The sequence below is a fragment of the Sediminibacillus halophilus genome (assembly GCF_900103695.1).
GTDB lineage: Bacteria > Bacillota > Bacilli > Bacillales > Amphibacillaceae > Sediminibacillus > Sediminibacillus halophilus.
Window position 1 is genome coordinate 402,698 of sequence record NZ_FNHF01000002.1, and the last position, 57,671, is coordinate 460,368.

The window sequence follows — 57,671 nt, forward strand, 5'->3', positions numbered from 1 at the left end:
CCGATTCAAAAGCCGGAGTGGGTTAAAGTTATAATAAAACGGATGTGGTTATAAGGAGAGTGATCGGGGAAAAGTATGATATAAGTTGTGAACAGATGCATTTCTTGATAAATGAAGACTTTTTCACAGAAAAAAAGCCAATTTACCTGCTACAGGTTAAATGGCCTTTTTTTAGTTAGAAACTATTTCGAATCAATGGCTGAAAACAGGAATCAGCAGTCAGGACTGGCCTTGGCCGTATTCTTTATTAAGCATGCTCGACAGCTTTTTGAACTTCTTTTGATCTCCGGCTTCAAGGGCCTTATCGATCAAACGTTTCAGGTTTTCTTTTTCAAGCTGCTCAATAATCGTTTCGGCTTCATCCATGATTGTCGGCGAATTGGTTAAGTAAGGATGAATAATCGTATTTAGTTGGGTGATAAAGTCCTTCAATCTGATTAAATCGGAAAGTGGCAGGCGGTTATATTCCTTCCCTTTTTGGAAGACGAATACGTCATCTTGATTCTCTACTTGGCGTGTTTCCCGGTTGACGATAATTTCGCGTGATTCAAGTGGGACAAACTGATATACCTTATCATCCAGCAGAAGCGAAAAATATTGATAAGCAAGTACCACCCTGATACAATCACGCTCTTCTTTAATGTAATATGGTTTGAATCGTTTAACAGACAGCATACCTACACCCCCTTGATTTGTGGACCCTTTGGCTGCACCTTGATGTATTTAAGATATTGTATGACAGCAGCGAGAAAAAAGTGAAACGTAATGCTTCGAATCATTTATATATAATGATTATTAACCATCATACCACATTATGATAACGCTTTCATTAGTTTTTTACCAAACGGGGTCAGTCCCCCATCGCTCTAACATTCGATTGCTTTACCACACTACCGTGTTGGGGGACTGACCCCAACACACCAATCCCGGCACCCTTCTGTCTTTATTTGTGGGTGTGCTATAATTTAATTATCATTGGTTTTAAGGGTGTATTGTTGATGAAAAGATTCAGGTTCTTCGGCGGCCGTATTGTAAAAACGGGAATAGCCGTTTTTTTGACTTCATTGATTTGCCAATGGCTGGATTGGCCTGCTGTATTTGCTGTTATCACAGCCATTGTCACCATCGAGCCGACTGCCGCCGACTCGATTAGAAAAGGATTGATCCGTTTTCCGGCATCTGCCATTGGATCGGCGTACGCTGTATTGTTCATCTTTCTGTTTGGAAATTCGCCGATTACGTACACAGCAGCTGCTGTGTGTACCATCGTCACCTGTTTCCGATTAAAGCTGCATTCTGGTTTGCTGGTTGCAACTTTGACATCGGTGGCAATGATTGAAGTGATCCACAGTAATTTTCTCATTTCCTTCTTTATCAGACTGGGGACCACGTCTATCGGTCTGCTGATTTCCACTGCTGTCAATTTGTTCGTGTTTCCGCCTAATTATTCGAAGTTGATTCTTAATAATATCTATTCGATGGCCAGAACAACCGGCATTGAATTGGAAAATATTCTAAAGGCTATTTTGGCGGAAAAAGAACCGGATTACCAACAAATCCGGGATACGTTTTCACAGCTGAAGAGAAAACTTGACAAAACGGAAATGTTGATTCGATTTCAAAAAGAGGAATCAAAATACCACCGTTTCGATGAGCAGTCCAAGAAGGTTTTTCGCAGTGAGCAGGAAAAGCTTGCTGCATTGCGATTGATCCATTATCATATAGGAAATTTGATCAATACCCCGCTCAATACGCTGTTATGGACGGACCAAGAAAAACAAAAAGTATGCCAAACTGTCGAAAGCCTGGCAACTGCGCTGAAAAACCCTGACAAATTCAGTTCCGAGGCACACCGGAATCAAATTCAGTCCTTGATGACACAGTTCTGGAAAAGTAAAAAAGATGCTGCCGATCCAAAGGAAAAGAACAGTCCGACCTTTTTCACAGCTGAAATTATTATTTTATATGAAATATTATCCATTTATAACCTGGTTGAGGACCTTCTTGATGAAGAAGATGCTTCTGCCCCTGAATAACGACGTTAAAAAACGCCTGTTTTCTTAGCATCAGCAGATTAGAACTGAAAAAAATGGAATGTGCAGGAGGAAACCGACTACCCAGCAGCTGGTAAATTATCACTTAATTACTAGGAAGGGACTGTCCCCGTGTTTTACGGAACAGTTCCTTTTCATCTTTATCGGCAAGGCATCTTCCTTAACCTCCCCTCCCTGCTTGCGTTAAACTAGGAAAAAGACATGCAAAGAGAAAGGTGACCTGTATGGATTCTATTCAAAAGAAGTTGTCCTTTTTCCCACTGAGTGAATCAGCAATATTGATTGATTTTGGAGAGACAATCTCTGTGGAAAAAAATATGTACATCCACCAGTTAACCGCAGCCTTAAACGCGGAACCCTTTCCTGGTTTTATCGAAGCGGTCCCTGCTTACACAACATTAACCGTCTACTACGACCCCCTGGCTGCTGACAAACCCAATCCCTATCACCATATGTGTACGAGGATCGAGCATGCCGCCAATAACTTAAAGACAGACAAATTGGAAACGAGAACAGTGGAGCTTCCTGTCTGCTATGACCAGGAGTTCGCTCTCGATCTTACGGAAGTTGCCAACCATAACGACTTATCGGCAGAGGAAGTGATCGAAAGGCATACAAGTCAAGTTTATCACGTTTACTTTATCGGATTTGCACCCGGTTTCCCTTTTCTTGGAGGATTGGATTCAACCATAGCCACTCCAAGAAAACAGTCACCACGCCGTAAAACTCCAGCTGGATCTGTCGGAATCGCAGGCCGGCAGACAGGTGTTTATCCTATCGATATTCCAGGCGGTTGGCAGATCATAGGTCGTACTCCACGGCAGCTTTTACACTTGAATGATCGGAGTCCGACATTGCTTCAACCAGGGGACAAAGTGCGATTTTATCCAATAAGCAAACAGGAGTACATGAGGCAGGAGGAATCAAAATGGCGTTAAGGATCATCGAGGAAGGCTTACAGACATCAATTCAGGATACTGGAAGATACGGCTTCCAGTCAGCGGGATTTTCCGTAAGTGGGGCGATGGATATATGGTCAGCTGCATTGGCCAATATAGCCGTCAATAACGATCCAAGCCAAGCGGTCTTGGAAATGAGCTATGTCGGACCGAGTATTACGTTTGAAGCTGATACAGTAATTGCCCTTGCAGGCGCTGATATGGCAGCAAAAATCAATGGCAAGCCCATACAGCTTGGCAAGCCTGTTTCCGTCAAAAATGCGGATACCCTGCAGCTTCGAACAGCCCGAAGAGGTCTTCACTGTTATCTGGCAGTCAAAGGGGGCTTTAACATACCCGATTTTCTCGGTTCTAAAAGTGCCTCCCTGAAAGATCAATTAGGCGGCAGCTTTTGCGGAAAGCTACAAGCAGGTGATACCATTCCCATTTCGTTTTCCACGAAGGCACCCTCGGTTTCATGGAGGCTGAGTCCGAAATTATTTGACTATATATCTGGCAAGCAAACTACCATTCGTTTTTTAGAGGGAAGACAATATCATTGGTTTACCAGGCACTCATTGTCCGATTTCACTTCAACTGTCTATACATCTACCCCACAATCCAATCGAATGGGGTATCGTCTGCAGGGAACTCCGCTGAAAGTCCAAACGGAAGGAGATTTGGTCACAGAAGCAGCAGGTTTCGGCACCATTCAAGTACCGCCTGACGGTCAGCCAATCATTCTAATGGCAGAAAGCCAGCCGACAGGCGGATACCCCAAAATCGGACAAGTCATCCACAGCGACTTGCCAGCTTTAAGTCAAATAAGACCGGGTCAGCCAATTGTTTTTCAAATGACAACGGTAGATAATGCACTTCAGGAATGGGAGAATACAATTCGCCAGTTAGCTATGGTAAAAAGAATTTCTGATAAAAAATGGGAGGAGTGGGAAACATGAAGTCGGCCGACATTAACTGCGATATGGGAGAAAGCTTTGGAGCATACACGATTGGAAATGACCAGAAAGTAATCCAATCCATTACATCTGCAAATATCGCTTGCGGTTACCATGCCGGGGACCCTGCGACAATGGCCAAAACCGTCCGTCTCTGTATCGATAACGGGGTGAAAATCGGCGCCCACCCGGCTCTTCCCGACCTGATTGGCTTTGGCCGCCGCACGATGCAAATTACACCAAATGAAGCTTATCAACTGATCATCTATCAAACCGGGGCGTTATCTGGTTTTGTAAAAGCTGCCGGTAGTAGTCTTTCCCATGTAAAACCGCACGGTGCTTTATACAACATGGCTGCAACGGATCGTTTGATCGCAGAGGCGATCGCCCAAGCAGTTTGTGACTTCGATTCACGCTTAACACTTTTCGCTTTGTCAGGCAGTGCATTGGCAAAAGCAGGTAAAAAGGCAGGACTGGCTGTTGCCCACGAAGTGTTTGCCGACCGTACCTATCAAGAGGATGGAAGCTTGACACCGAGAAGTGAGGCAAATGCTTTGATCACGGATGATAACAAGGCCATCGATCAGGTGATGCAAATGGTCAAATCCCAAACCGTCACAACTGTGAGCGGCGAAAACATTCCGATTATAGCAGATACTATCTGTGTCCACGGGGACAGTCCGCAGGCTTCAGAGTTTGCACAAAAGATTCACCGTCAATTGCAAAAAGAAGGATTTCTTTTATAATGCTTAAAAAAACGAATCCACTGCCATGAAAAATAAATCTGTTGTTTTTTCTCACTTCTTCAAAGAAGCTTGAAGCAGGCACCAATCAGAAGAAGATGGTGATGAAAGTAGTGAAATCATGTTTCCTCCGGTGAAGTGGGAATTTATCAACGATGCCAACTTCGAACTCCATACAAAAAATGAAAAACCCTCAAACTGTTCTCCAGTTTGAGGGTTTGATTATCCATTATTATATTTTTGTTTCTACTTCGCTGTTTTCTTTTAATTGAGCAAGCAATTCACTGATTTCCTCGTTCTGCTTTTGTTGTACCAACAATTCTTTAATCTTATCTTTTACTTCTTCATAATCTTGAATATCTTCCTGCTGGCTGGCAAGTTGATCATAATATTCTTTCGCTTCATCGTCGGTGACTTCCGGCTCAGAAATTTCATTTTGCAAGTACACCTGCATTTTCACTTCTTGAGCAAGAGACTTACGCAGATCTTCTTCTGTGTTACCACTCTCTTTTAAAGAAGCTTGGTACTGTTCATCATCTTCGAACTGAGATTTATATTGTTCCAGTGACTGATCCACCTGCTCCTCAGGCGCCTCTATTTCTTGTTTATCTATTTCCTGCATGACCAATTCCTGGTTGACCAACATATCAATCGTTTGCTGTTTTACCAGTTCCTCATCACTTGTATCTTGACCGCTTCGCATCAAAGTGGAAAATGTTTGGGGCAGTGCTTCATTGAAGGCGTCGCCTTTGATTTCTTCCCCATTTACCACGGCGACAAGTTCATCCTCTTCTACTTTCTGAGCCTCCATTTGCTCCTGCTGTTCCTGCTGCTGCTTTGCCATTTCCTCTTGCGCTTGTTGCTGTTCGGCATTTTGATCATTCTCCTGGGCACTATCCTCGTCATCACTGCACGCCGCCAACAAACTTACAAAGAGCGCCATCATTAAAAGTGTGAGTTTCTTCATTTGTTCATGCCTCATTTCCTAAATATTCTTCCCCCTTTATACATGGTTTTCTTTGCCATTGCAAGCGGCAAGGATAAGAAGGCATACCAGAACCCTGTCCATAATAGGGTTGAACCAGATTATTACAGTTTTTTTACAGGGCTGACAGTGAGGACAGATGCTATGAAAAAGGCTGCCATCCTGACAGAACAGCAGCCGGTAAAGTTATACCTCCAACCAATGATTGTTCACCAGTTTTTGATACCAATAAAAGCTCTCTTTTTTTGTACGCTCGAGCGTGCGGTAATTCACATGGACGAGACCGAAGCGTTTGCTATAGCCTTCTGCCCATTCAAAATTGTCGAGAAGCGACCAGGTAATATATCCTTTTAGATTTACGCCTGATTTTATACTCCGTGCCACAGCTGTGACGTGGGCTTTTAAGTAGTCAACCCTGCGCTGATCATCAACTGTCCCTTTTTCCACGTCGTCATTGATACAAATCCCATTTTCCGTAATATAGATAGGGATGTTTCCGTATTTATCAGCTATGAAAGTCAGTACTTTATAAAAACCTTCTGCATTAATATACCAACCAATGTCTGTTTTTTTGTAGCCCATATCGATTCCTTCTACCTGAAGCATACCGCTATTTTTGTTATGTCTGGCGACGTTGGATTCATAATAGTTGATACCGATAAAGTCCACCGGTTGTTGGATCCACTCCATGTCTCCTTCTTCAATGGCAAGGGTGGCTTCGCGATCCGCAAACCATTCGACCATGAACTCAGGATATTTTCCCTTAAAAACCGGATCAAGGAACCAATCGATCATCCACCCCATTCCTCTACGGCAGGCATCCATGTCTTCCCCACTGTTACTATAGGCTTCAAGCCAGGTAACATTGGGGGCAAAACCAATCTTCCCACCCGTTTTCATTTCGCGAAATTTAGCTACCGCTTTGCCGTGGGCTAGCAACAAGTGGTGGGAAATAGTAACCGCCAGTCCAAGATCCTGGTTCCCTGGAGCATGGGCGCCGATATAATTGGATAAAAAAGAGACACACCACGGTTCATTGATTGTTAACCATGAATGGATTTTCCCGGAAAATTCCTGGAACATCAACTCAGCATATGCAACAAATGCTTCTACCGTCTCCCGGTTATCCCAGCCGCCTATATCCTGCAGGGCCTGTGGCAAATCCCAATGATAAAGCGTACACATCGGCTCAATTCCATTGGCCAGCAGTTCATCGACGAGGCGGTGATAATAATCAAGCCCTTCCCGGTTTACTTCTCCTTTACCGTTCGGAAAAATCCTCGGCCAGGATACCGAAAAGCGATACACATCTACCCCCAGTTCCTTCATTAGTTGGATATCCTCTTCAAATCGATGATAGCTGTCACAGGCTACATCGCCATTATCTCCGTTAAGTACCTTTCCTGGCGTGTGGGAAAACGTATCCCAAATGGACGGGCCTCTGCCGCCTTCTGTAACGCCTCCTTCAATTTGATAAGCAGCCGTTGCCACACCCCAACGAAAATCCTCCCCAAACTCAATTATCGCCATAAAACCTCTCCCTTCCCTGATAGGAGGGTCAGTCCCCCAACACGCTACCACTCCACCACGACGCAGTGTTACTTCGTTGGGGGACTGTCCCCAATAATAGTGTCATTTGGTCTCTCTTCGTTTGTTGTTTGGTTTTTAATCTGGATGATTAGCTTGTCAAAGATATAATACATGATGAACGCTAGCAGACTGCCGATGATGAGCAAAAAAAACGGGAAGTAGTAGACAATCGCTACTCCAGCTACAAAAATGGTTGCATAAGAAAGCGCATGCAATATTTTGCTGATTGAAAGCAGTAAAGCATTTTTCATCACGTTCAAGATGGTTAATTCATAATTTACCAGCATAAAAAACAGGTTGGGCATAGTAATGCCATACAAAATCGCAGCAAACATCGTTATGGTAAAAAGGATGCTGCTTCCTGGAAAAGAATAGATTAGGAGAATCGAAGCATCGAAATAGAGAACCGCTCCTCCGACTAGCCAGAGAAGTCCAATAACAAAGCTCTTTCTGAAATTGTCCCTGAATTTACTTATGTAAATTTGGAAGACACCGGAATCTATCCCTTTTAAATGCCATTGCCGGACAACGGCAAACAGGGCTGTTGTTGCCGGAAAAATCGTGATTACCGGCAGACAACAAACAAGCCACATCATATTCAATAATAAAAAATGGGTAAAAATATCCATAATTCGGTTAAACGTACTTTGCGTTCGCTGCATGGCCATCACTGCCACCCTTTAAATAGAAAGTTTTTTTGTATCAATCGTTGAAGATTCCCGGATTACCAGCTCGGGGTCTACCAATATCGAACTCGGTTCGGTATTGCCATTAATCAAATCATTCAGCATATATGCAGCCAGCCTGCCCATTTTATCCTTATCCTGTTTCACCGTACTCAAAGCCGGATCACTGTACCGGCATGCTTCAATATCATCACATCCTATCAGCTTTATATCGACAGGAATGTTCAAACCGACTTCCTTTATTGCCTTCATCGCCCCTAACGCCATCATATCCGAAGCAGCAAAGACCGCCTGCGGATATGGCCGGTTCTGAAGAATTTCTTTCATCGCATGATAACCGCTTTCTTCAAAATAATTCCCATACTGAATCCACTCTGGTTTGACGGTCATCCCCAGTTGATTCATACTGTGCAAAAAGCCCTGTTTACGAATATCAGAAATCACCGAATCCTCTGGCCCGCCGATAAACGCGACTTCTTTTAGAGAGTGCAAATAAAAGTATTCCACCACTTTTGCCGAAACTTTGCTATTGTCCGTTGTCACATAGCTGGAGGACGGTCCTGTCATCTCGATATCCACTCCCAAACAAGGGACAGAACTCTGATCCAGTTCGTAAATAGAATCTTCAATATAGTCCCCGGCCACGATCAAACAGCCATCCAGCTGGAAATGCTTACATCTTGCCAGATAATCCTGACTGCTTTTACTGAACTGATTGTTGGAAAAAACCAAAATATCGTAACCCATCTGGCCGATGGTTTTGCGAAATGCATTGATCACTTGATTGAAAAAAGGGTGGTTGAAATCGACATCGATTTCCCCGGCATAAATCAAACCGATCAGATTTGATTTTTTCGTAGCAAGCGATTTGGCCGAAAAACTTGGCTGATAGCCGGTTTCTTCAATTATTTTCATAACCTTTTCTTTTGTTTTCCAGCCAATGCTGCCGGTATCATTAATGATTTTAGACACGGTTCCAGGCGATACGCCTGCCATTTTGGCAATATCTTTGATTGTCAGCTTCATAGTGATCCCTCAGTCTTATTGATATACTATTGTTTTAGCTTTTTACTGCTCCTTGTGTCAAGCTTTGTATAAACATCCGGTTGAATAGCAAGAAGATAATAATCAACGGAACCGTTGCCCAAAATGTTCCTGATAAAATCATGCCGTTGTCCCGCACATAATTATCAATCAAATTTCGCAATGCAATCTGGATGGTATAAGAGGACTCTTCACGCAGGACGACCAGCGGCCATAGAAAGTCATTCCACATATACATAAATTTGATGATCGCCAAAGTAGCAAAAGCCGGAATTATTACCGGAACTGCAATGTTCCAGTAGATGCGAAAATTGGAGCAGCCATCGATTTTTGCCGCATCGATCAACTCATCCGGCACATTACTGCTAATGTACTGTCTCATCCAAAAAATGCCGAATGCATCGATCATTCCCGGTACAATAATTGCTTTCAAGTCGTTTACCCAATCAAGCTTGGTGATAATGTAATATTGCGGAATTAAACCTAGCTGAGGCGGGACCATCATTGTCACTAGCAAAAAAATAAACAGCAGGTTTTTTCCTTTGAATTGAAATTTCGCAAAAGCAAACCCTGCCAGAGAGCAAAGAATCAACACTCCTGCTGTCGTCACAGACGCTACAATCAATGAATTCCACATCGCTCCAAAAAAGTCGATATTACTTAATACATTTTGAAAGTTTTCCACCAGCTGTTTACCAGGAATGAACGCTGGCGGTACAGCGTTAATAGCACTATTATGGTTCGCTGCCATCACGAACATCCAATAAAACGGGAAGACAGATAGAATGGCAGCAACTAGCAGCAAAAAATAGACGAACAACTTGGAAATGGACAATTTTCTCGTTTTTCCTATGGTTTTACTCATCTGCCACACTCCTATCTTCCAATCCGATTGGTAAAGAATACATTGATGCTGGATAATACTATGATAATGAAGAACAAAATAATCGCTGTTGCAGAGGCGGTTCCGAAGGCCATATTGGAAAATGCCTCGCGATACAGATACAACACAACAGTAATCCCTTCTTCTCTAAAACTTCTTCCAAGGAAAACCAATGGTTCCGTAAACAATTGCATGGCACCGATCGTGGATAAAAAGACAGTTAAAATGATAATCGGCTTCAGCATCGGAATGGTAATATACTGAATTTGCTGCCGGATACTGGCGCCGTCAATCTTGGCAGCTTCATAAAGATCGTTCGGTATTCCTTGCAAACCAGCCAGATAGATTATTGTATTGTATCCAACCCAACGCCAGAAGACCATGGTCGAGATCGCTATTTTCACTCCCCACTCCGAAGTGGACCAGCTGACTGAATCAAATCCCAGCCAGTTGAGCACGACGTTCATCAATCCAAAATCCTGGCTGTTGAACATAACGCCGAAAACAATTGCTACGGCCACTGTTGATGTGACATACGGCATAAAAATCGAAACGCGGAAAAAGCTTTTGAACTTAAGCAGCGCGGAGTTCAACGCGTAAGCAAGGATGATGCCGATAATCAATTGCGGCAGGGTACCGATGATTCCGATTGCCGCTGTGTTGAACAACGACTTCCAAAAAATCGGGTCGCTTAGTACAAAGCGAAAATTTTGCAAACCGACAAATTCCATTTCTCCGAGTCCGTTCCATTTTTGAAAACCGAGATAAAAGCTGAATAACATCGGAAACAAACCAAAGATAGCAAACAGTAGATAAAACGGAGAAATATACAAGTAACCGGACAGCGCATCCTTTTTCTTTTCACTAAGATGAAAGAAAGGGCGCTTTTTTCCGGGTGAAGGCTTTGCCGGAACTGGCTTCGTCTCTGTTTGAGGCTGTAATTGCGGTTGGGCCATAACACTATCCCCCTTTCATTGGTTAACGGTCCAGGCCGTATTGGCCCCGGACCGTTTGAAGCTCCTTACTGTCTGGCTAATTGATCTTCTATCCGTTTAACTGCTGCATCCCATTCTTTTTGCGGATCTGCACCTTCAACCGCCACGTTGGTCAGTGCCAAAATCAATTCATCCTGAACGATCGAGTAATTGACACCCATATAAATCGGTTTAACAGACTTTGCGGCTTCGGCAAACGTTTTGGCTGTCTCTGCACCGCTGAAATATTCATCTGTAGTAGCTAAAAACTCTTCATCCTCATATACTTCCGGAGCCGAAGGGAACAACCCGTTATTGTGGAAGGATTTCAATTGATTTTCCGGTGACAGAAGCCATTCAATAAATGCGTAGGCTTCTTCCGGATGGTCGGACTCTTTCGGAATCGCCATGAAAGACCCTCCCCAGTTTCCTGCACCTTCCGGAATCGTTGTTAACGACCATTTACCTTCCGCGTCTGGAGCATTTCCTTTTACATTGGCAATCATCCAGGCAGGAGCGCCGATCAACGTAGCATAGCTGCCATCCGCCATGGCACTTCCCCATTCAGGAGTCCATAGAGCGTTTTGTCCGACCAATCCTTCCTCGATTAACTTTGTCGTATAATCATACGCTTCTTTCACATATGGAGAAGATTCAATAATCAGTTCATCGTCCTCATTGAAATATTGCTCTGGAGCCTGGTCGCGTAAAGCGGAGAACATTAGTTCAGGACTATCCGTTATCGGCTTTCCGGTTTTTTCCTTGATTTGTTTCGCTGCTTCGTAATAGGAGTCCCAGTCATTTATTTCTGCTGACAATTCTTGAGGGTCTGTCGGTAAACCAGCTTCCTCCATTACATCCGTACGGTAAAACATGGTTGTCGGCCCGATATCAGTAGGAAGGCCTAGTTGAAATTCTCCATCTACACTTTGAGCCTGTTGCCATTTCCAATCCAAGTATTTATCCTGCACATCTTTTGCGCCATAATCGTTCAAATTGTAAAATTGATCTTTCGCCTGCATAAACTTGGCGATTTGACTTACTTCAATCATGCTGATGTCCGGCGCTCCACTGCCGGCAGAAAGAGAAGTAAACAGGTTATTATGAACGTCAGACATTTCTCCCTCGTTAAGATTGATTTTCACATCAGGATTTTCTTTCATGTATTCATCTACCAATACATCATATCCCGCACTCCCGAATACCCAAAAATCCAGTTCCACTTTGCCATCGCTATTCCCTGAGCCGCCATCCTCTGAAGCTTTACTATCATCACTACATCCTGCCAGTGCTAAAACCAGCGAAAGAAATGCCACCATGTAAAACAGTTTTTTCATTACTTTTACCCCCATTTTTTTTAATATGGCCTCTACATGTAACCAAGAAACGAACTTAATCCACCCCCATTTACTAAGAAACCGAAAAAAGAAGGGAAAGAAGGAAACCGGTTTCTTAAAATGTCGTAAAAAATACATATAGGTTTCCTGAAAAACTATATGTAAACGCTTTCTACACTGAGTATATTATGTTATTTGGGCAAAAGCAAGATTTTTTTCAGAATTTTTACCATTTTTTAAAAAGAAATAGGAAATCGGTTTCTCGAACAAAAGCTTACTAGAGGGATCTTTAACAAGAGATGGCCTTATTCTGCTTGGCATTTTGACGAGCGCCAATTTTGACAATAGTAACGAAATAGTCCAGTTTTTCATGTCACATAGAATGCTTAAGGCAAGACCATCCTTCACAAGGCGGAATTTCCCTAACATCAAAGGTGGAGTCAAAACATCATTATTTTAAAAAGAAGAACCGAACGAGTCGAATGCTAAGATCGTTCGGTTCTTGCTTTCGCCGCTATGCTTTTGTACCCGCCTCTGGTCAACCTTCTTCTGCGAGTTGCTTTCGTTCTTTCTCTGTAAATACTCGTGAACGGGTTAAAAACCGTTTTCCTTCCGGTCCTTCCAAGGAAAACATGCCTCCTCTCCCATCTACAACATCAATAATCAATTGAGTATGTTTCCAATACTCATATTGATCCTTTGAAATATAAAAGGGTGTATCCTCAATTACCCCGAGTCGTACATCCGAGCTGCCGACACGGAACTCATCCCGGGGAAAGCACATAGGAGAACTGCCATCACAGCAGCCACCCGATTGATGAAACATCAGTGGACCATGACGTTTTTTCAAGCGTTCAATCAAATCAGCTGCTTCCTCAGTTGCGGTCACCTTCTCGATCATGCTTCCACTCCTTTCCTAAGCAGTCAGTTGAGGATTAAAACAGTCCAGCTGGATCGGTACTATAACTTACGAGCAGGTTTTTCGTCTGCTGGTAATGATCTAACATCATCCGATGGTTTTCTCGACCGATACCAGATTTTTTATACCCTCCGAAGGCTGCATGGGCAGGATACTGGTGGTAGCAATTCGTCCATACCCGACCCGCTTCGATTTCACGACCAAATCGGTATGCCGTATTAATATTTCGGGACCAGACACCTGCACCTAGTCCATATAAGGTATCATTAGCGATTTTAAGGGCTTCCTCGTCATCTTTGAAAGTAGTAACTGACAGAACCGGCCCAAAAATTTCTTCCTGGAAAATCCTCATTTCGTTACTGCCCTTAAAAATCGTCGGCTCTACATAGTAGCCCTTAGCAAGCTCCCCAGACATATTGTTTTTACTGCCGCCGACAAGCACCTCTGCCCCTTCCTGCTTTCCAATATCAAGGTAAGAGGTAATCTTCTCCATTTGCTCTAAGGACGCTTGTGCCCCCATCATCGTATCCGTATCCAGCGGATGACCGATTTTAATCTCTTTAACCCGTTTGATTGCCCGCTCCATAAACTGATCGTAAATTGATTCATGTACTAGGGCGCGGGATGGACACGTACAGACTTCTCCCTGATTAAGAGCGAACATCGTAAATCCTTCAATTGACTTATCCAGGAAAGAATCGTCGGCATCCATTACATCCTTAAAAAAGATGTTCGGACTCTTACCGCCTAACTCTAATGTCACTGGAATAATGTTCTCTGAAGCATATTGCATGATCAAACGACCTGTTGTCGTTTCACCTGTAAAAGCGATTTTAGCTATTCTACTGCTGGAGGCCAATGGTTTTCCTGTTTCCACACCGAAACCGTTAACGATATTGACCACTCCAGGTGGAAGCAAATCGTGGATTAATTCCATCAAGACATGGATCGACGCAGGGGTTTGTTCCGCTGGTTTTAGAACGACTGCATTTCCCGCCGCAAGTGCTGGTGCAAGTTTCCACGTTGCCATCAAAATCGGAAAGTTCCATGGAATAATCTGTCCAACCACTCCTAGCGGCTCGTGGAAATGGTAAGCAACCGTATCATCATCAAGTTGACTGAGACTGCCTTCCTGGGCACGGATAACACCGGCGAAGTACCGGAAGTGGTCAATCGCCAGGGGAATATCGGCTGCGAGGGTTTCTCTGACCGCTTTTCCGTTATCCCACGTTTCGGCGACAGCCAGTTTCTCTAAATTATCTTCCATCCGATCCGCTATTTTATTAAGTATTACTGCCCTCTCTGCAGGGGAGGTTTTTCCCCAGCTGCTCTTGGCAGCATGAGCAGCATCCAATGCCAGCTCCACATCATCTTTTGACGAGCGGGCGATCTGACAAAAAACTTCTCCCGTTACCGGGCTTACGTTATCGAAATACTCCCCACCGACAGGTTCCTTCCATTCTCCGCCGATGAAATTCCCATACCTTTCTTTAAAATTCACGACTGCTCCCTGAGTATTCGGTGTTTCATACCGCATCGCAAAACCTCCTCAATTAATTGTAATCGCTTTCATTTATGAGGTTAACATCATGGGGCATTGGCTCTATATAAAGTATAGCAAATGATATCTTTTTATTACAAATATTCCAACTTTTTATCTTAATAAATTATTCATAAAAAACAGACTACCGATGATACCAGTAGTCTGTTTCCATACAGCAACAGGCCTTCAATAAATCGCACTTCCCGCCTCCTGCCAATTAAATAAACCAGGCTTTCCCTTGATGATTGGTATCAGCCCGGTATTACTTAATTTGTGGTAATGTTTTTGTTTCTTTTTCCATCGTTGACTGGCACAGCGGACAAGTCGGCGTTTCTTCAAATGAAAAGTCTTCTCTCATCCAGCCTGCACAGTCCTCGCTGGTGCAAGACCAAATAGTTGTTTCTACTTCCGGGGCTGGTTCTTTCTTGTTGTTGTAATAAGCCATAATCTAATCCCCTTTCTGATTCTATCCTTATTATACCCTATTTAATGGAAAATTAATATAGGACAGAGGTTGCAGCCTCGCACTTTCTATTTTCAAAGCCTTTACTACCCCGGATATACAGAAGCTGGAACCCTTGCGAATAAATGCAGAAAGTTGGGAAGGCAAATTAAACTACGTCGCAGTTTATTTCCATTCAACAAGCCACGTTAAAATGATGGGTAACAGGGCATTGCTTTTCTACCTCTGGTTTTATTTTTTTAGAGTTTGAGATTTACAGATTAACCTTTACCCGTTATTCCGTGTGGTTTATCATGTCCCTATATCTGAAGTGGGTTTGGAAATACGAATAAAAAGACTGCCGAGGAAACCTCGACAGCATAAAAGCCGGTCTTGACCTTTTCTATTTGCGATAGCGCATTAATTCATGATTAATGTCCGCCGTTTGTCCGTAAACAGCTTTATATAACTGAAACAATTCCCGATAGCGTTCTACATTTTCGGGTTTCGGCTGATAGGTTGCCGCTTCCTGTAAAAACTGATCGGCACAAGCGGAAAGTGAATCAAACCATCCGCAGCCATATGCAGCAAGCATCGCAGCACCCATGCCAGGGCCTTGTTCGCTGGCAAGCTTGACGATCGTCGCGTCGAATATATCTGCCTGCATTTGCAGCCACACTTCACTCTTCGCTCCACCGCCTATCGAAACGATTGTATCGATTTGCTTACCGTTCCGGCGGAAAATATCAATGGACTCATTCAGAGAAAAAGTGATTCCTTCCATAACAGCACGCACAAAGTCATCACGCCGATGAGAACTGTCCATTCCGATGAAACTGCCCCGGATAGCCGAATCTGCATGCGGAGTTCGTTCACCGACCAAATAAGGAGTGAACAACAAGCCGTTTGCCCCGACGGGGACTGACCCCACTTCCGCCAGTAAATCGTCAAAGTCAACATCAGGGGCAAAGACATCTTTAAACCAGCTTAGACTGTGACCGGCGGACAAGGTAACTCCCATGGTATAATAGGCGTTTTCGACTCCATGATTGAAGTAATGTACTTTTCCCTGGAAGTCTTTATCCGGGCCTTGTTCATAAGACAAAACGACGCCGGACGTACCGATGCTGCAAAGCGTCTTGCCGTCTTCCAGGATGCCCGACCCAATAGCCCCGCAGGCATTGTCTGCTCCTCCGGCAAAGACTCTCGTGGATGGATTCAAACCGGTTCTTTCGGCAAAACTTGCCGTAAGGGTACCAACTTCTTCATCTGATGCAACCAGCGGAGGGCAAAGCTCTGCGCTGATCCCGACCATTTCACAAATTTCCTTGCTCCATTGCTTTTCTCCAATGTTCAAAAGCAGTGTCCCGGCTGCATCTGAATATTCCATATGCAATTTCTCGGTCATTTTATAACGCAAGTAATCTTTTGGCAGTACAAACGTACTGGCTCGTTCATAAATTTCCGGCTCATTTTCTTTTACCCATAACAATTTTGGAAGCGTGAATCCCTCCAACGCCGGATTTTTTGTTAATTCAAGCAGCTTCTTCTCCCCAACTTGCTGATAAATGTGTTGGCACTGCTCTGTTGTCCGGGTGTCATTCCACAAGATAGCAGGACGCAGCACATCGTGATTTTTATCGAGAAGGACTAGTCCGTGCATTTGTCCGGAAAAACTGATGCCTTCCACTTCACTCGTGTTCACATCTGCTTCCCTTAGCAGATCAGACAGCCCTGCAGCTGTCTGATCTACCCATACTTGTGGATCCTGCTCATTATAGCCGGTTTTTTCCTGAATCAATGGATACGATTTAGATACTTCATGCACTACATTTCCCTGCTGATCTACCAGCAAAATTTTCACCGCGCTGGTGCCTAAATCAACTCCGATGACATACTTCATTGATTTCCACCTCGCTTCTTCCATTCAATCGGCTTACTGATCAGCAAAAGTTTGCAGTAAGTATTGGTTAATCGTCGCTTTAATTTGTTCCAAACGACCAGATTGATGCTTGAATTCAGTTTTATCCAGCACATGTTCCTCAAGCTTACGGAAATCAGTCGTACCATTGACAATCTCCTGTCCGATTCCTTCGGTGTAGCTCTTATAGCGATTTTCCACAACATCTTCAAGCACTTTGTCATCAAGAAGCTTTTGTGCGACCTTCAAACCAGCGGCAAAGCTGTCCATACCTGCGATATGAGCGTGGAACAAATCTTCAGGCTCGAACGAACCTCTTCTCACTTTGGCATCAAAGTTGAGTCCGCCTTTACCTAAACCGCCATTTTTGAGGATTTCATACATTGCCAGTGTAGTAGAATACAAGTCTGTCGGAAATTCATCCGTATCCCAGCCAAGCAATGGGTCACCCTGGTTGGCATCAACAGAACCAAGCATACCGTTGACACGGGCGTAATGCAGTTCATGCTCGAACGTATGGCCGGCCAATGTTGCGTGATTAGCCTCAATATTGAATTTGAAGTGGTCCTGCAAATCATACCGCTGCAAGAATGCATAACCTGTCGCTACATCAAAATCATATTGATGGGTAGTAGGCTCTTTCGGTTTCGGCTCGATCAGGAACTGGGCGTCAAATCCAATTTCTTTGGCATAATCAACTGCCATATGGAAGAAGCGGCCCAGATTATCCAATTCTAGCTTCATGTCCGTGTTCAATAACGTTTCATAGCCTTCTCTTCCTCCCCAGAACACATAATTCTCGCCTCCGAGTTCTTTTCCGATTTCAAGGCCTTTTTTCACCTTTGCAGCTGAAAAAGCGAAGATATCAGCACTACTGGAGGAAGCTGCTCCATGAATAAAACGTGGATGTGTAAAGTTATTGGCTGTGTTCCATAACAACTTTGTTTTGCTGTCTTTCATGTAATCCTTGATCATCGCGACGATGGTATCTAGATTTTTGTTTGTTTCTCTCAGTGTATTTCCTTCTGGAGCAATATCGACATCGTGGAAGCAGAAATATGGGACCCCAAGCTTTTCAAATAACTCAAAAGCCGCTTCCACCCGGGCTTTTGCCAGATCCATTCCGCTATATTTGTCCCAAGGGCGTACCATTGTACCCGCACCGAATGGGTCAGAACCATCCATCGTGAAGGTATGCCAGTATGCCACGGCAAAACGTAAGTATTCTTCCATTGTTTTACCGCCGACAACTTCTTCTGGGTTGTAATACTTGAAGGCATATGGATTGATTGACTTTGCCCCTTCAAAATTGATTTTGTTAATGTCTGTAAAATAAGCCATTTCGAAAACCTCCTATTATCATGAATGATAAGGCAACTGACGACACTACGCTCTTTAATTTAAAGCAGCATAGTTATGTAGCTGTCTCGAAATTGTAACTGCTTTCATTCATTATTATAGCAATCTCCTTTTAGTTTGTCTATTAAATAAACAAAGTTTATAATGAATCTATACATGCTAAATTTTTAGGAATTTGAGATAATAAAACAGGACATGCTTCCCTTTTGGTAGAAATGCAAGTATTTAAGATGGAGGAACGATAAATGAATCCAGGCGGTGCGCTTTACAGTACGTTAGAATGGATTACGCGGTTTGCTTATATCAACTTGTTATGGATACTCTTTACGCTTACAGGTGGGATCCTGTTTGGTTTTTTCCCGGCAACCATCGCCATGTTTGCCCTAGTACGCCAATGGTTGCTGGGTAAAAGTTCTTTGCCAGTGATGTCTACATTCTGGTCCTATTACAAAAAGGATTTTTGGAAATCCAATTTACTTGGCTTATTCGTCAGTTTGATTGTTGCGTTGATTTACATAGATATTCAGTATATTCAATTGACAGAACTAGAATGGACTTACGTTCCACTATTTGCGTTTATGTTATTGTTTATATTCTATGTGTTTTACTTATTTCCTGTTTTCGTCCATTTCGATTTAAAAGTTTCGGGAATGCTGCGAAATGCTTTTCTGATTATGTTGGTCAATCCTGTCAGTACCTTTTTCATGGTTGTATGCCTTATTTGTACCTTTACCGTGATGCGGTACCTCCCCGCCCTGTTCTTCATCTTTGGCGGAAGTGTTTATGCCTTTATCACCATGTGGATGAGCATGCATGCATTCCGCAAAATAGCCGCAAAGTCACGATAACATTCAAACCTGGACACGCAGTTTTTAAAACACGCCATAAATTATGGAAAAAGGTCGGACGCATATATTTTAGAGCGAGTGGCGCCTTGTCGCAGCTCTGTGAAACACATACTAAACAACAGTATATATGGGATTCTATTAAAGGAATTATCTACTGTTTTAAAACAAAAACCGAACGAGTTCGAATGTCAGCATTTCGAATCATCGTCCGGTTTTTTGCTTTCTATGCTTTTGCTTCAGTCTTTTTCCTTACCCTTTTACTGCACTGGAAGATATCCCTTCGACAACCTTGTTGCTGAAAAAGATGAATGCCAACAGAATCGGCAGAACGCTGATGATCAACGTAGCACCGATTGCACCCCAATCGGTCATATACTGACCAATGAAGTTCTGAATGCCGACCGTCAGCGTTTTATACTTATCTGAACTTATAAACGTATTGACAAAAACAAACTCATTCCAATTGTAAATCATGTTAATAATGACCGTCGTCGACATAATTGGCGTTGTCATCGGCAAAATGATTTGAAAAAACAGCCGGTGAATCGAACTTCCATCAATAATGGCTGCTTCTTCGATTTCACGTGGCAACGTGTAGTAAAAGCCCAGTAAAATCATCATCGTGATTGGTAGATTGTACGCCGTATAGGTAATCACGATCGATAGCGGGTGATCTATCAAGTTGACATTAAGAAACATACTGAAAAGCGGAATCAGTGCAGAATGAATCGGAATCATCAAGCCGACCATAAACAGACCTAATACGAAACCGCTCAACTTCCAGTTCATTCTCGTAATCGCAAACGTAGCCATGCTTGCTAGCAGTACTGTCAAAACGATAGCCAGGCCGGTAATCCATACACTATTGAAAAAGTAAACGCCGATTCCGCCTTCCCATACCTTTGCATAGTTTTCCCACTTTAATTCAGTCGGGAGAGCAAAAGGAGAACCGGAAAATATTTCTCTATTATCCTTCAATGAAAACAAGAAAAGCCAGATGATCGGGAAGATTTGAAACAATGCAACCAATCCAAGGCAAATGTAAAGAATGGTGTATCCAATACGATTCATGGGTTGTTCCTCCTTTGATTCCTAATATTGTAATTCGTCGTCGGAAGCAGTCAGCTTACGAATTATGACCGTGACAATAAGCGTGATGACCAGCAGCAGGAATCCAATAGCACTTCCATAGCCAAAATCGTTGGTCGAGAAGGCCAGTTTGTACATGTAGGAGGCCATGACTTCACTTGCTCCATTCGGTCCCCCTCCAGTCATGACGTAAATAAGATCAAAATACTTCAACGACCCTACAATTGCTAGAACGATGGTCACTTTAATGACCCCCATAATAAGCGGCAACTTGATTTTATACGCAATTTGCAGAGGAGTGGCTCCATCGATTTTAGCTGCTTCAATTAATGACTCGGGGATATTTTTTAAAGCAGCATAATAAATCAAAATATAGAAGCCTGCGTACTGCCAAAGAATCGGGATGAAAATGGCATAGAGAACGATCGATGGTTCAGCAAGCCATGCAGGAGGATTTTCCACTCCAAGTTTCATCAGGATGCTGTTCAAAATTCCATTGTTCGGATTGTAGACCTTGATCCAAAGTTGGGCAATCGCCACAGAAGATAGCAGCATCGGTATCAGATAAATTTTCCTTAGAAAATCGGCTCCTTTAATTTTCGAGGCAAGAATTAACGAAATGGCCAAGTAAACAACGAGACTAAGGGTAGAAAATAATGCTAACAGGAAAGAATGATAAGCACTCTCCCAAAACTTTGGATCTTGCAGACCATTTATGTAGTTTTCCAGTCCAATAAATTCCATGTTTCCGATACCGTTCCAATCCATCAGCCCGTAGTAACCTGTAAGGATTAACGGAATAAATATCAATATTGCGATTAACAAAAGCGCCGGCAATACATAAAGCGCAATCATCAACTTGTTAGACATCACTTTGTTCATAACATTCAACCCCTACTTTTTATTAGATAGAAAGGAAACATGCCACAGCAGTAAAAAAACGATCCTCTCATTTTTATAGCCTTGCAACCCATAAAGGAGGAGCAGCACAATTCTCCCCACCCATTTTTGTAACTGCTTTCATAAAAACTCTTCAAGAAAAGATCCTTTCACAGAAAAGAGTCAACAGCACCATCTTGTAATCGCTTACTTTTTCATTCTTTAACTTGAGGGCTTATCCACTGTGAAACTTACTACTAGTTTCCATTTTAGAATAGCAAACTATCATCTGTTTGTCTAGTGGATGAACAAAGTTTAACCAACTAATTCATTATGATCATTTATAGAAAAAGCCCCTCCATAATGGAGAGGCCATATCGCTTACTTATTCCTCATTGGCGAGTGCTTCTTCATGCTTCTTGGCAAATTCCTCTGGTGTCACCTCGCCTCCAAATAGGGACTGGATCATATCAAGATGAACTTCAGCAACATCCGGACTCATTTGCACATCTGCAAACAAGGTGATATTCGACGCGTTATTCAACTCATCCAATACATCCAAGTACATATCCGGCAGGTCCACTTCGTCTGGGTTCACTTTCGTGGCAGGAATAACGCCAGCTTGTGTAACAGATTTCTCACCCCAGTTTTCTGCAAAGTATTTCACAAATTCCATGGATTCTTCTTTTACATCAGAGTCTTCTGCAACGAACAAACCAACACCAGGGCCGCCAACAAAACTGTTCATGTCTCCATTTCCTTCAACCGTAGGGAAATTAAAGAATCCGACTGAATCACGGAATTCTTGTGGTACATCCTCATTGGTGGTGTAATTCGGCAAATCCCAAGTTGCAATTAGATACATAGCTGCCTGTTCGTTCATAAACATACTCTTTGCTTCTTCGTCTGCAAGGCCGTTAAATCCATTAATGAAAGTATCGTTGTCAACAAGTTCTTGTACTTTAGCGGCTGCATCAACCAATGCAGGGTCTTCAAAACTGCCCGAACGGTCGATCGCTTTGTTTAACACATCTGCACCGCCGATTCTGTCAGCAAGATACATGTACCATAGCGAACCTGTCCATCTATCTTTGTTGCCCAATGCAACTGGAGCAACACCATTATCTACCAACGTATCGACGACATTTTGGAACTCTTCATATGTTTTAGGTGCCTCTAGACCATATTCCTCGAAAATCGCTTTGTTATAGAAAACGGTTGCAATATTAAGCTCAAGCGGAAGACCGTAAGTATTACCGTCTACTTGGTAAGCTTCCGTCGTGCCTGAAACAAATTCATCCTTCAATCCATCATTCAGGACATCATCAAGCGGAGCGAACATCTCCCCTTCTACATATGGTTCTAAGTATCCTGCAGGCCATGTCATCCCGACATCCGGAAGTTCCCCGGAGGAAGACAACACTTTGATTTTATCTTTATACTGTTCATTACTTAATACTTCCATGTCCACAGTGACATCTGGATGCTCTTCCTCAAAGTCGGCAATGATTTCATTTACAATTTCGTAGTGATCCTTCGAACTGCCTTCCGGCCATAAATGCATGAATTCAATCGTCTTTTCCCCAGAATCACCACTTGCTGAGTCTCCAGAACCTGAACAGCCAGCCATCAACAACACCGAAGCAAAAGCAGCAGACAACAATGAAATCGCTTTCTTTTTTACCATTGGTAAACCCCCTCTTTTCTGGATAATACAACTTCTGTAATCAATATACCAAAACAAACCTTGTTTGTCTACTGAATAAACAAAGTTTATTTTTATTCCTTGAATGTGGTAAACTTAGAAGAAAAGGAAGAATGAGATGATGAAATGAAATTGACGATGAATCAAACGTGGAATCAACATGTAGTAAAAAAAGGGAATAAGTCTCTTGTGCTTGAAACAATCAAAGATCATTCACCTATTTCCCGGGCTGAAACAGCCAACCGTACCGGTCTTAATAAAGGAACTGTTTCATCGCTGGTGAGCGAATTGTTAGAAGAGCAATTGATATCAGAATCGGGACCGGGCGTTTCAAGCGGCGGAAGAAGACCTGTTATGCTGCTCTTTAACCAGCTTGCAGGGTATTCAATCGGCATTGATATCGGTGTCAATTACCTGCTCGGTGTACTAACCGATTTACAAGGAAATATTTGTGATGAAAAACGTGAGTCTTACACCGACTTAACCTATGAAGAAATTAAGGTGAAGCTGTTTGATATCATTGATTACTTGACCAATGCAGCACCGCCAAGTCCATATGGGATCGTCGGAATTGGAGTAGGGGTCCCAGGTACAGTAAGCAATACCGGAGAAATCCTGCTAGCTCCTAACCTGGAGTGGAAAAATATCCACCTGCAGGCCGTCCTGGAAAGGAAGTACCAGGTACCAGTCGTTATCGAGAATGAAGCGAATGCCGGTGCTTACGGGGAGAAGAGATTTGGAGCAGGAAAAGATCTAGAAGATATTATTTACGTCAGCGCAGGAATCGGTATCGGTGTCGGGTTAATCCTGAATGGGTCGCTCTATAAAGGCAATAATGGTTTTTCTGGAGAACTTGGGCATATGACGATCGAGGTCGACGGAAAGAAGTGCCGTTGCGGGAACAAAGGCTGCTGGGAACTTTATGCTGCCGAACAGGCATTATTAAGTAATGCTGCTAAACTACCTGATGCTCCAGACCAGCCAACTCTCGAGAACCTTTCCAAACTGGCCGATGACGGCGATGAACAGGTCATCCGGCTGTTTGAACAGGTCGGTGATTACTTGGGCGTCGGATTAAACAATATCATTAATATTTTCAATCCACAGCAGGTGATAATCGGAAATCGAATGGCTTCTGCGAAAAAATGGCTACGTGATCCGCTGATCAGCAGGATGGTAAATCAAACTTTATGGTTTCAGCAAAAAGACTTACAAATTCAATTCTCGGAGTTATCGACTCATTCTACAGCACTTGGAGTGGCCGCTTTTTCGGTCGAAAACTTTTTCAAGGTGGATTTACAAAATCAGGTTGTATAAGTCAAAATAAAAAAAGCAGTTCAGCGAAGGTCTGTCGTTGAACTGCTTTTTTTGTTGTCTGTTTCCCCAAAAAAAACTCGCGGATGTTTCCTCTGTGGGATATACAATTACAACTGGTTCATAAGCGTTATCATTTTTAGTTACTTTGAATATTCATGCGCTTTATAAAAGGATCTAGACTTCAAGCATCGTGTTTTTCCGTCGTGATTCCAGATCTCACGAAAGGTTTGGACTGGTTTATACTATCTGCAGCGATCGAACAAATGACACGAACAGATCCTTAGTCAAACTGTTCGACCTTCACCCATCTCCTGCTTTCCGCAGACTGTTCTACCGCTTGCAGTACTGCCTGATTCCTTACCCCGTCGAGAAAGCTGGGAGATGGCTGCGATTCCTTCGCTATTCCTTGCAGAAATTCATATAAAAGATGGATAAACGTATGCTCATACCCGATAATATGTCCAGGCGGCCAATATACCCCGACGTACGGATGCTCCTCCTCTGTACAGTTGATGGTCCGGAACCCTTGCAAGCCTGGTTCATCGTCCGTCAAATAAACGTCCAATAGGTTCATGTTTTCCATATCCCAGCGAACCGACCCTTTTTCCCCGTTTATTTCCAACTTATTTTTGTTGCGATTTCCACCGGCGAACCGCGTTGCTTCAAAAGTGCCGAGAGCACCGTTGGAAAACTTCGCCAGGAAAGCAACGGCGTCATCCACCGTCACTTCTCCGTATTGATCCTTTGCAGCTTCCGCATTCAGTCCCCCAGCCATTTCTCCAAGAGGCCTTTTTTTCACAAAAGTCTCCATGGTACCGACCAATTCCGATATTTCCCCAACCAAAAAACGGGCAAGGTCAATACTATGGGCGCCGATGTCCCCAAGTGCGCCTGACCCGGATACCTCTTTCTTCAGCCTCCAGACAAGTGGAAAAGAAGGATCCATAATAAAATCTTGTAGATAATCTGCCCGAAAATGATAAATCCGTCCTAACCTGTCGTCTTCTATTAACCGCTTCGCATACTGGACAGCCGGTGCGAAACGATAATTATGGCAGACCATATGAACGACCTTGTTTTTTTGGATCGCCCGGTACATTGCTTTTGCTTCCTCCAATGTAAGAGCCAGCGGTTTTTCCGTGATGATATGTTTACCTGCTTCGGCTGCTGCTATTGCCATTTCGGCATGGGTATGATTAGGCGTGACGATATCAATAACATCGATATCCTCCCTTTCAATCAGTCTTCTCCAGTCCGTTTCAGTCGATTCCCAGCCCATTTTCTCTGCAGCTTTGTTAACTTTCGATTCATTTCTGCCAGCCAGCGCCTTTAGTACCGGTTTCGCTTCGGAATCAAAAAAGAAGGGAATATCCCGGTAAGCATGACTGTGTGCTTTGCCCATGAACTGGTAACCAATCATCCCGATGTTGATCTCCTGCTTTGCTAGGCCCACCACATATCACCTGCTTTCTCCTTGATCAACGCCCGCTGCAGGAAGTCCACTGCTTTGTGGAAGCCTTCCTCAACGGGCATCAGGCTGTCTTCATGTACAATACTGACAGCTCCTGAATACCCGGCCAGTTGCAATTCACTGATGATTTCCTTCCAGCACTGTTCTCCATGGCCATAACCAATAGTCCGGAAAATCCATGATCTGTTTATTTCATCGCTATACGGCTTGGTATCAAGCACCCCGTTTGTCGCTGTGTTTGTTTTATCGACTGCCGTATCTTTAGCGTGGAAATGGTATATGGCGTCATGGCGTCCCAGTTCTCGAATGCTTGCAGCAGGATCCACCCCCTGCCAAAACAAATGACTAGGGTCGACATTCACTCCAATGTTATCACCGCATGCATTCCGCAAACGTAATGCCGTTTCGTTGTTGTAAACGACAAAACCTGGGTGTGGTTCGATTGCGACTCTTACACCGTGTTCCTGAAGGAATATACTTTGCTCTTTCCAGTAAGGAATGACCTTTTCTTCCCATTGCCACGTCAAAACACGTGCATGATCTTCCGGCCACGGACAGGTAACCCAGACAGGTGAACGGGAATGTGCTGATTCACCTGGACATCCTGAAAAAGTGACTACTGTTTCCACCCCCAATTTAGCTGCTAATAGAACTGTGTCCCTGAACTGCTGATGATGGGTTTCCGCTATTTCTTTATCAGGATGCAGCGGATTGCCGTGACAGCTCAACGCACTGATGGTAAGCCCTCTGTTCTCAATTGTCCGTTTAAACCGGTCTAACTTATCTGCATCCCCCAACAATTCATCTGGTTGACAATGCGTATTGCCCGGATAACCTCCAGTACCTATTTCTACCGCTTGCAACCCCGCTTCCACTATTTTATCAAGCGCAGCTTCCAATGGTCGGTCGCCAAATAATACAGCAAAAACACCCAGTTTCATTCTCCACTCTCCTTCGCTATCATGGTAGACATCACTGCGTCAAAATTTTGTCGCGATACACCTGTAGGTAATAAATCCGGCTGCTTACAGCTGCTGGACATGGATACATGCTCCCCGCGTTCCGATGACTCGAGGAAACCATGCATGACCTCTAAAACGTGATAAGCCAATTCGCCGTTCGCTCGCGATTCCCTTCCAGTCAGTATAGAATGAGCCATTTCCGCCACGCCAATCCCCCTGCTGTTTTCCGTAAAGCCGTGGCTCAACGGTACTTCTGTCCACTGCTTATGATCGTGTCTTCTGAGAAACACGGGGCCTCCAAATGTATTTGGATCCGGAACGACCATGCTGCCTTCTGTACCATAAATTTCGATGTGCGGCAGCTGATGGTGCCAAGTATCGAAACTAGTAATGATCGATGCAACAGCTCCGTTGGAAAAGTCCATGACACCATTTATCTGTGTAGGAGTCTTCACCTGGATTCTTTCTCCGTATTTTGGTTCACTAGTTATGGTACGCTCCGGAAAAGTGATGCTGGCAGATCCGGTCACCCGTTTCACCGGACCCAATAAAAATGTCAGAGCGGTCAGGTAGTAAGGACCCATATCAAACATCGGCCCGCCACCTTCCTGGTAGTAAAAGGCGGGATCCGGATGCCAACGCTCATGTCCAGGCACCATCATGAAGGCAACGGCCGAAACAGGCTTCCCAATCCAACCATCATCCAGTAATTTTCGGGAAGTCTGTAGACCGCCACCTAAAAAGGTATCGGGAGCATTACCCACGTAAAGTCCTTTTTTACTGGCTGTTTCAAGTACCATCCGCCCGTCTTCCTTGCTGACAGCAAGCGGTTTTTCTCCATACACATGCTTGCCTGCCTGCAACGCCTTTTGTGCCACCTCAGCATGGACAGCGGGAATCGTCAGATTGATCACCAAGTCTATAGCAGGATCTGCCAGGAGTTCTTCCAGCGTATAGGCATGAGGGATATGATATTCTTCCGCTTTTGCCTGCGCCCGCTCGATATCCAGGTCTGCGCAGGCAACGACTTCCAACCCCTCGAATATTTTCAAATTTTTAAAATAAATACTGCTGATGTTGCCACAGCCGATTATACCTGCCAGCAATTTTCCCATCCCGATCACCTTTCCTTTCTGCTATCATCTTGCTGCCCAATTAAACCCATTCCGCATCAACTCCGTCACTTCCGGCACCCTGACAATTTCCGCTATATGACCAAGAGAACAGTAGTACACCTTCCCGCTCCCCCATTTTTTCGTCCAGACGACGGGCATGTCTACTTTTCCATTACCTGCATGCGGTCCGTTTGCCACCGGAAAGGTAGTGACCGCATGTACATTCACTGCTGGATCCACGTGCATATAATATTGCTCTGAAACTACTGTGAAATCCTTCATGCCATGGGTTAGTGGATGACCCGGGTCCTTGATCTGAACGGTGTATTCCACGCCATCGTTGCCGGGGTGGGCCACCCATTGTCCACCGACCATGAATTGATAGTCGGTTGCCTTACGGAAGGAGTCTCCCATCCCACCATGCAAACCTGCTAGGCCCGTTCCGGATTCCACTGCTTCCAACAGAGGCCTGAGTTGCTCGTTCGTAATTTCTCCCTGCGTCCAGTTGGGAACGATCAAATCATAACCATTTAAATTTTCTTGTTCCAACGTCTTTAACGAACCGGTGGTTTGCACTTCGAATTTTTCTTCCTGTAAAATACCTGCTAAAATTTCTGCGACTTCAGCCGGTTCATGACCTTCCCAGCCGCCTTGGAATATCAATGCTTTTTTCATGTTATTTACCTGCCTTCCTATAGAAAAACACACCAGGAATATACACAAGCGGTATGCCAATGATTCTCATGGTGTGTTGGGAACCTGTTTAGTTGTCCAGTTCGGTATAAATGAAGTGGTCGAAGTCGGCAACGTGTTTTCCTCCACTTAAATCCTGGCAGCACATACCGACAAACGTTCCTGTGAAGCGAAGTGAATTCAATTCAGTTGCATCATCTGCCAGATGACTGAAATCTACTTCATGTCCGATTACATTCCATGTTTTTTTATCCAGAGAATAAGAGAATTGTAGATTTTCCCTGTGTATCTCGACTCGAAGATAATAAAGCGATTTTTCTGGGAGTGCAATATCTTCTGGCAGCAGTTCATCATAAATGCCGTGTTTAGTATAAAGAACTCCGAGACATTTCCCCAGTTGTTCATCATGGCTAATCCTTAGATAAACATAGTCATCTGTATCATAGTACACAATCAATCCGGCCATTTGTTGAAAAGTTTCCGGTTGGAAATCGACAGCGGTTTCGGCGGTAATATGAAAACTTTCCAGCCTGCGGGCTAACAAACTTTGGCGATGCAGGGAGCTTAATGATTCTCCCCCTTTCAACCGCAGATAACCATCTCTTTCCTTTAACGAAAGCCACTCCTCGGAAAAAGGCTGTCTTAAAGCGTTCCAATAACGCTTCAACTCTTTTTCTTGAAAGTCATCATGGTTGCTTTCTAACTCGACCGGTGCCAATTCTATGTCCGGTCCAGAGACCAGCCATTGCGGATTAGGTCCACCTTTTACTCGAAGCCAGCCGTCATCTGTCCAGTAACATTTTTGCAAGCCCGTCTCTCTTCCAAGAATACACTTGTTGTTGGTAACTGGACGTGCACAAAGATGGGCAAGATACCATTCACCGGCTTGTGTTTCAACTAAGCTTCCGTGACCCGCTTTTTGAAGCTCATCAACCTTGCTTTTATCCGAAGTCAAAATTGGATTTCCCGGATCTAGCTGATATGGACCAGTTATGGATTCCGATCTAGCCATTGTGACAGCATGATCATAACTGGTTCCGCCCTCAGCAGTCATTAAATGATAATAGCCATCCTTTTTGTATAGGTGGGGTGCTTCTGTAGCTCCCAGTTCCGTTCCGGAGAAAATATTCCAAACGGGCCCAACCAGTTTGTTTTCTTCTAAGGAAAATTGCTGCAGGGCGATGCCGGCAAAGGAATTCTTCCCTTTTCGATGATCCCAAATCATATTGAGCAGCCACTTTTTCCCATCCTCATCATGAAACAGAGAAGGATCGAAGCCGCTGCTGTTCAGGTATATCGGTTCTGACCACGGACCGGTAATTTTTTCGGCTGTCACCAAATAATTATGTGTGTCTTTAAAGGCTCCTTTTCGGCTTTTCACATCAGTAAATAGTAAATAAAAGACACCATCTGAATAACTTAAGCAAGGCGCCCATACTCCACCGGAATTAACATTGCCAATCATCTGAAGCTGAGAATCCCTTGTGAGCGCATGAGTTAACAGCTCCCAATGAAGTAAATCCCTCGAATGATAAATTTGCACTCCAGGAAACCATTCAAATGTTGATACTGCTATGTAGAAATCATCCCCCACACGCAGGATCGACGGATCTGGATGAAAACCGGGAAGGATTGGGTTGTCTATCTGCATGCCATTCCCCTCCTCTCATTTTGTTACCGTTTTCAAAAATTCCTACCCCTTTGTTCAACGGATAAACTAACCACCTTTATCTTAGCATAGTTGCAACTATCATGTCCTATCTTTTCTATTCTTGATTAACAGGGGGAGGGGGATCTCTAGAAATAAAGTACGCCATTTAAAGGGGATACAAAACGCCTGCGCTTGATAAAAGATGAAACTGCCGGGGCAAATTCACCGGCAGAACTTCTCCTTATATCAAACACCTGAATATGCCATAAAGCCTCCATCAACCGGTATAGTGGTACCTGTTACAAACCCGGACAGATTTTCATCCACCAGCCATAATAAGGTGCCGAGCAGGTCTTCCGGTTCTCCAAACCGCTTCATCGGAGTTTGAGACAATATTTTGTTCGACCTTTCCGTCAATGATCCATCGCTGTTCGTTAATAAATTTTTGTTTTGCTCCGTCAAGAAAAAGCCGGGAGCGATAGCATTCACTCTGATTCCGACATCGGCCATATGTACAGACAGCCACTGGGTGAAATTGTTAATACCAGCTTTGGCTGCACTGTACGCCGGCACCTTCGTCATAGGAGAAGGCGCACTCATAGAAGACATATTGACGATAGTGGCACCTTTTCTGTTGGCCATTTGTTTCGAAAAGATTTGGGTGGGGATCACCGTTCCGACCAGGTTCAAATTGAATACATACTGAAAGCCTTCGATCGTTAAATCAAAAAAAGTCAGCAAATCGTTGCTTTCTAAATCTTCCACTTGAAAGTTTTCCTTTGTGGTTGTTCCTTCCGGATGATTTCCGCCTGCTCCGTTGATCAAAATGTCGCATACGCCGAATTTTTCACGGATGAATTCCTCTGCACGTTCCACGCTTTGTCGGTCTAGAACATCACAGGCGACAGCCATCGCCTGTCCTCCTGCCGACACAATCTCCCGTTCTACTTTCTTCCCGTTTTCAATCTGCCGGTTGAGAATGGCAACTTTCACTCCCTGCCTGCCAAGTTCCCGAGCCATTGCGCTGCATAACACGCCACTGCCTCCGGTGATCACGGCAACCTTCCCTGTTAAATTGTCATTTACTGGAAGCATAAAGATTATCCTCCTTTCTTGTCCGTACGAATGAATCCCATATGCCCCATAAGTACATCACGCCGAGTGCACGATCATACAGTCCATAGCCCGGCCTGCATGCTTCATCCCAAATATGCCTTCCGTGATCAGGTCTGACGTACCCCGTATATTCTGTTTCATGATACGCTTTGACAATGTCATAAATATCGACGGATCCATCGGAAGTACGATGGGAGGTTTCGATAAAGCTGCCATTGTCCATTGCCTTGACGTTACGAATATGGGCGAAATGGATGCGGCCGGCAAATTCCCGGACCATGTCAGCGACATTGTTAGCTGGATTGGCACCGAGAGAACCGCTGCATAACGTAACTCCGTTTGCTGGACTATCCACCAGACCGAGAAGCCGCCTGATATTTTCCTGACTGGTGATGATTCTCGGAAGCCCGAATACCGACCAGGGTGGATCATCCGGATGAATAGCCAGCTTGATATCGTGCTGTTCCGCTACTGGTATTACTTTTTCTAAAAAGTATTGCAGGTTATCCCACAAGTCTGATTCTGTCATTCCACGATACTGGTCGAAAAGCTTGGTTAAATATTGAAGCCTTTCCGGTTCCCACCCCGGCATCGTATAGGCAGCATTATTGGAAATCGTCTCTACAAGCTCCAATGGATCCAAATTCCGGATTTTCTCGTTTTCAAAATACAATGCCGTCGAGCCGTCTTCATGCTGGCGAAACAATTCGGTCCGTGTCCAATCAAAAACTGGCATAAAGTTATAGCATATAACCTTTACTCCTGCTGCGGCCAAATTCTCGATTGTTTGGATATAATGATCAATATACGTATCTCTTGATGGCAATCCCAGTTTTATATCTTCATGGACATTCACGCTTTCCACTACATCTATATGAAAACCATGCTGTTCAGCCTGGTTTTTCACTTCCTGAATTCGATCCAGGGGCCATACCTCTCCTGCCGGCAGATCATGCAACGCCCATACAATGCCCTCAACCCCCGGTATCTGTTTGATATGTTTTAACGATACACTGTCGTTTCCTTCGCCAAACCAGCGAAATACCATTTTCATCTTCACACGTCCTTATCTATCAATCTATGTCTAAATAATCACAAACATTGTTGTAGGAAATATCCTGAACCACCTTGCCCATCCATTCGATGTCTTCCGGTAACTCGCCGTTCTCCACCCATTTTCCGATCAAATTTGTCAGTATCCTTCTGAAATATTCATGTCTCGTATAGGAAAGCAGGCTGCGGGAATCTGTCAGCATTCCGATAAATCGGGAGAAAACCCCGACATTAGCAAGTGTTTTCATTTGATTTTCCATTCCTTCTATATGGTCATTGAACCACCAGGCAGTGCCGAATTGTACTTTGCCGGGTACATCTCCATGGAAATTCCCTGCCATCGAGGCAATCATATAATTATCGCGCGGATTCAAATTATATAAGATGGTTTTCGGCAAACTTTCGGTTTTATCCAGTTCATTCAAAAAGTTCGATAGGTCGGAAGCATACGTGAAATCAGCAATCGAATCAAATCCCGTATTCGGTCCGATCTCGCCTTCCATCCTTTGGTTGTTGTTACGCAGTCCGCCGATGTGAAGCTGCATCGCCCAGCCCTTTTCAGCATACATTCTTCCCAACTGGATGAGTACCGCTGTCCGAAACTGGACGGTTTCCTTTTCATCGATTTGCTCGTTATTAAGCGCTCTTTTGAAAATTTGACCGCTTTTTTCCTCTGTTACCTCGAGAAAGAAAGGAGAATCCAATCCATGATCAGACAGCCTGCAGCCTGCCTCATGAAAGTAATCGACCCTTTTTCGCAACGCTTTCAGGAAGTCCTGGTAACGGGCGATCGAGACACCGGAGGATGCCTCCAATTGATTCACCCACTTCTTGAACCCGGAGTTTTCAATTTTCAGGGCCCCATCCGGCCGGAATGTCGGCAGTACCTTACAATCAATCGTTGTGTCCTCTCTTATTTGCTTATGGTAAGCCAACGAATCAACAGGATCATCGGTCGTACACAGTCCTTTTACATTAAAAGAAGAGATGATTCCTCTCGCACTGAACGAATCCGATTGTATTTTCCGATTGCATGCCTCCCAAATACGGTCAGCTGTTTGTGGAGATAAAGGCTCTGTTACGCCGAAACACCGTTTTAATTCAAGATGGGTCCAGTGATACAACGGGTTTCCGATCAAATGGGGGACGGTTTCCGCCCATTTATCGAATTTTTCACGGTCCGATGCCGCACCTGTTACATGTGTCTCTGGTACACCATTGGCTCGCAAGACACGCCATTTATAATGATCGCCTCCGAGCCACAGCTCTGTAATAGAGGAAAAACGTTTGTCCTCAGCAATTTCCTGTGCTGTAAGATGGCAATGATAATCAAAAATGGGCATCGATTTTGCATAGTCATGGTATAGCTGTTTTGCCGTTTCGGTTTCCAACAGGAAATCTTCATCCATAAATGGTTTCACTTTATCCCCCTTTTCTTGTTCAATGGTTTATTTACCAGCTGCTTGCTTTGCAGCATCTGTATGGATATGCATAGCCTTTTTCTGAGCCTCAATACATAACTCAGCAGCTTTGAAAGCATGCTCCTGGGTCATCGCCTTTTCCGTCCCATTGAGACAATCGAGGATGAATGCTCCGAAAAAAGGAAATCCCACTTTGCCGTTCAATTCGAAATGTTTTTCTTCTCCCTGGTTGACTAAGTACAAATGATCCGAGGTAGCGTCTCTAGCGATGTCGATATATTTCCGAATTTCGATGTACCCCTCTGTCCCGAGAATAAATACCCGGCCATCTCCCCATGTGCCTAGGCCATCCGGGGTCAGCCAATCCACTCGAAAGTAAAAGGTGGCACCATTGTCAGCCACGAGAGTCGCATCGCCAAAATCCTGGAATTTTGGATGTTCTGGGAAAGAATAGTTAGCAACTTTGCTATGCAGCACTTTTGCATCTTCCGCTCCCGCAAAATGAAGAAATTGTTCAATCTGATGGCTCCCGATATCACATAAAATACCGCCGAACCGCTCCGGATCGAAGAACCAATCAGGCCTGCTGTCTGGATTGGCACGGTGCGGACCCGTACCGATCACCTGAACAACTTTCCCAATAGCTCCTTGTTCAATTAAATGTCCGGCATAAACGGCACTTTCGACATGGAGACGCTCGCTATAATAAATGCCCCATCTTAATCCTGTTTCAGCCGTTTTCCTGCGAGCGGCCTTTACCTGTTCCAGAGTCGTGAAGGCAGGCTTATCGGTGAAATAATGCTTGCCGTGATCCAGCACTTCCAGCCCCAAAGGACCGCGATCTGCTGGAATATTGGCACTTGCCACTAACTGGATTTCCGGATTATCGAGTACAGCTTGTTTGGATGAAGCAGCTTTTACACCTGGGAACTTTTGTTGAAAAGCGGTCACTTTTTCCGGGTCTGGATCATAAACAGCAACCAACTCGGCCCCCGCTTCAATCAATCCGTTACACATGCCGTAAATATGACCATGATCCAAACCAACTGCGGCAAACGTAAAATCTCCCCGATTGACCACATGGTCGGACTTCCCTATAGGGGCATAATTCATTCCGTCCTGCTTATTCATATCTCCCTCTCCTCCTTTTCCGTTTAGCCAGTGATTTTGAATTCATGTTGTAATGGTATTATCATCAAACCCCTGAACAGATGTCGTTTTCTCGTAAAAACGTGGAGCATGCTGTATGATCCCCTCTCTAGTGTAAAAGGGGTCTTCTTTTGTCAAAGGAAGCGGAACCGTTTTCTGTAAAGCAGCAGATTGATAGATTGCCATAATCAATTCGAGGGTCTGCCGCCCCTGTTTGCCATCAACCAATACTTGTCTTCCCTCTTCGATACTGGTCAGCACGTCATGAATTTGACCAGAATGCCCTTCGAATTCTAAGTCGGGAAGCAGGTTATATGCCGATTGAATTTTCTCTTCCAGTTCTAAATCCTGAAGGGGAAAGCCATTTTCTTTTGATTGAGAGGCAGCTACTTTCCAGGGAAAAGAAATCCGGGCGTTTTTACCCTGGAAAGTCAATTGCTGCTCCTCCCCGTGATGAACAACGGAACTTGTGATTTGGGCCAGGGTACCGTTTTGGTAACGACCGATTGCTATCGATAAGTCTTCCACTTCAGCATTGTCATGAGCCGTATTGCTGGAAACAGCTGTAATCTCGGCAGGGAGCCCATTCATCCATTGGAATATATCAATATGGTGTACCGCATGATTCAGTGTACAGCCGCCACCTTCTTTTTCCCATGTCCCTCTCCACCATAAGTCATAATAGCTGTGACCCCGCCACCAAAAGGAATCGACCTGGGTATGTAACACCTGACCGATTAAGTTTTTATCAAGGATCGCTTTCATTTTCATCATGGCGGTACGAAAACGGTTTTGGGCAACAACTGACAGAATTTTCCCGCTGGTTTCTGCCGCTTTATTCATCTCGTCACATTCTTCCAGGGAGGAAGCCATCGGTTTCTCCACTAACACATGCTTTCCTTGCTTTAAAAAATCGATCGATATGGAAGCGTGTGTATAAGGGGGTGTACAGACAGAAACAAGGTCAAGTTCCGACAGCTTGGATAATTCCTGATAGTCGGAATAAACCTCGGCGGATAAACCAAATGCTTTCACTGTTTTTTGTGCCTTTTCAATATCCGGATCACAAACGGCTATGATTTTACATCTTTCCGGAAACTGCAAGTACCCTTTGATATGAGAAGGCGCAATCGCGCCTGTCCCGATAATCGCAACGTGAATCATGACAAACCCCTTCCTTTTCCATTTTATTCACCAACAGGCATACTATTAATATGCAGTTCAGAAAAGCTCTACTAGTTTAGTTGGGTGAGAGGGTGAATCGGCCTCGTTCACTTTCTAAAAATCCTTGTTAACAGCGAGACGATGAGACCGCTTTCAATTACTAAAAAAAGAAACAGCCACCCTCTATTCCGCTTTTTCAGATTGAAAACTTTATTTAAAATAGCTTGGATAGCGTTCTTTTAACTCTTCTTTCTCAAAGTTGACTAAATGCAAATGCTTTCTCATTGCTTCCTCCGCTAAATCCGCCTGTTGCTTGGAAATGTAACCAAAGATATCTTTATGTTGGGAAACAAGTACATTCCAATCCGGATTGGAAGCTAGTCTCAACATACGCAGCCGGTCAAAATGAGTGTTCATTTTTCTTATCATTTCCCATGACCTTAGTTTGCCGTTCCCTTCAAACAACAAGCGATGGAATGCTTCATCTAGCTCGAATAGTCTGTGATGTGTTCCTTTTTCCAGGCAAAGGTCCTGCATCGTTAAATTGGTTTCTAACTGAAATAATTGATCTTCACCAAATTTGCTGCAGGCCTCTTTCACGATAGCTCTTTCGATATTTTCCCTAACAAAACGTCCTTCTTCCACCAGGCTTAAATCGATTTGCGAGACACGTGTCCCACTTTGCGGATAAACACCGAGCAGTTCTTCCTGTGCAAGCTTCATGAATGCCTCACGGACAGGAGTCCGGCTTACCTCCAGTTTTTCAGCTACTTCCTTTTCCGAAATCTTTGTACCCGGCTCTAATTCCCAGTTGATTATTTGCTGCTTTACTGTTTCATAGACAAAGTCTCTCGTTGAACCGTTGACACGTTTGGTTGTAGAAATTGTGTCCACCTCCATTAGTTAGAAAAACGAATCCATAATACTAGTATGGTAGTTAGATTAATTATATAGAGAATCAACGATTTTTTCAACTTTTTAATGCAATATTTTTCTCTCTTAGCTCGTTTTGATTGTATGAAGCCATTAATCAGCTTTTTATCCGTTAATGCCCCTCATTTCCAGCTTCCTAACCCGATGTGTTACTCAAGCTCCTTCCTGCCTTCATTGTTTTTTCAGTCCAATTGCAGATTATTGTAAATAAAAAACCGGGCGAGTTCGAATGTATGAGATTTCGAATCATCGCTCGGTTTTTGCATTAGTCAATATATTTTTGTATCGGCTTGGAGACACTTGACAAGCTTATCATTATAAAGCTGTCCTACCATTCGGCGAGGCTTCCGTCCTGATGTCGCCAGACTGGGTTACGCCAATTGTGGCTGTCTTTGGCACGTTCTCGCACATAATCTTCATCGACTTCTATGCCGAGACCGGGACCGTCCGGAATGGCAACATAGCCATCCTTATAGGCAAACACACTGCGGTCCTTGATATAATCCAGAATATCATTTTCTTTATTGTAATGAATACCAAGACTTTGTTCCTGGATGAAAGCATTATGCGAACTGGCGTCGACCTGCAGACACGCTGCCAGAGCGATCGGTCCCAGCGGGCAGTGTGGGGCAAGGGCCACATCGTACGCTTCTGCCATCGATGCTATCTTTTTGCATTCCGTTATGCCGCCTGCATGGGATAAATCCGGCTGAATTATATCGACATAACCCTCGGCCAGCAGATTTTTAAAATCCCAGCGAGAAAACATCCGCTCACCTGTAGCAATCGGAATATGGGTATGACGGGCAATTTCCTTGAAAGCTTCCTCATTTTCCGAAAGCACGGGCTCTTCAATAAACATCGGTCGATAGGCTTCCAATTCCTTTGCCAGAATTTTCGCCATTGGTTTATGGACCCTGCCGTGAAAGTCGATGCCGATGCCGACTCCATTTCCGACTGCATCTCTTACAGCGGCCACCCGCTCTACCGCCTGGTCGATTTTTTCATAAGAATCAATATACTGCAACTCTTCGGTACCATTCATTTTCACTGCAGTGAATCCTGTATCGACTGCCTGCTTGGCAGCTGTTCCGACATCGGATGGCCGGTCGCCGCCGATCCATGAATATACTTTGATGGTATCCCGGCAGCGGCCGCCCATCAGCTGATGAATCGGGGCGTTATAAAATTTCCCTTTTATATCCCATAATGCCTGGTCGATACCTGCAATGGCGCTCATTAAAATGGGGCCGCCTCGATAAAAACCTGCCCGGTACATCACGTTCCAATGATCCTCGATTTGCAGTGGGTCTTTACCGATTAAGTATTCCATCAATTCCTCTACAGCCGCTTTCACGGAATGCGCTCTACCTTCGATGACAGGCTCTCCCCATCCGACAATCCCTTCGTCGGTGCTGATCTTCAAAAACAGCCAGCGTGGCGGTACTTGAAACAGCTCATATTCGGTTATCTTCATAATGATTCCTCCTCTATTCATTTCACTCTGGAAATTTTACAGAAGCGATTTCCCAGGCACCCAGGACAGGAGAACAGTCTACCTGCTCGTCGGTTGCTTCGATCACTTGCCATTCGGAAAAATGCGTGATTAACAGCTGATAGAATGCCTTGCGAAGCGGATCAGATCCACCGACAATGACCCAGGTATATCCTTCAAGGACTGGTTGGTCCCTGCCACTGCAGCGTTTTTTCCCCCTGCAGCAAGTTTGCGCATGTCTTTCATTTTTCCATTTCTATTGTCCAGGAGCCTGATACGGGAGTTGCTTGTGCCTGTATCAATAAAAATACTATGCAAAGTTCCCCTCCCCGCTTTCTATTTCGAAGACTGAAACGCTTTATCTCTAGCCTCTACCAATTTTTTAGCTGCTGTTTCGATCTCATCATAGCGTTTTTCCCTAACGAGCTGCGAGTTGACCAGCGAACCGCCAATACCAACGGCATCCCAGCCAGCCTGGAAAAACTCCCCGGCATTTTCTGCTGAGACGCCTCCTACTGCCATCAACTCTGTCTGTGGAAGCGGTCCTTTCATGTCTTTAGCAAAAGCCGGTCCTAGTGAACGAACAGGAAAAACCTTGACCATCCTGGCACCAGCTTCATGAGCAGTAAGAGCCTCCGTCGGTGTCATCACCCCGGGAATGACCGGTACCCCGTAACGGTTTCCCATTTTAATCGTCTCCGTATTCAAGGTGGGAGCCAGCAAGAACTGGGCGCCGGCACGGATTGCAGCATTCGCTGCTGCAGCGTCCAGTACAGTGCCTGCTCCTGCAAGTATCGCTTCCGGCATTTGGTTTATGGTGCGAATTGCTTCCAGAGCGCCCGGGGTGTTCATGGTGACTTCGATGATATTAATCCCACCGCTATAGAGGCTTCTTGCTACTTCCTCTACTTGATCTGCTTGGTCCAACCGGATAATCGAGACGATTTTTTCCTGTTTTACCATATCCAAAGCGTTACGCATGTACCTTCCTCCTCGTCGACAATCTTATTTCTTTTTTTCGACCGAATGGCCGCCGAATTCATGTCGCAATGCCGAAACAACTTTTCCAGTGAATGTATCTGTTTCCTGTGAGCGGTAACGCATCATAAGGGAAAGGGCGATAACCGGTGCAGCCGTTTCGAAATCCAGGGCCGATTCCACTGTCCATTTACCCTCTCCGGAGGAATTCATGACACCACGGATATCATCAAGTCTTGCATCCTTGGCAAACGCACCTTCCATCAGTTCCATCAGCCAGCTTCTGATGACAGAACCATTGTTCCACACCTTTGCAACTGCCTGGTAGTCATATTCAAAAGGACTTTTTTCCAGAATCTCGAACCCTTCTCCAATTGCAGCCATCATACCATACTCAATTCCATTGTGGACCATCTTCAAAAAGTGGCCGCTGCCGCCTTTTCCTGCGTACAGATACCCATTCTCTACTGCAAGTTCTCTGAATAAAGGTTCTATCCGCTCAAATTTTTGCTGATCACCGCCGACCATGAAACAGGCTCCATTGCGCGCACCGGATACACCCCCGCTCGTACCGCAATCGAAAAAGTGAATCCCTTGTTCCTTAAAGCTTTCATATTGAGCAAGTGTATCTTTGTAATGGGAGTTCCCTGCATCAATCACGATATCGTCACTAGATAACAAAGGTTTCAAGTCATTGAGTACGCCTTCCGTGATTTCGCCGGCAGGGACCATGACCCAAATAGTTCTCGGCGTTTCCAAATTGTCGATCAACCCAGCTAACGAATCCGCGCCTTTCCCACCTTCCTGGCGGAACTTATCTACTTGCTCCTCAGCAACATCATAAGCTGTTACTTCATGCCCTTTTTCGAGCATATGTGAACCAATCTCATATCCCATTTTTCCTAATCCGATCAATCCGATTTTCATGATGTTTCCTCCTTCATTCGATTCACCTTAAACAAACAAACTTAGCAAGAGAGCGACTCCAAAGCCGACCAGACCGATGATCGTTTCCATGACTGTCCAGGATTTCAGTGTCTGTTTCTCCGTCAAGCCAAAATAACGGTTGACGAGCCAGAATCCGGAGTCATTAACATGGGATACGACCGTGGCACCAGAGGCAATGGCAATAACGAGCAAACCTAACATCGGCTCACTGACATTGAAAGAATCAAGCAATGGTGAGACCAATCCGGCCGCCGTGATCATCGAAACGGTTGCAGAACCTTGTGCGATTCGCACGACAGTAGCAGTGATAAATGCAAACACAATCAACGGCATATTGGCGTCTTTCATGGCATCAGCTAAAATATCACCGATTCCGGATTGAATAAGCATTTCACCAAATACTCCACCGGCCCCAGTTACAAGGATGATAATGCCAGCAGGTTCCAATGCTTTTGTCGTAATTTGCTGGATCTCTTCTTTTTTGTATCCCCTTTTATAACCGAAAATATAAAACGTCAGTAAAGAAGCGACCGTCAATGCCACAAATGGGTGACCGATAAATGTCAAAACTTCTCTTACGGTACTTTCTTCTGCAAGAACCAGATCAGCTGTCGTATTGACCAAAATAAGAATCAACGGAAGCAAGATGATCGATACAACGCTTCCAAAGCTTGGCAGTTCACGGTCATAGTCCACTTCTTTCATTTGTTCCATCATATATTCTGGTACACCGACATGAATTTTGTTTGCGATATATTTACCAAACACAGGGCCTGCCAAAATCATAGCAGGAAGACCGGCAAGAGCGCCGAACAAGATAACCCAGCCCAAATCAGCTCCAAGCAAGGAGGCAACGGAAATTGGTCCCGGTGTAGGTGGTATGAATGAATGTGTTACGGCCAGACCAGCCATCAATGGAATTCCGAAATAAAGCAATGATTTTTTCGTTTTTTGTGTCAAGCTGTATATAATCGGAACAAGAATAACAAGTGCGACGTCGAGAAACACAGGAATCGAAACGATAAAACCAGTTAAGCCTAAAGCCCAAGAAATATTTTTTTCTCCGAATTTGTCCATCAGTGTCAAAGCAAGACGTTCCGCACCGCCGGAAACACGGAGCATTTCACCGAACATGGCTCCAAGACCGATGATGACAGCAATGAAACCGAGCGTTCCACCCATTCCGTCTTCGATAGTAGTAATTATGTCGGCCGGCGACATTCCCACAGCCAAGCCTACAAGCAAACTGACAACCAATAGTGCGATAAATGCCTGCAATTTGGTTCGCATTACTAAAAATAACAATAATACGACTGCTAATACTGCTACAATAATTAATCCTGGTGTAGATGTCATATACATTCCCCTTTTTTCATGTAATGTTGCTTCCTTTCGTTATGAGGAAGCGTTTACTATTCTTTTCAAAAGAAACCGTCGGAACAATTCTCTGTCCCGGCAGGCTCTTTCGGCAGTTTCTTCTCCCTTAAACTATCTTTACGTTTGTTCTTCAGCAAATTGGCGCTGAATATCTGCCATAACACCGAAATCACTCTGTAAATCGCGAGCCAGGCGAATAAACAACGGCTTCAATTTGTTGTATGCATCACTGTTCGCTTTTACTGGTGCATGTTTTACCTTTGTTTTGACCAATTCTTTGATATCGGATAACCGCTCAACCATTCCAAGCTTGTACATCGTCAGCCATGCTGCCCCCATACAAGAGGATTGATGACTTTCAGGAACTATAATCTCGGTTTCGAATATGTCAGCCATAATCTGCCTCCATAACTCCGAACGGGCGAAACCACCATTGGCACGGAATTCCACCGGTTCAACTCCAGCCTCAATCAAGGCGATGACCACCGTGTACATTTGGAATATAACTCCCTCCAGCACACTGCGAATCATTTGATCTCGGCTATGATCCAAGGTCAGTCCAAAAAATACCCCCTTCGTGTCAGCGTTCCAGTATGGAGCCCGTTCCCCGGTCAAGTAAGGGAAAAACAGCAGGCCATCTGATCCTGGTTTGACCTTGGAAGCAATTGCTGCCAGGTCATCATACGGGTCTCTACCGGCTTGCTTTGCCTGTTTTTTTATATCTGGGAACAGATTATCCCTGGCCCAGCGAAACGTAATCCCGCCATTATTGATCGGGCCGCCGATCACCCACTGGTCGTCCGTCAACGCATAACAGAATATTCTTCCTTTCGGATCGACAGATGGTTTGGAAACCACTGTACGTATGGCACCGCTCGTGCCGATCGAACATGCTACAGAACCTGGTTCAATCGCTCCTACTCCTAAATTGGCGAGGACACCGTCACTGGCACCGATGACAAACGGAATGTCTGCTGGCAGCCCAAGCTCTTTTGCACTTTCAACGCTTAATCCACTGACCAGATGAGTGGTCGGAACAGGATTGGATAGCTGCTTTTTACTTATACCAGTTAATGCAAGTGCTTTTTCATCCCAATCAAGCTGTTCCAAGTTGAAAAGGCCGGTTGCAGAGGCAATGGAGTAATCGACAATGTACCTGTCAAACAAGCGATAAAACACATATTCTTTAATTGAAATCCATTTTGAAGCCCTTTCAAAAGTATCCGAATCATGTTTACGGAACCAAAGCAATTTAGTCAGCGGAGACATTGGATGGATCGGGGTTCCGGTCCGCAGGTAAATTGCATGTCCTTCTCCATTTTTCAGTTCTTCGGTTTCTTCTACCGACCGCTGGTCCGCCCAGGTGAGCGACCCTGTCAGCGGGTTACCGCTTTCATCCATGGCGATTAAGCTATGCATTGCTGCGCTAAAGCCGACACCACCAGGAATTCCGTCCTTTTCTTCAACCGCTTTCAAAACGAGTCGAAGCGCGGTTTTCATTGATTGAAAAATTTCTTCCGGATCTTGTTCTTTCCAGCCAGGATGTGGGGTGTAAAGCGGGTATTCCTGTTCTTCTTCCGCCCAAGTATTTCCGGCCTTATCGTATGCGAGAATTTTTGTACTCGTTGTCCCGATATCGATGGCTATGACTACTTGCTCACTCATCGGATTTCCTCCATTCTTAAAACATTCATAAAGTAGAGCGCTTTCAATTGGTCGCTATGTTATCTTTTCCCTAAATAAGCATGTATTTGTTCAAGAAAATATTTTTCTCGGTTACCAATTATACATGAAATTTTTTTCGCATCAAGCCCCGAAAGAAATATTTTTTCATGTTTTTCTCTTTATTATTAAAAAAAATTCCTTTAGTATAATAGAAAAGAGATTCACAGGGAGGAACAGTCGTGGTTGAAACTCAAAATGTAAGCGTAACCAGAAGGGTCCGTTCGATCTATCAACAGCTTAGTGATAAAGAAAAGCAAATAGCCGATTATATACTGGACCAGCCTGCCAGCATCATCCATTCCACCATCAATCAGGTTTCCGATGATTTGAATGTTGCAGATGCCACCGTGTTCCGATTTTGCAAACGTCTCGGATTTAAAGGCTATCAAGCGTTAAAAATTGCACTGGCATCGGAAATTGTCAATCCAATTAAGGATATTCATGAAACCATCAGCGTGGAAGACTCGGAATTGGAGATCGTACAAAAGGTCTTTCAATCAAACATAAATGCTTTAGAGTACACACGGGAAGTACAGGACTCGGGCAATTTTCAAGAAGCGGTACAGCTGCTTGTCCAATCAAATCAAGTCCATTTTTACGGAAATGGCGGTTCTGGAATCGTAGCGCTGGACGGACAGCATAAGTTCATGCGGACAGGACTCCCGAGTTATGCCCAAACCGATACCCACATGCAATTAATGGCAGTATCCCAGTTAACCAAAAATGACACCGCCGTCTTTATCTCCCATACAGGAGCGAATAAGGATTTGCTCGAAGTTGTTGAACTAGCAATCGAAAACAATGTGCAGACAATCGGAATCACCAATTATGCCAAGTCTCCGTTGAACAAGCTGGTTGATGTCTGCCTCTATACAGCATCCCAAGAAACCGAATTCCGGTCGGAAGCATTATCCTCCCGAATCGCGGAATTATCCTTGATTGACGCGCTGTATGTAAATTACAGTATCAAAAAAGCGGATCAATCAAAACAAGCGCTAACTCAAATGCGCAATGCAATATCGAGAAAGCGAATGTGATAAGAAAAAGAGCGTAATTAAGCAGAGTGAAGTATTTCGATTTTCATCGGCAATTAAAGTAAGGTTTCATACTTCTTCTATTATAGGAAAAGATCAGCTAAAATTGGCTGATCTTTTTTTACTATCTTCTGTTACATCAGATTAACAGCTCGACCTAAATGAAGGGTTTTTCTTCCATATATGCCTGAATTTGATTTTCATCGACTCAATGAAGGACTTATATGAAAACAACTATTCAAAATGAAAAGGAATACCGCCCATACCTACCAGGCGACATTCCTTCTTTTGAAACCTCTCACTTTAAGGATTGAAAAAATAAATCTAATTCCCGATTAAACGTATCTGGCTCCTCCAAAAATAAACAATGACTGCTATTTTCAAAGGCTACCAGCTTAGAACCGGGAATACGCTGCTGGATATATTCCCCCGCAGCCACAGGAAAGAATGTATCATCGCGACCGAAACAAATCAGTGTCGGTACAGTGACATTTGAGAGCGTTTCCCGGTAATCGACTGCCGTTTGGTTGAATACAATGGTGCTCGCTATCGCTGCTGGCAGCTTCATCATCTCTTCGAGAATCCACCGGTGTTGATCCGGATCGGGTTTTTCCTTGAACATTCCATAAATGAATTCACTGTTAAAGGATCGCTGATCTTCCTGGATAGCCTGCATGACCCCTTTGATTGCTTCAAAATTGAATGCTCCGTATTCCCAGCCATCCCACATGTAATCAGATGGGGACTGATCAACAATAGTCACCGCTTTAATATGTTCACTGCCAAATTGATTGAAATAGTCCCATACGACAAAAGCTCCCATTGACCAGCCGACAAGAATGACCTCTTTCACCCCGAGTTTTTCAACGAACTGTTTCAAGTCCTTTGCATAGTTCGCGACCGTATGGCCATAAGGAACTTTGCTCGATTCACCGTGCCCTCGCAAATCGAAAGTAATTGTCCGATAACGTTGCTTGAAATAGTCAAACTGCTTTTCAAAAAACTTACTGCTCATCATCACACCGTGAACAAAAACGACAGTTTGCCCATCGCCCTGATCCCGATAGTACAATTCCGCCCCGTCATCAAGCTTCATATAAGGCATAGCAGCTCTCCTTTTAATATGGTTGTATTTATTAAACTAAATGAAACCTACCAAAACACCTGGTATTACCTTATCTCTATATAGCATTTATGTTCTTTTCTATGTAAAATAGTTGATGTAATGTTGATTTCTACCTATCAGGCCATGCTTCCAACTACAAAAATAGGAGGAACAAAATGGGAAAACAAAAATATTTAAATGAAGCAGTTCAATTGGCAGTCGAAAGTGTTGAAAACAAGGGCGGACCTTTCGGAGCGATTATCACCGATAAAAATGGGAGCATTATCGGTCAAGGAACCAATACTGTCACAAAGTTCAACGATCCTACCGCCCACGCAGAGATACAAGCAATCCGCCAAGCCTGCCAGGCGAAACAAACTTTTCAATTGTCTGATTGTATTTTATACACCAGCTGTGAACCATGTCCGATGTGTTTAGGGGCTATTTACTGGGCCCGGATCGAAAAAGTCTACTATGCGGCCGATCAGAAACTGGCAGCAGCAGCCGGCTTTGACGACGCTCTTATATATGAAGAAATCGAGAAAGCACCTAATGAACGAAAAATTTTATTTCAAGAAATCTCATTGGAAGAAAGAAATCGGCCATTCGAGGAATGGAACGACAAACCAGACAAAATAAAATATTGATGCCTACGATTCTTCTTGCCAAACAAGACACTTTCTTGTTTGGCGGTTCCAACAGAATGCTATTTTTGATAGTTCCACAACACTCTCCATTCTCCATCATCCTTGGCAGCAAACACATCTTGCACAATATTGAAATTTCCATATTTGCCTTGAAACTTCTGAGTGACGGTTACTTTATATACCACAGACAGCGGCTCCGAATCCTTTTCCATTTGCCAATCCTTTATTTTGTCCGTATCACCTAATGAGTAAGTGAAGGTTTCCACACCAAAATGATTCATGAATACATGGGCCCGGTCCTGTAAATAAGTACCCTTTTCAAATTTTTCTTTCATTAGTGGATGAAACAGGGCATAAGATTCTGCAAACATTCCCTGTTGTTCATAGGTATAGAAGCTATCCACTACTGCTTTTGCCTGCCGATTCGGTAAGAAATACACTATTCCAGTTATACCAAGGATCAACATCAGGATCAGCACCAATACGATTAGTGGGTTTATTCCTCTGCGCACTGAACACCCTTCTTCCTTGAACAACCATATACTGCTATATTATTCTGCCTGCAAGGCAATTATTACCTCAGAAAGGATAGGCACAACCACTGCTTTTAAGGAAGGAGTCGAGTCCCCCTTCACTTTTCATAAAGCTCAATGGGAAGTTGGTCGGGGTCAGTAAAAAAAGTGAATTTCTTTCCAGTTGTAGGATCGATCCGAACTCTTTCCGTCTCTATACCCCTTGCCTGTAGTTCTTCGATTGTCGTTTACAGACGGTCTACTTCCAATGCAAGATGCCGCAAACCGCAAGCTTCCGGGTAACTTGGCCTTTCAGGCGCATCCGGAAAACCGAACAGTTCAATGACGTAGTCCCCATTCAATGCCAAATCCAACTTATATGTGCCTCTGTGAGATTGATAGGTTTCCTTGATGATTTCCATACCTAATTTATCTGTATAAAAGTACTTGGAGCGCTGGTAATCAGAGCAGATGATGGCGGTATGATGAACTCTATTAAACATGTTCTCCCCCCTGATATAAATGACTTTACTACTACCCTTTCTTGTCCAATTCTATCAAAAATGGGAAAAATAAGGTTACAGAAAGATTAAAGAAACTTGCCATATTGCTTGTGAAACACCCAATATACCCCGACACATCAGGCAATTGGCAATCTTTTCTACCATTTCCTTATTTAACAGCTAGATTAAAATCCTTTACAGTTCTATTACATCCCTTCTCAGTTGGCAAATCCATGCTATACTGTATCCAGTTCTCCAAAAGAGAGAAAAAATAGTAACCACGTAACTTTGCTTTGTGACTCTTCATTATCTTTTCTTTTGCGAATGGCAGAGGAAAATTAATCTTAAACATTATCAGGGAGTGGAAGAATTGAGAAAGTCTAACAAAACATTATTTTCTGTAGCGGCAACTGTGGTTTTGGCATCAGCTTTTACAACAAGTGTGGAAGCTTCTTCCTATAAAGTGCAAAGCGGGGATACTTTGTGGAGCATTTCACAAAAATATAATACTACTGTACAAAATCTACAATCTACTAATAATATATCCGGCACGATCATCTATCCGAACCAGGTAATCGAAACTGGTGACGGCGAAAGCAGCAGTAAGTCCAGTGCTTCTTCGTCAAGTGCCACAACGTACAAAGTTAAATCTGGTGATACTTTATGGGCAATCGGAAAGGATCATGGCGTATCGGTAAGCAATCTGAAAAGCTGGAATAACCTTTCTTCTGATTTGATTGTTACTGGTCAGACGCTTAAAGTCAGCGGATCTTCCAGTTCTAGCCAAGCGTCCTCCAATTCAAGTGAAAAAGTTAGCGAGAAAGAAACTAAAGTAAAATCTGCCAGCGTTTCAACTAGCGGCAACAATGGTTCAGCCCTTGTCAACGAAGCGAAAAAGCATGTCGGTACTCCATATGTATGGGGCGGCGCGTCTCCAAGCGGATTTGACTGCAGCGGATTCATCTACTATGTAAGCAAGCAAGCTGGTAATAGTTTCGGTCGTACGTCTGCAGCGAACCTTTACAACCAATCTACAAAGGTAAGCAATCCGCAGCCTGGCGATTTGATTTTCTTTAAAGGCACGTATAAATCCGGTATTTCCCACGTTGGTTTCTATGCCGGCAACAATCAGTTCGTTCATGCAAGCTCTAGCGGTGTACAAATGACTAGCGTCAGCAATCCATATTGGAACAGCCACTTCGCTGGATACGGACGTATGTAATTATTCTGTAAAAACAGATCGGAACTTTCCGGTCTGTTTTTTTATTTTGCAGAATCCTGATTCCTGACCAACATAAGGTTTGTTATAGTACTTATACCCCCATCTCCTCAACCTAAACACTTTTTTCAAATTTTTTTAGTAGGATAGAGAAAGAAAGTTCATCTAATCGAAACCGTCTAGTCTCTTCTTTTAATCATAGAAAAGCTGCCCCTATAAGAATTTCTTCTTGAGGGCAGCTTCATATCCTTAAAAGTTCTTCCTTAATGTTTCCATTATCTCTGCAACGGATTTGCCCATCCCAGACTCTACAGCAGCTACATAAGCACCTTCAACTATTGGGACATCGGCGATTTCTACTTGGTCATATTCCGACATTTCTACAGCCATTTCAGCGTTCATCTTGGCACTGCCAATATCAAAAATTAGCAGGACACCTTTTGGACTATGCGCGTTCTCGATAGCAGCCTGGATTTTTTCGATACTGGTTCCGATATCTCCGTCGTCGGTACCTCCTGCTAATTCAATTGGCACATCCGAATTCACCTGACGGATTAGATCCTTGACTCCTTCTACGATTTTGGCACTGTGGGAAATCAAAACGATACCTGTCTGATCCATTGATTACACTCCCTTTTTGATTATCTCAGCGAGCGTCGAAAATAAATAATAGGAGGAAACCGAACCAGGATCCAGATGGCCGACAGAACGGTCTCCCAAGTAGGCAGCTCTTCCTTTTTTGGCAGACATATCTTTCGTGGCTTCCATAGCCGATTTTGCCTTCGATTCGATTTCTTCACCGGAAAATTCGCTCTGTGACTGTAAAAATTCAGCCATTGGCAGCCAGACATCAATCATGGTTTTTTCGCCTTGCTCTGCCTTCCCTCTTTGCTTCAACCCTTCTGCGGCTGCCGAAATACCATCGGCAAAATGCTGAAAATCTGCATTGTCTACCCCTTTCAAGCTGGTGGACAATTTTAGGAAGGCGGTACCGAACAATGGACCAGAAGCTCCTCCGACTTTTGACATCAAGGTCATCGCCGTATCTTTCAATACGTCACTGACGTTGGTATATTCGGCAGGTTCTATTTTATTTTTGACCTCCTGAAACCCGCGTGCCATATTGATACCGTGGTCTCCATCACCGATAGCCTGATCAAGCGAAGTCAAATAGTCCTTGTTTTCCTGAAAAAGTTGATTGGCCTGTAACAGCCACTGTTTTATTTCCTGCGGTTGTAACTCCATCCTGCATGCTCCTTTCTATTACATCTTAAACGCTGGGGCCTGGGACGGTGCGTCCAGCAATTCTTTCAATTCCCCATCCAGTTTTAACAGGGTCACCGAGCATCCCGCCATCTCCAAAGATGTCATATATTCACCTACAAAGGTTTTGTAGACACGTATATTTTTTTCCGCCAGCAATTCTTGTACTTTTCCATTGAGAATGTACAATTCCATTTCTGGGGTTGCTCCAAGTCCATTGATCATGACAGCTACTTCTTCTCCAGCGGCAAAATCGATATCAGCCAAAACCTGGTTGGTCAATTCCTCGGCAATTTCATCGGCAGATGCAATTGCTTTTCTCTCTATTCCAGGTTCCCCATGTATTCCGATTCCAATCTCCATTTCATCATCCGCCAATTGAAAACCTGGTTTGCCTGCAGCAGGAACCGTGCCGGAACTGAGCGCCATTCCCATCGAGCGCACATTGGCTACCGTTTTCTCCGCCACCGATTTCACTTCTTCCAGCGAACCACCTGCTTCTGCTTTGGCACCGGCTATTTTATGGACAAAGACCGTACCAGCAATGCCTCGTCTTCCGGAAGTAAACGAGCTGTCCTCAACTGCTACATCATCATTTACCACTACATGGTCGACCTTTATCCCTTCTGCTTCGGCGAGCTCCGCGGCCATTTCGAAATTCAGGACATCTCCCGTATAGTTTTTGACAACCAAGAAAACACCAGCACCATTGTCGACTGCTTTTATTGCTTCAAAAACCTGGTCGGGAGTGGGAGAGGTAAAAACTTCTCCAGATACAGCTGCATCCAACATACCTTCGCCAATATATCCGGCATGGGCTGGTTCATGACCACTGCCGCCTCCGCTTACCAATCCTACTTTTTCAGTTCCAGCTGGCTGCTTCCGTGCAAGTACCATCGTATCCGGAAGATGCTTGAGACTGTCAGGATAAGCAGCCGCGATCCCCTTCACCATATCAAGTACTACCTGGTTAGGATCATTGATAATCTTCTTCATTGTGCGTCACTCCTTTATTATTTTCACTTCACTATCGCCCTATTTTTAATTCTTCGTTATATCCGTACAGAAATCCTTTACTAAGAGAGGGTTTTTTCCGACAGAAACCGATAAATTCCGACATTTTTTTAAAAAGATGGGACCAATTAATCGAAATTGTACATATCGATAAACCGGTCCCATAACCATGGTGCTATCCGAGGCTTTCGGCATCTCGAAAACCCGGCCCCAGCCTTACCATTTCTTATTTGAATGTACGAGTTGCTTCCACTGCTTTTTTCCAGCCATCGTAAAGCTTTTTACTCTTCTCTTCCGGCAAAGCAGGATCAAAAGTGCGCTCATTCTGCCATTGTTTAGCGATTTCCTGTTTATCCTTCCAGTAACCTACTGCCAGTCCTGCCAAATAAGCCGCACCCAATGCAGTGGTTTCTTGAACGACTGGACGTTCTACCGGTACATCGAGAATATCGCTTTGGAACTGCATCAAGAAATCATTTTTAACTGCTCCGCCATCCACGCGAAGTTTGGTCAAATCAATACCAGAGTCCTTGCTCATCACATCGGCAACATCTTTTGTCTGATAAGCAAGTGATTCCAAGGTGGCCCGAATAAAGTGGTCTTTTGTCGTACCGCGTGTCAATCCAAAGACAGCACCGCGTGCATCACTATCCCAATATGGAGTGCCGAGTCCGACAAATGCCGGTACGAAGTAGACCCCGTCTGTCGAATCTACATTTTTGGCATAAGCTTCACTCTCTGGAGAGTCGTTGATTACTTTCAATCCATCCCGCAGCCACTGAATGGCAGATCCGGCTACAAAAATACTTCCTTCAAGGGCATATTCCACTTTTCCATCAACGCCCCAGGCAAGTGTCGTTAACAGACCATGTTCGGATACTACCCCCTTTTCTCCAGTATTCATCAACATAAAACAACCAGTTCCGTAAGTATTTTTCGCCATTCCCTCTTCAAAACAAGCCTGACCGAACAAAGCCGCTTGCTGGTCACCAGCGATACCGGCGATCGGCACTTCTTCTCCAAAGAAGTGGTAATCTACTGTTTTTGCATATACTTCCGAGGATTGCTTCACTTCCGGCAGCATGCTTTTCGGCACGGTCAAAATTTCCAGCAATTCTTCATCCCACTTAAGATCGTAAATATTGAACATCAAGGTTCTTGAAGCGTTGGAGTAATCAGTAATATGGGCTTTGCCACCAGATAACTTGTAAACAAGCCAGGAGTCGATCGTACCGAACAGCAAGTCTCCATTATCGGCTTTTTCCCGTGCGCCTTCCACATTATCAAGAATCCATTTCACTTTGGTCCCGGAAAAATATGGGTCAATCAATAGACCGGTTTTTTCGCGGAACAAGTCGTTATAGCCCTGCTCTTTCAGCTCATTGCAAATTTCCTGGGTTTGACGTGATTGCCAGACAACCGCTTTATAAATCGGCTTTCCAGTATTCTTATCCCATACTACAGCTGTTTCACGTTGGTTGGTAATTCCAATACCGGCTACCTGGGAAGGTTCCGCATCTGCCTTCCGCAATACTTCCGACATACAGGCAAGAACAGAGGTCCATATTTCATTGGCATCGTGTTCCACCCAGCCTGGTTGAGGGAAAAATTGTTCAAATTCTTTTTGTGCCGTTTCCACAATTTCCCCTTTATGATTGAACAGTATTGCTCTTGAGCTTGTTGTCCCTTGATCTAATGACAAAATATATGTTTCACTCATGATAAAATCCCCCTTAAGATATTTTTTCCTCCACTTTATCAGCAGTGGTTTCCCCTTTTTTCAATTCTGCATTGGCCGCTCCGATCAAGATTACAGCCATCACAGCGCTCAACACCCAAAACAGGACCGAAAAATCGCTTACAAAAATGGCACGATAGAAGACTGCTCCATAAATACCTCCCAAAATCGGGCCAAGAACCGGAATCCAGGAATAACTCCAGTCAGATCCACCTTTTCCCGGTATCGGAAGCAGTGCGTGAGCAATCCGTGGGCCAAGGTCTCGGGCTGGGTTGATGGCATAACCGGTTGTACCTCCAAGCGACATTCCGATTGCTACAATCAACGCACCGACTATTAATGGATTCAATCCTTCGGTAAACTCGTTAGCACCGATAAACAAAAGACCCATGACAAGTACAAAAGTACCGATGATTTCACTTACCAGGTTGGAAAACGGACTGCGTATTGCCGGATCGGTAGAAAACACACCGAGTTTGGCACCAGTATCTTTTGTCGCTTTCCAATGCGGCAGGTAATTCAAGAAAACAATCACACCGCCAATAAACGCTCCCAACATTTGCGCCGTAATATACATCGGCACTTTAGACCATGGAAACTCACCTACTGCAGCAAAGCCTAATGTTACCGCCGGGTTGATATGCGCTCCTGATACGTTGCCGACCGCATAAACGCCCATTGCCACAGCAAGACCCCATCCAACTGTAATGACAATCCAGCCAGCGCCTTCCGCCTTTGTGTTTTTTAGTACGACTCCCCCGACAACGCCACCGCCAAAAATAATCAAAATCATAGTACCTATCAGTTCCGCTAAAAATTCGGACATCTCCAGCACCCCTTTATCCTCTATTAACCTAGTAAACGATGTTTAATTGAGCACAAAAAGACCCACACTCCAATTGACGCACTTCTCCTGAGAAGTACCATTGTCGTGTGGGTCTCCGAATCTCCATCACATCGTTAACTTGTTGTCTTAACCTTACACCAATCTGTAAACGCTGTCAATCCATTTATGAAATTTTGTTGAAGGCGCTTGCGGACATCCTATCTTCTGATTGTTGCCTGTTCTTGTCATAGTGCTGTATTTCATGAATCATCGCCGACCATTTTTTCTTCCACTTCTTCCGTTGAGGAGTGTCCGCGTTTTAGCTCTTTACTGGCTGCAGCGATTAACAAGAGAATCATCACAGCACTAAGAAGCCAGAAGAAAACCGAATAATCACCGGTAAACAAAGCGCGATAGAACAAAGCGCCATAAATTCCACCTAACACCGGTCCTGCTAAAGGTACCCAGGAATAACCCCAGTCGGATGATCCTTTTCCTGGAATTGGCAGCAAGGCATGGGCAATCCGAGGTCCAAGATCACGCGCAGGATTGATGGCATAACCCGTAGCACCGCCCAGTGACATTCCAATCGCCACAATTAATAATCCAACGATCATCGGATTCAATCCTTCGGTGAATTCGTTTGCGCCAATAAATAAGAGTCCCATTACCAAGACGAATGTACCGATAATTTCACTGATCAGGTTGGAAAAAGGGCTGCGAATCGCTGGATCCGTCGAAAACACACCGAGTTTGGCTCCCGGGTCATCTGTCGCTCTCCAGTGTGGCAAATAGTTACAAAATACGATACCTGCGCCGATAATGGCTCCAAGCACTTGAGCCGAAATATACATTGGCACTTTCGCCCATGGAAACTCGCCAATTGCCGCGAAGCCAAGTGTAACAGCAGGGTTGATATGGGCACCTGATACATTGCCGACGGCATAAACGCCCATCGCAACTCCGAGTCCCCATCCAATCGTAATGACGACCCAGCCTGCCCCTTCTGATTTCGTTCCCTTTAGGACAACCCCTCCGACGACACCATTCCCAAGTATAATCAAAATCATGGTTCCGATTAACTCAGCTAAAAATTCCGACATAAAAAGGCACTCCTTCCGATTTTCTAATCTAATTAACATAAATCGGAAACTTCAAACCTTTTGCGTCCCAGTCAGCTGTCAGGATGTATTGCCCATTTTATTGAAGATTCCACAATTCGGAACGTGAAGTGGTGACCGCTTTTGCTCCTCCTTGGTATGCATTTTCCACATCTTCCTGGCTGCGGATCAACCCGCCGGCAATGACTGGAATGTCTGTCCGTTCAAAAATTTCTCCGATCAATTTAGGAATGAGGCCAGGCAGTACCTCGATATAGTCTGGTTTCACTTTATTGATGATTTTTATGTTGCTCTCCAAAGCATGCGAATCAAGAGCAAATAACCGCTGCACTGCCAGAACACCCTGCTTTTTGGCATAAGAAATAACATTTCCTCTTGTCGTAATAATGCCGTCCGGCTTTAAATTCCGGATTAAAAACTCAATGCCGGCTTCATCGGTTTTCAACCCTTGAATTAAATCAGCATGGACAAATACTTTTTTCCCTTCTCTTTTTGCGTACTTTATCAACGAAACAAGCTGGGAAAGCCTTGTCTCCAAAAAAATGACATACTGATATTCACTGGAGAGTAGTTTTTCAAAATCTTTCATATCACGAATCGCCGGTAAAATCCCTTGAAGTATTGTCATATTATCACCCAATTCCCGTTAATTTACTAATAGTTATTCATTTTACCATAACGCCTGTACAAGCGGTAATAGGTTGACAGCAGGCGAAAACGCTTTTTCTATGATTGTTGTTTGATACCTTACCACTTGAAATAAATTCCGACATAACGAGAACTTGCTTACTCCTGCGCTTTACCGAATGAACGCTAACCAAGCAATGACAAATACTCGCTTTCCGTAGTGAATGCTTCATCCAGAGACTAATTGACTCGCTCCGGGGGATGGAGAAAACCCACTACGAAGCTTAAATTGGACGCAACCTCAGTCCCTGTTCCTACAAAACAGCTTTTTTCTGTGGAAGGAGGATTCGCAGTTAGATGGGGAGTTTAGCACCAAAAAAGGAAACCGTTTATAGCGCAGGGAATTTCCGTAGCGCTGGTTTTGCAGTACTAATCTCGGAAAGGAAGAGGTAACGCATCGATATAAGTTCTAAAATACCCTAAATACACCAGCTCATGAAAATAACAGACAAAACGTTTTCCATTCGATGCTGAAGGGAACTTGGTAAGAACTTCGATTAAGGGAGAGTGACGACCATGAAACGGCTGTTGATTGCATTGCTCCCAATTATTTATGCTGTATTGATTTGGGTTCAATCGAGCTACTCGCAAGGTACAATTCTACGCTTTTTCAAGGAGGTTATTCCGTGGTGATCAACATTCTATGGGAGGCTTTCCACTTTATTGAATTCGCCATTCTTTACCTTCTCCTGGCAGCAGCGTTAATTGTCAACAAACGTTACAGCTCGCTGACAGACCTTGCGGCAATGTCCGCAACCATCATATATGCGTTCATCGATGAAATTCATCAATTTTACGTACCAGGACGTTCCTTTTCTCAATTGGATTTAGTAAAAGATATGGTTGGTGTGATTACTGCTTGGATTCTGATGGAAAGTTACCAATCTCGCAACCAAGAAGATGATCATGAAACACCCTAAACATCCATTGTTAGACTATGAAAAGGAAGTACTTACTGATGCTCCCTTCCTGCGTGAGAAACTAAAAAAGCTGCCCTTTAGCATTAACCTGCAGGACAGCTTTCATAAATTATTTTTTGCGGCGCATAAATTTTATAACGGCCAGGATGATCAAAGCAATCACTACATAGATGAAGAAAAACACAAGGAAACCCCACAGCCCGACGACAGCATCGGCAAATTCCATATCCCCGCCAGTAAGAGCCTGCTGTAGTTCGATTGCAAAAACGAGCACAACCATCATGGTGAATGTATAAATAAAGGAAAGAATGGTAATGCTCCACTTCATGCTGGCGATTAATTTAAAGAAAAAGTAGACGATGAAAAAGGCAAAGATACCAATAATGCCAATCACCCAAAAGTGCAGCTGTTTATCCGTCATGGTCAACCCAAAACGTTCGATCAACGCATCGTGGATCCGGTTGACAATATCAGCCAGTAGTAAAATAACTTCCTTCATGCTATTTCCTCCTATTTTCTACCGTTCAATTACGTTTTGCCTGATTCAACGCCTGGTTAAATCCTTCAATGATATCATCAGCTGCTTCAATACCTACGGATATCCGGATCAACCCTTCGGTAATCCCTAATTGATCCCGCGTCTCGGGTGGAAGAGCGCGATGGGAAGTCGCCAGTGGATAGGATACAGATGTTTCCACACCGGCCAACGTTGGAACGATTTTAATCCAGCCGAGCGATTGAAAAAATCTCTCCACGTCACAAGTAGCCGTAATATCTATCGTAACAATGGCTCCATTGCCAAGCGGTGATACGTCTTCCGGGTAATAAACTTTCTCTACTGCCTCATGCTTGTGCAATGCATCGGCAAGTTTTTGTGCATTGGCGACGTGCCGCTCCATTCTTACGCTTAGCGTCTTCAAGCCACGACAGGTGAGCCAGGCTTCGAAAGGACTTAAACTGCTTCCAAGGTTCACGATTTTTTGATTAGCTTTTTCAATCAGGCCTTCATGGCCAACCAGTACTCCGGCTGTAATATCACTATGACCGCCGATGTACTTGGTGGCGCTGTGGACCACCAAATCGGCGCCCTGCTCATAGGGACGGCAAAGGTAAGGAGTGGCAAACGTGTTATCAACCATCAAGACGAGCTGAGCCTCCCTGGCCAGTGCTCCAAGTGCTTCTATATCTTCCCTGCGCAGCAACGGATTGGAAATAGACTCCGAGTAAACCATCTTTGTATTGGCTTTGATATGGTCGGCAATTTTTTCTCCTTCGGCAAAGTCGACAAAAGATACTTCGATTCCTAAGTCCGGCAGTTCATTGGCAAGCAGTTGATATGTACCTCCGTAAATATCTGTGGCAGCAATGACATGGTCTCCCTGCTTAGCAACGGCAAGAACTCCAGCCAATATTGCCGCGGTTCCCGAGGCAGCAGCTACCCCGCTCGGAGCTCCTTCCAGTTGTGCCACCGCAGCCCCTAACTCATCGGTATTTGGATTGCCGACTCTCGTATATAAGTAATCGTTCTTCCCTTGGTAAAAGTTTTCCAAATCTTCAAGGTCTTTGAATTTAAAGGCTGACGTCTGGTAAATCGGCGTCGATTTACTATTAATCTTTTT

The 57,671-nt window shown here is 44.1% G+C and carries 55 protein-coding genes and 1 pseudogene (2 of these 56 running past the window's edge); 11 read left to right on the forward strand and 45 right to left on the reverse strand.

What is annotated here, in order from left to right; genetic code table 11:
* A protein-coding gene (locus tag BLR82_RS08940; RefSeq protein WP_074599081.1) for an Lrp/AsnC family transcriptional regulator crosses the window boundary here: on the forward strand, positions 1 to 34 show its end. Its footprint begins 422 nt before the window's first position; the window shows 34 of its 456 coding nt (coding positions 423–456); its start codon lies beyond the left edge, outside the window; the stop codon is at positions 32 to 34.
* A 185-nt stretch (positions 35 to 219) separates the two neighbouring features.
* Here the strand turns inward: BLR82_RS08940 and BLR82_RS08945 are convergent, their stop codons facing one another.
* A complete protein-coding gene (locus tag BLR82_RS08945) occupies positions 220 to 675 on the reverse strand; it encodes an IDEAL domain-containing protein (RefSeq protein ID WP_074598652.1) in 456 nt (151 codons plus the stop codon).
* Between the two features lie 323 nt (positions 676 to 998).
* Here BLR82_RS08945 and BLR82_RS08950 point away from each other — a divergent pair, with 323 nt between their 5' ends.
* From BLR82_RS08950 to BLR82_RS08965, 4 genes are all read left to right on the forward strand, one after another.
* Positions 999 to 2,036 carry an aromatic acid exporter family protein gene (locus tag BLR82_RS08950; RefSeq protein WP_074598653.1) on the forward strand — a complete coding sequence of 346 codons (1,038 nt, stop codon included), beginning with the start codon at positions 999 to 1,001 and terminating at the stop codon, positions 2,034 to 2,036.
* 242 nt (positions 2,037 to 2,278) lie between these two features.
* Positions 2,279 to 2,992, forward strand: coding sequence for a 5-oxoprolinase subunit PxpB (pxpB, locus tag BLR82_RS08955; RefSeq protein ID WP_074598654.1), 714 nt, complete (start codon positions 2,279 to 2,281; stop codon positions 2,990 to 2,992).
* Complete coding sequence (locus BLR82_RS08960; RefSeq protein ID WP_074598655.1) at positions 2,983 to 3,951, forward strand: 5-oxoprolinase subunit C family protein; 969 nt, start codon at positions 2,983 to 2,985, stop codon at positions 3,949 to 3,951. Before pxpB ends, BLR82_RS08960 begins: the two co-directional genes overlap by 10 nt.
* Entirely contained in the window at positions 3,948 to 4,694 is a 747-nt protein-coding gene (locus BLR82_RS08965; protein ID WP_074598656.1) for a 5-oxoprolinase subunit PxpA, read from the forward strand. Before BLR82_RS08960 ends, BLR82_RS08965 begins: the two co-directional genes overlap by 4 nt.
* Positions 4,695 to 4,923: 229 nt before the next feature.
* On the opposite strand, the gene BLR82_RS08970 is transcribed toward BLR82_RS08965, so the two are convergent.
* The 12 genes from BLR82_RS08970 to xylA all read right to left on the reverse strand — a co-directional run bounded on the left by BLR82_RS08970 (position 4,924) and on the right by xylA (position 18,356).
* Complete coding sequence (locus BLR82_RS08970; RefSeq protein ID WP_175486784.1) at positions 4,924 to 5,658, reverse strand: SurA N-terminal domain-containing protein; 735 nt, start codon at positions 5,656 to 5,658, stop codon at positions 4,924 to 4,926.
* A gap of 204 nt (positions 5,659 to 5,862) precedes the next feature.
* Complete coding sequence (locus BLR82_RS08975; RefSeq protein ID WP_074598658.1) at positions 5,863 to 7,206, reverse strand: GH1 family beta-glucosidase; 1,344 nt, start codon at positions 7,204 to 7,206, stop codon at positions 5,863 to 5,865.
* A 68-nt stretch (positions 7,207 to 7,274) separates the two neighbouring features.
* Entirely contained in the window at positions 7,275 to 7,928 is a 654-nt protein-coding gene (locus BLR82_RS08980; protein ID WP_175486785.1) for a YesL family protein, read from the reverse strand.
* A gap of 18 nt (positions 7,929 to 7,946) precedes the next feature.
* Positions 7,947 to 8,978: a LacI family DNA-binding transcriptional regulator gene (locus BLR82_RS08985; protein WP_074598660.1), complete on the reverse strand. Its 1,032-nt coding sequence runs from the start codon at positions 8,976 to 8,978 to the stop codon at positions 7,947 to 7,949.
* A gap of 34 nt (positions 8,979 to 9,012) precedes the next feature.
* Positions 9,013 to 9,861, reverse strand: a complete 849-nt coding sequence (locus BLR82_RS08990; protein ID WP_074598661.1) for a carbohydrate ABC transporter permease — start codon at positions 9,859 to 9,861, stop codon at positions 9,013 to 9,015.
* Positions 9,862 to 9,872: 11 nt separating this feature from the next.
* On the reverse strand, positions 9,873 to 10,835 hold the full coding sequence (locus BLR82_RS08995; RefSeq protein WP_074598662.1) for a carbohydrate ABC transporter permease: 963 nt from the start codon (positions 10,833 to 10,835) through the stop codon (positions 9,873 to 9,875).
* Between the two features lie 65 nt (positions 10,836 to 10,900).
* Positions 10,901 to 12,190 carry an ABC transporter substrate-binding protein gene (locus BLR82_RS09000; protein WP_074598663.1) on the reverse strand — a complete coding sequence of 430 codons (1,290 nt, stop codon included), beginning with the start codon at positions 12,188 to 12,190 and terminating at the stop codon, positions 10,901 to 10,903.
* A 538-nt stretch (positions 12,191 to 12,728) separates the two neighbouring features.
* Positions 12,729 to 13,091, reverse strand: coding sequence for a DUF779 domain-containing protein (locus BLR82_RS09010; protein WP_074598665.1), 363 nt, complete (start codon positions 13,089 to 13,091; stop codon positions 12,729 to 12,731).
* Between the two features lie 34 nt (positions 13,092 to 13,125).
* Positions 13,126 to 14,646, reverse strand: coding sequence for an aldehyde dehydrogenase (adh, locus tag BLR82_RS09015; RefSeq protein ID WP_074598666.1), 1,521 nt, complete (start codon positions 14,644 to 14,646; stop codon positions 13,126 to 13,128).
* A gap of 268 nt (positions 14,647 to 14,914) precedes the next feature.
* A complete protein-coding gene (locus tag BLR82_RS09020; RefSeq protein WP_074598667.1) occupies positions 14,915 to 15,097 on the reverse strand; it encodes a cold-shock protein in 183 nt (60 codons plus the stop codon).
* 400 nt (positions 15,098 to 15,497) lie between these two features.
* Complete coding sequence (gene xylB / locus BLR82_RS09025; protein WP_074598668.1) at positions 15,498 to 16,997, reverse strand: xylulokinase; 1,500 nt, start codon at positions 16,995 to 16,997, stop codon at positions 15,498 to 15,500.
* A 33-nt stretch (positions 16,998 to 17,030) separates the two neighbouring features.
* Positions 17,031 to 18,356, reverse strand: a complete 1,326-nt coding sequence (gene xylA, locus BLR82_RS09030; protein WP_074598669.1) for a xylose isomerase — start codon at positions 18,354 to 18,356, stop codon at positions 17,031 to 17,033.
* Positions 18,357 to 18,619: 263 nt separating this feature from the next.
* Between xylA and BLR82_RS09035 the strand changes: the two genes are divergently transcribed.
* Positions 18,620 to 19,222 carry a YesL family protein gene (locus BLR82_RS09035; RefSeq protein ID WP_074598670.1) on the forward strand — a complete coding sequence of 201 codons (603 nt, stop codon included), beginning with the start codon at positions 18,620 to 18,622 and terminating at the stop codon, positions 19,220 to 19,222.
* 249 nt (positions 19,223 to 19,471) lie between these two features.
* Here the strand turns inward: BLR82_RS09035 and BLR82_RS09040 are convergent, their stop codons facing one another.
* The 3 genes from BLR82_RS09040 to BLR82_RS09050 all read right to left on the reverse strand — a co-directional run bounded on the left by BLR82_RS09040 (position 19,472) and on the right by BLR82_RS09050 (position 22,877).
* A complete protein-coding gene (locus BLR82_RS09040) occupies positions 19,472 to 20,293 on the reverse strand; it encodes a carbohydrate ABC transporter permease (RefSeq protein ID WP_074598671.1) in 822 nt (273 codons plus the stop codon).
* 21 nt (positions 20,294 to 20,314) lie between these two features.
* A complete protein-coding gene (locus tag BLR82_RS09045) occupies positions 20,315 to 21,193 on the reverse strand; it encodes a carbohydrate ABC transporter permease (protein ID WP_074598672.1) in 879 nt (292 codons plus the stop codon).
* Positions 21,194 to 21,575: 382 nt separating this feature from the next.
* On the reverse strand, positions 21,576 to 22,877 hold the full coding sequence (locus tag BLR82_RS09050; RefSeq protein WP_074598673.1) for an extracellular solute-binding protein: 1,302 nt from the start codon (positions 22,875 to 22,877) through the stop codon (positions 21,576 to 21,578).
* A 144-nt stretch (positions 22,878 to 23,021) separates the two neighbouring features.
* On the opposite strand from BLR82_RS09050, the gene BLR82_RS09055 reads away from it, so the two are divergent.
* Positions 23,022 to 24,212, forward strand: a complete 1,191-nt coding sequence (locus BLR82_RS09055; protein ID WP_425440893.1) for an ROK family transcriptional regulator — start codon at positions 23,022 to 23,024, stop codon at positions 24,210 to 24,212.
* 280 nt (positions 24,213 to 24,492) lie between these two features.
* On the opposite strand, the gene BLR82_RS09060 is transcribed toward BLR82_RS09055, so the two are convergent.
* The 17 genes from BLR82_RS09060 to gntK form a co-directional block, all read right to left on the reverse strand.
* Positions 24,493 to 25,632 (reverse strand): Gfo/Idh/MocA family protein, encoded by a 1,140-nt coding sequence (locus BLR82_RS09060; RefSeq protein ID WP_074599085.1) that lies wholly within the window; start codon positions 25,630 to 25,632, stop codon positions 24,493 to 24,495.
* Between the two features lie 23 nt (positions 25,633 to 25,655).
* Positions 25,656 to 26,624, reverse strand: a complete 969-nt coding sequence (locus tag BLR82_RS09065; RefSeq protein ID WP_074598674.1) for a sugar phosphate isomerase/epimerase family protein — start codon at positions 26,622 to 26,624, stop codon at positions 25,656 to 25,658.
* Complete coding sequence (locus BLR82_RS09070) at positions 26,621 to 27,760, reverse strand: Gfo/Idh/MocA family protein (protein WP_074598675.1); 1,140 nt, start codon at positions 27,758 to 27,760, stop codon at positions 26,621 to 26,623. The genes BLR82_RS09065 and BLR82_RS09070 overlap by 4 nt, the downstream gene beginning before the upstream one ends.
* A gap of 24 nt (positions 27,761 to 27,784) precedes the next feature.
* Complete coding sequence (locus tag BLR82_RS09075; protein WP_074598676.1) at positions 27,785 to 28,435, reverse strand: ThuA domain-containing protein; 651 nt, start codon at positions 28,433 to 28,435, stop codon at positions 27,785 to 27,787.
* An 88-nt stretch (positions 28,436 to 28,523) separates the two neighbouring features.
* On the reverse strand, positions 28,524 to 30,104 hold the full coding sequence (locus BLR82_RS09080) for a glycoside hydrolase family 43 protein (RefSeq protein WP_074598677.1): 1,581 nt from the start codon (positions 30,102 to 30,104) through the stop codon (positions 28,524 to 28,526).
* A gap of 246 nt (positions 30,105 to 30,350) precedes the next feature.
* Positions 30,351 to 31,199 (reverse strand): SDR family oxidoreductase, encoded by an 849-nt coding sequence (locus BLR82_RS09085; RefSeq protein WP_074598678.1) that lies wholly within the window; start codon positions 31,197 to 31,199, stop codon positions 30,351 to 30,353.
* The gene (gene uxuA / locus BLR82_RS09090) at positions 31,183 to 32,274 is read right to left on the reverse strand and encodes a mannonate dehydratase (protein WP_074598679.1); all 1,092 of its coding nucleotides are present in this window, start codon (positions 32,272 to 32,274) and stop codon (positions 31,183 to 31,185) included. Before uxuA ends, BLR82_RS09085 begins: the two co-directional genes overlap by 17 nt.
* A gap of 19 nt (positions 32,275 to 32,293) precedes the next feature.
* A complete protein-coding gene (gene uxaC / locus BLR82_RS09095) occupies positions 32,294 to 33,694 on the reverse strand; it encodes a glucuronate isomerase (RefSeq protein WP_139186925.1) in 1,401 nt (466 codons plus the stop codon).
* 27 nt (positions 33,695 to 33,721) lie between these two features.
* Positions 33,722 to 34,825 (reverse strand): Gfo/Idh/MocA family protein, encoded by a 1,104-nt coding sequence (locus tag BLR82_RS09100; RefSeq protein WP_074598680.1) that lies wholly within the window; start codon positions 34,823 to 34,825, stop codon positions 33,722 to 33,724.
* 42 nt (positions 34,826 to 34,867) lie between these two features.
* A complete protein-coding gene (locus BLR82_RS09105; RefSeq protein WP_074598681.1) occupies positions 34,868 to 36,007 on the reverse strand; it encodes a Gfo/Idh/MocA family protein in 1,140 nt (379 codons plus the stop codon).
* A 210-nt stretch (positions 36,008 to 36,217) separates the two neighbouring features.
* The gene (locus BLR82_RS09110) at positions 36,218 to 36,907 is read right to left on the reverse strand and encodes a GntR family transcriptional regulator (RefSeq protein ID WP_074598682.1); all 690 of its coding nucleotides are present in this window, start codon (positions 36,905 to 36,907) and stop codon (positions 36,218 to 36,220) included.
* A gap of 361 nt (positions 36,908 to 37,268) precedes the next feature.
* A complete protein-coding gene (dgoD, locus tag BLR82_RS09115) occupies positions 37,269 to 38,417 on the reverse strand; it encodes a galactonate dehydratase (RefSeq protein WP_074598683.1) in 1,149 nt (382 codons plus the stop codon).
* A 129-nt stretch (positions 38,418 to 38,546) separates the two neighbouring features.
* On the reverse strand, positions 38,547 to 38,753 hold the full coding sequence (locus BLR82_RS09120) for a hypothetical protein (protein WP_074598684.1): 207 nt from the start codon (positions 38,751 to 38,753) through the stop codon (positions 38,547 to 38,549).
* A gap of 18 nt (positions 38,754 to 38,771) precedes the next feature.
* Complete coding sequence (locus BLR82_RS09125; protein WP_074598685.1) at positions 38,772 to 39,416, reverse strand: bifunctional 4-hydroxy-2-oxoglutarate aldolase/2-dehydro-3-deoxy-phosphogluconate aldolase; 645 nt, start codon at positions 39,414 to 39,416, stop codon at positions 38,772 to 38,774.
* A 24-nt stretch (positions 39,417 to 39,440) separates the two neighbouring features.
* Positions 39,441 to 40,340 (reverse strand): phosphogluconate dehydrogenase (NAD(+)-dependent, decarboxylating), encoded by a 900-nt coding sequence (gene gnd, locus BLR82_RS09130; protein ID WP_074598686.1) that lies wholly within the window; start codon positions 40,338 to 40,340, stop codon positions 39,441 to 39,443.
* Positions 40,341 to 40,367: 27 nt separating this feature from the next.
* Complete coding sequence (locus tag BLR82_RS09135) at positions 40,368 to 41,717, reverse strand: GntP family permease (RefSeq protein WP_074598687.1); 1,350 nt, start codon at positions 41,715 to 41,717, stop codon at positions 40,368 to 40,370.
* A 138-nt stretch (positions 41,718 to 41,855) separates the two neighbouring features.
* Positions 41,856 to 43,403, reverse strand: a complete 1,548-nt coding sequence (gene gntK / locus BLR82_RS09140) for a gluconokinase (RefSeq protein WP_074598688.1) — start codon at positions 43,401 to 43,403, stop codon at positions 41,856 to 41,858.
* A 239-nt stretch (positions 43,404 to 43,642) separates the two neighbouring features.
* Here gntK and BLR82_RS09145 point away from each other — a divergent pair, with 239 nt between their 5' ends.
* Positions 43,643 to 44,500: a MurR/RpiR family transcriptional regulator gene (locus tag BLR82_RS09145; RefSeq protein ID WP_074598689.1), complete on the forward strand. Its 858-nt coding sequence runs from the start codon at positions 43,643 to 43,645 to the stop codon at positions 44,498 to 44,500.
* Between the two features lie 295 nt (positions 44,501 to 44,795).
* Here BLR82_RS09145 and BLR82_RS09150 read toward each other — a convergent pair whose 3' ends face one another.
* Positions 44,796 to 45,602 carry an alpha/beta fold hydrolase gene (locus BLR82_RS09150; RefSeq protein ID WP_074598690.1) on the reverse strand — a complete coding sequence of 269 codons (807 nt, stop codon included), beginning with the start codon at positions 45,600 to 45,602 and terminating at the stop codon, positions 44,796 to 44,798.
* A gap of 176 nt (positions 45,603 to 45,778) precedes the next feature.
* Here BLR82_RS09150 and BLR82_RS09155 point away from each other — a divergent pair, with 176 nt between their 5' ends.
* Entirely contained in the window at positions 45,779 to 46,249 is a 471-nt protein-coding gene (locus BLR82_RS09155; protein WP_074598691.1) for a nucleoside deaminase, read from the forward strand.
* A 59-nt stretch (positions 46,250 to 46,308) separates the two neighbouring features.
* Here BLR82_RS09155 and BLR82_RS09160 read toward each other — a convergent pair whose 3' ends face one another.
* Both BLR82_RS09160 and gloA2 read right to left on the reverse strand, forming a co-directional pair.
* Positions 46,309 to 46,761: a hypothetical protein gene (locus BLR82_RS09160; RefSeq protein ID WP_245693741.1), complete on the reverse strand. Its 453-nt coding sequence runs from the start codon at positions 46,759 to 46,761 to the stop codon at positions 46,309 to 46,311.
* A 119-nt stretch (positions 46,762 to 46,880) separates the two neighbouring features.
* Positions 46,881 to 47,264, reverse strand: a pseudogene (gloA2, locus tag BLR82_RS09165) (SMU1112c/YaeR family gloxylase I-like metalloprotein).
* Between the two features lie 370 nt (positions 47,265 to 47,634).
* Here gloA2 and BLR82_RS09170 point away from each other — a divergent pair.
* Positions 47,635 to 48,486 carry a peptidoglycan endopeptidase gene (locus BLR82_RS09170; protein WP_074598693.1) on the forward strand — a complete coding sequence of 284 codons (852 nt, stop codon included), beginning with the start codon at positions 47,635 to 47,637 and terminating at the stop codon, positions 48,484 to 48,486.
* 246 nt (positions 48,487 to 48,732) lie between these two features.
* Here BLR82_RS09170 and dhaM read toward each other — a convergent pair whose 3' ends face one another.
* From dhaM to BLR82_RS09205, 7 genes are all read right to left on the reverse strand, one after another.
* Complete coding sequence (gene dhaM, locus BLR82_RS09175; protein WP_074598694.1) at positions 48,733 to 49,104, reverse strand: dihydroxyacetone kinase phosphoryl donor subunit DhaM; 372 nt, start codon at positions 49,102 to 49,104, stop codon at positions 48,733 to 48,735.
* Between the two features lie 3 nt (positions 49,105 to 49,107).
* Positions 49,108 to 49,728, reverse strand: a complete 621-nt coding sequence (gene dhaL, locus BLR82_RS09180) for a dihydroxyacetone kinase subunit DhaL (protein WP_074598695.1) — start codon at positions 49,726 to 49,728, stop codon at positions 49,108 to 49,110.
* Between the two features lie 18 nt (positions 49,729 to 49,746).
* Entirely contained in the window at positions 49,747 to 50,742 is a 996-nt protein-coding gene (gene dhaK, locus BLR82_RS09185; protein ID WP_074598696.1) for a dihydroxyacetone kinase subunit DhaK, read from the reverse strand.
* 244 nt (positions 50,743 to 50,986) lie between these two features.
* The gene (gene glpK / locus BLR82_RS09190) at positions 50,987 to 52,480 is read right to left on the reverse strand and encodes a glycerol kinase GlpK (protein ID WP_074598697.1); all 1,494 of its coding nucleotides are present in this window, start codon (positions 52,478 to 52,480) and stop codon (positions 50,987 to 50,989) included.
* Positions 52,481 to 52,493: 13 nt separating this feature from the next.
* The gene (locus tag BLR82_RS09195) at positions 52,494 to 53,324 is read right to left on the reverse strand and encodes an MIP/aquaporin family protein (protein ID WP_074598698.1); all 831 of its coding nucleotides are present in this window, start codon (positions 53,322 to 53,324) and stop codon (positions 52,494 to 52,496) included.
* Between the two features lie 260 nt (positions 53,325 to 53,584).
* Positions 53,585 to 54,427, reverse strand: a complete 843-nt coding sequence (locus BLR82_RS09200; protein ID WP_074598699.1) for an MIP/aquaporin family protein — start codon at positions 54,425 to 54,427, stop codon at positions 53,585 to 53,587.
* A gap of 97 nt (positions 54,428 to 54,524) precedes the next feature.
* Positions 54,525 to 55,073, reverse strand: coding sequence for a glycerol-3-phosphate responsive antiterminator (locus BLR82_RS09205; RefSeq protein WP_074598700.1), 549 nt, complete (start codon positions 55,071 to 55,073; stop codon positions 54,525 to 54,527).
* A 685-nt stretch (positions 55,074 to 55,758) separates the two neighbouring features.
* On the opposite strand from BLR82_RS09205, the gene BLR82_RS09210 reads away from it, so the two are divergent.
* Positions 55,759 to 56,052, forward strand: a complete 294-nt coding sequence (locus BLR82_RS09210; protein WP_074598701.1) for a VanZ family protein — start codon at positions 55,759 to 55,761, stop codon at positions 56,050 to 56,052.
* Positions 56,053 to 56,161: 109 nt separating this feature from the next.
* Here BLR82_RS09210 and BLR82_RS09215 read toward each other — a convergent pair whose 3' ends face one another.
* On the reverse strand, positions 56,162 to 56,551 hold the full coding sequence (locus tag BLR82_RS09215) for a hypothetical protein (protein WP_074598702.1): 390 nt from the start codon (positions 56,549 to 56,551) through the stop codon (positions 56,162 to 56,164).
* 25 nt (positions 56,552 to 56,576) lie between these two features.
* A protein-coding gene (locus tag BLR82_RS09220) for a trans-sulfuration enzyme family protein (RefSeq protein WP_074598703.1) crosses the window boundary here: on the reverse strand, positions 56,577 to 57,671 show its 3' portion. The gene runs 51 nt beyond the window's last position; the window shows 1,095 of its 1,146 coding nt (coding positions 52–1,146); its start codon lies beyond the right edge, outside the window; it ends in the stop codon at positions 56,577 to 56,579.

Coding starts and splice junctions, on each gene's coding strand:
- BLR82_RS08945 (WP_074598652.1), bottom strand. CDS start 675: ATGCTGTCTGTTAAACGATTCAAACCATATTACATTAAAGAAGAGCGT.
- BLR82_RS08950 (WP_074598653.1), top strand. CDS start 999: ATGAAAAGATTCAGGTTCTTCGGCGGCCGTATTGTAAAAACGGGAATA.
- pxpB (WP_074598654.1), top strand. CDS start 2,279: ATGGATTCTATTCAAAAGAAGTTGTCCTTTTTCCCACTGAGTGAATCA.
- BLR82_RS08960 (WP_074598655.1), top strand. CDS start 2,983: ATGGCGTTAAGGATCATCGAGGAAGGCTTACAGACATCAATTCAGGAT.
- BLR82_RS08965 (WP_074598656.1), top strand. CDS start 3,948: ATGAAGTCGGCCGACATTAACTGCGATATGGGAGAAAGCTTTGGAGCA.
- BLR82_RS08970 (WP_175486784.1), bottom strand. CDS start 5,658: ATGAAGAAACTCACACTTTTAATGATGGCGCTCTTTGTAAGTTTGTTG.
- BLR82_RS08975 (WP_074598658.1), bottom strand. CDS start 7,206: ATGGCGATAATTGAGTTTGGGGAGGATTTTCGTTGGGGTGTGGCAACG.
- BLR82_RS08980 (WP_175486785.1), bottom strand. CDS start 7,928: ATGCAGCGAACGCAAAGTACGTTTAACCGAATTATGGATATTTTTACC.
- BLR82_RS08985 (WP_074598660.1), bottom strand. CDS start 8,978: ATGAAGCTGACAATCAAAGATATTGCCAAAATGGCAGGCGTATCGCCT.
- BLR82_RS08990 (WP_074598661.1), bottom strand. CDS start 9,861: ATGAGTAAAACCATAGGAAAAACGAGAAAATTGTCCATTTCCAAGTTG.
- BLR82_RS08995 (WP_074598662.1), bottom strand. CDS start 10,835: ATGGCCCAACCGCAATTACAGCCTCAAACAGAGACGAAGCCAGTTCCG.
- BLR82_RS09000 (WP_074598663.1), bottom strand. CDS start 12,190: ATGAAAAAACTGTTTTACATGGTGGCATTTCTTTCGCTGGTTTTAGCA.
- BLR82_RS09010 (WP_074598665.1), bottom strand. CDS start 13,091: ATGATCGAGAAGGTGACCGCAACTGAGGAAGCAGCTGATTTGATTGAA.
- adh (WP_074598666.1), bottom strand. CDS start 14,646: ATGCGGTATGAAACACCGAATACTCAGGGAGCAGTCGTGAATTTTAAA.
- BLR82_RS09020 (WP_074598667.1), bottom strand. CDS start 15,097: ATGGCTTATTACAACAACAAGAAAGAACCAGCCCCGGAAGTAGAAACA.
- xylB (WP_074598668.1), bottom strand. CDS start 16,997: ATGAAGTATGTCATCGGAGTTGATTTAGGCACCAGCGCGGTGAAAATT.
- xylA (WP_074598669.1), bottom strand. CDS start 18,356: ATGGCTTATTTTACAGACATTAACAAAATCAATTTTGAAGGGGCAAAG.
- BLR82_RS09035 (WP_074598670.1), top strand. CDS start 18,620: ATGAATCCAGGCGGTGCGCTTTACAGTACGTTAGAATGGATTACGCGG.
- BLR82_RS09040 (WP_074598671.1), bottom strand. CDS start 20,293: ATGAATCGTATTGGATACACCATTCTTTACATTTGCCTTGGATTGGTT.
- BLR82_RS09045 (WP_074598672.1), bottom strand. CDS start 21,193: ATGAACAAAGTGATGTCTAACAAGTTGATGATTGCGCTTTATGTATTG.
- BLR82_RS09050 (WP_074598673.1), bottom strand. CDS start 22,877: ATGGTAAAAAAGAAAGCGATTTCATTGTTGTCTGCTGCTTTTGCTTCG.
- BLR82_RS09055 (WP_425440893.1), top strand. CDS start 23,022: ATGAAATTGACGATGAATCAAACGTGGAATCAACATGTAGTAAAAAAA.
- BLR82_RS09060 (WP_074599085.1), bottom strand. CDS start 25,632: ATGATTGGTTACCAGTTCATGGGCAAAGCACACAGTCATGCTTACCGG.
- BLR82_RS09065 (WP_074598674.1), bottom strand. CDS start 26,624: ATGAAACTGGGTGTTTTTGCTGTATTATTTGGCGACCGACCATTGGAA.
- BLR82_RS09070 (WP_074598675.1), bottom strand. CDS start 27,760: ATGGGAAAATTGCTGGCAGGTATAATCGGCTGTGGCAACATCAGCAGT.
- BLR82_RS09075 (WP_074598676.1), bottom strand. CDS start 28,435: ATGAAAAAAGCATTGATATTCCAAGGCGGCTGGGAAGGTCATGAACCG.
- BLR82_RS09080 (WP_074598677.1), bottom strand. CDS start 30,104: ATGCAGATAGACAACCCAATCCTTCCCGGTTTTCATCCAGATCCGTCG.
- BLR82_RS09085 (WP_074598678.1), bottom strand. CDS start 31,199: ATGCTTCCAGTAAATGACAATTTAACAGGGAAGGTTGCCGTGATCACC.
- uxuA (WP_074598679.1), bottom strand. CDS start 32,274: ATGAAAATGGTATTTCGCTGGTTTGGCGAAGGAAACGACAGTGTATCG.
- BLR82_RS09100 (WP_074598680.1), bottom strand. CDS start 34,825: ATGAATAAGCAGGACGGAATGAATTATGCCCCTATAGGGAAGTCCGAC.
- BLR82_RS09105 (WP_074598681.1), bottom strand. CDS start 36,007: ATGATTCACGTTGCGATTATCGGGACAGGCGCGATTGCGCCTTCTCAT.
- BLR82_RS09110 (WP_074598682.1), bottom strand. CDS start 36,907: ATGGAGGTGGACACAATTTCTACAACCAAACGTGTCAACGGTTCAACG.
- dgoD (WP_074598683.1), bottom strand. CDS start 38,417: ATGAAGATAACCGAATATGAGCTGTTTCAAGTACCGCCACGCTGGCTG.
- BLR82_RS09125 (WP_074598685.1), bottom strand. CDS start 39,416: ATGCGTAACGCTTTGGATATGGTAAAACAGGAAAAAATCGTCTCGATT.
- gnd (WP_074598686.1), bottom strand. CDS start 40,340: ATGAAAATCGGATTGATCGGATTAGGAAAAATGGGATATGAGATTGGT.
- BLR82_RS09135 (WP_074598687.1), bottom strand. CDS start 41,717: ATGACATCTACACCAGGATTAATTATTGTAGCAGTATTAGCAGTCGTA.
- gntK (WP_074598688.1), bottom strand. CDS start 43,403: ATGAGTGAGCAAGTAGTCATAGCCATCGATATCGGGACAACGAGTACA.
- BLR82_RS09150 (WP_074598690.1), bottom strand. CDS start 45,602: ATGCCTTATATGAAGCTTGATGACGGGGCGGAATTGTACTATCGGGAT.
- BLR82_RS09155 (WP_074598691.1), top strand. CDS start 45,779: ATGGGAAAACAAAAATATTTAAATGAAGCAGTTCAATTGGCAGTCGAA.
- dhaM (WP_074598694.1), bottom strand. CDS start 49,104: ATGGATCAGACAGGTATCGTTTTGATTTCCCACAGTGCCAAAATCGTA.
- dhaL (WP_074598695.1), bottom strand. CDS start 49,728: ATGGAGTTACAACCGCAGGAAATAAAACAGTGGCTGTTACAGGCCAAT.
- dhaK (WP_074598696.1), bottom strand. CDS start 50,742: ATGAAGAAGATTATCAATGATCCTAACCAGGTAGTACTTGATATGGTG.
- glpK (WP_074598697.1), bottom strand. CDS start 52,480: ATGAGTGAAACATATATTTTGTCATTAGATCAAGGGACAACAAGCTCA.
- BLR82_RS09195 (WP_074598698.1), bottom strand. CDS start 53,324: ATGTCCGAATTTTTAGCGGAACTGATAGGTACTATGATTTTGATTATT.
- BLR82_RS09200 (WP_074598699.1), bottom strand. CDS start 54,427: ATGTCGGAATTTTTAGCTGAGTTAATCGGAACCATGATTTTGATTATA.
- BLR82_RS09205 (WP_074598700.1), bottom strand. CDS start 55,073: ATGACAATACTTCAAGGGATTTTACCGGCGATTCGTGATATGAAAGAT.
- BLR82_RS09215 (WP_074598702.1), bottom strand. CDS start 56,551: ATGAAGGAAGTTATTTTACTACTGGCTGATATTGTCAACCGGATCCAC.